Genomic DNA, 57671 nt, shown 5'->3' with positions numbered 1-57671 from the left:
TCTTCGAGGATAAGCAACAAGCGCAGGTTGGTCGGTATCTGGGTTTCTTTCTCTGGTGCGTCCGTGTCGGCCATCCCACTACATTCTAGTTGTTCGGCAAGAGGATCAAGGCCAGATCGGGCACCAGAGATACCAGTATCCAGACGGACAGCAGCGCGGCCAGATATGGAACCGTATAACGCAACAGTCTGAAATACGGCACCCCGGTTACGCCTGAGGCGACGTACAGGTTTAGGCCATAGGGAGGCGTAATGAAGCCAATCGAAGCGCCGACCAGGAAGATGACCGAGAAATGGATGGGGTCAACGCCGACCGAAGCGGCGATTGGCGCAAGGATTGGCGCAAGAATGATCGTCACGGGCAGGCTTTCCAGTACCATACCCGAGAAGAAAACGATCACCATCGACGTGAACAGAACCGCATAATACCCGCCCATCGACGTCACAAAGTCTCCGATCGTTTGCTGGGCACCCAGCAGCGACAGGATTTGCTGCATAACAACCGAAATTGCAATCAGCGGGGCAAGGATGCCGGTGATCTGGGCAGACCGGATTACGATCGAAGGAATTTCGGGGATCGTGAACCCTTCGACGACAAACATCTCGGCAAAGCTCTTTTCCGTTGGAGGGATGTCATTTCGCGCACCCATGATCCGGTTGATCGGATAGCTGACCAGCCCTGCGATGACACAGAAACCCACTGTTACGCCTGCCGCCTCTGTCGGGGAAAACTTGCCTGTATAAATGCCCCACAAAACCAGGCCAATCGCAAAAAATCCGAGCCAGGCACCAAACGCCGTTTTGAGAACCCGGTTCAGTTGCAGCGGGATCAGATACCCCCAGCCATTGATCCGGCAGATGACCCAGCAGGCAGCCTGCATACCAAAAACCATCAAAGCGCCCGGTAGGATACCTGCCACAAACAGCTCGGAGATGGGCAGGTTCATCAGGAAGCCGTACACAATGAAGATAATCGACGGCGGGATAATGATCCCAACTGTGCCGCCGGCAGCGGCAGTGGCTGCGCTGAAGCGTTCATCGTATCCGCCTTTTACCATCTCGGGGTGCAACATCGATCCGATGGTTGCTGTTGTTGCCGAGTTCGACCCGGAGATTGCGGCAAACAAACCGCACGCCCCTAACGAGGCCATAGCAAGGCCGCCGCGTATCCAACCCAAACAGGCGTAGGCAAAGTCACTCAGGCGTCTTGCAATGCCCGACTTGTTGATCAGGTCACCGGTCAGAATGAACAGGGGCATGGCCAACAGTGCAAAGCCCTTGTTGAACACGTTCAGCAGTTCGGCGCCCATATTGTCCAGCGTCAGTCCCAGCACGAAGGAACAGCCGATGACCCAGTAGCCGATGACCAGCAGGACCGGCACACCCAGCATGAACAAGAACGTCACACCCAATGAAATCAAAGTTACCCAGGTTCCGTCAGTCATCAGTCTGCCCCAATCACGGCCTGCTTGATCAGCGGCTCGCCTGTTTTCCAGTTGTGCAGATCATCTGCGAGGTTTTGAAACACGCGTCCAACCATCAGGAAGAACGACAGAGGTGCAGCCAAGAGGAACCACCATTGCATGATGTTGTCGGTCCCCAGAACGATCTGGAAATTCGATGCCGACAGCGCGACAAGGCGTGTTGTGGTCACGATGACGATCACGGCGAATATGAACCACAAGATCGCATCCAGTATCAGGCAGGCCAGTTGTCCCCCGCGTGGCATGGAAGTCCGGAATTCGCTAAAGCTCAGATGGGTCCGCAGCCGTACGTTGTAGGAGGCTCCGAACCAGGCCATTACCATGAACAGCAACGGCGGAATGGTTGTGGACCAAGGCTCCTGATCGTTGAACACAAACCGATCAATGACGCCCCAGAAAATGATCAAGGCGATCGCGAGGTAGGAGTATACCATTATTGATCGTTCCAGATGGCGTTCAACAAACGGCACGTTTCGGTAGATCACCATTACCAGAAGGCCGCCCAATGCGGCGACGACCACGCCAACGATCCATGCTGCATCGGATTGCAGCGCATTCTGGATCTCGAATGAATCCTGGCTGAGTAGGGCGCTGAAAATCGCGCCGATGTCTGCCCAAAATGACATATACCCCGTCCTCCCAGTCGGTGCTTGGTGGAACCGGCCCAAGTTGGGCCGGTTCGTCTTGTTTGTTTAGGCAGAGCCCATCCACCAGCGGCGGGGTTCCACGTTCTCGGGAAGGGTATCCGCAGGAATCTCGCGCGCGATGTCGTAGATTTCCTGATAGGTGTCGATGCCACCGGCCCATTTGTTCAGACGCTCGCGCCACTGCGCCCAAGGCTCGGGGTTGTAGTTCGGAGCACACATCTCTTCGGCCAGTTTGATTTGGTCATCCGGAAGGAACGCCGCACGCACGCCGTTTTCAGCGAAGATCGTGTTGGGCAGCTGCGGGTCCGAGAAGCCAACGGTGTTCAACAGAGCGGCTTCGTTCGCTCCTTGGATCAGCGCCTGCGTGAAGTAGGACGATTCCATAACGGCATCCTGCAACTCGCCCCCCAGACCGTCGAAGACTTTGGCTGACATGGAAGTGTGTTCGGTTCCGCAGAAGAACTTCAGGTTGACCGACTGCGAAACAACGGGTGCCATGTTGGCGTAAGCCACAGCAGATGCCCAGGTTTCCGCGCCGTCGATCAGGCCGGTTTTGAGTGCATCAAGGGTCTCTTCCCACGCAACCGGAACCGGGTTCAGGTTCAACAGCTGCATCGCAATCCGACCCAATTGAGTGCCCGTGACGCGGTTTTTGGTTCCAAACAGCTCTTCCAGCTTTGTGACCGTCGGCTTGTCGGCAAAGGTTGCACCCATCTGCAGGCCGCGTAGTTCGCAATGCGTAAAGAGGAATTTCAATCCGTGACGCTTTTCAAGCGGCTCGCGCAGAATGCGCTGGCTCGCCGGGCTGTAGAAGAAATGGTACTGCGCCGCGCGGCTTGGGAACATGTAGGCATAGTCCAACACGTTCAGATATGGGGCACCACCTGCGGAGTTCTGAGTTGATGCAGCATAGATGTCGACGATTCCCTGCTGAGTCTTTTCAACGCAGCTCAATTGCCCGCAAATCTGGTTGTCGCCGATGAACTCGATGCGAATCTCGCCATCCGTACGTTCTTCCAGATCGCGCGCAAACTCGATCGCGCCAGCGCGTTCAATCAGCAGGTTACGTGTATTGAAGCCGGACGCGCCAAATTTCAACGTGTGCTTTGGCTCTTTCGAGAATCGTTTTTCATATGTTGATTCAGCAGCTTGCGCCAGGTTGGCCAGGCTCATTGCACCACCAAAGCCACCCGCGGCCAGCAAGGTCGAGCTCATCCCGTAGCGTCCCGCTACGCGAAAAAAATCTCGCCGTGAAATTCCGCTTAGTTTCCGACCGATCTCCATTGCTTTCCTCCCGTATCGCAAATAATGAGACGTTTTGTATCAAAAAATGCTAGTATAGTTCTGGCAATTTGCATAGAGTTTTTTTCAAGAACGTTGGGAGGAGACGATTATGGAGGTGGATTATGCAGTCGTTGGGGCGGGTTCGTCGGGCTGTGTCATTGCAAATCGTCTGAGTGCGGACCCCGGAACATCTGTCGCTTTGCTGGAAGCTGGCGGACCCGACACGAACCCCTGGATTCACATCCCTGTTGGATATTTCAAGACAATGCATAACCCGTCGGTCGATTGGTGCTATCGCACCGAACCTGATCCTGGACTGAATGGGCGTTCGATCGATTGGCCGCGCGGCAAAGTCTTGGGCGGCTCGTCCTCTCTGAACGGGCTTTTGTATGTCCGGGGGCAGAAAGAAGACTATGACCGTTGGCGTCAGATGGGCAATGTCGGCTGGGGTTGGGACGACGTGTTGCCGCTGTTTCGCCGCAGCGAGGACCAGGAACGCGGCGAGGACGAATTTCACGGAACGGGCGGGCCATTATCCGTATCAAATATGCGCATCCAGCGACCCATCTGCGATGCCTGGGTCGCGGCGGCGCAGACGGCGGGGTATGCATTCAACCCGGATTACAATGGGGCTGACCAGGAAGGGGTGGGCTACTTTCAGCTGACCACTAGGAATGGTCGACGGTGCAGCGCTGCGGTCGCATATCTAAAGCCGATCCGAGGCCGTCAAAACCTGAACATCATCACACATGCGCAAGTCACCAAGGTTGAACTGGATGGCAAACGGGCGACGGGCGTGGTCTATCGAACCCGGTCGGGCGAAACCAAAACCCTGAAGGTACGCCGCGAAGTCATCTTGTCCGGCGGCGCAATAAATTCGCCGCAAATCTTGATGTTGTCCGGGATTGGCGATCCCGACCATCTCAAAGCCAATGGTGTAGAGCCTGTTCATGCTTTAGCCAGCGTTGGCAAAGGGTTGCAGGATCACCTGCAGGCGCGTCTGGTTTACAAATGCAATGAACCAACTTTGAACGATGAGGTGCGAAGCCTGTTCAATCAGGCGAAAATTGCCCTGAAATATGCGCTGTTCCGCGCGGGTCCAATGACAATGGCCGCGAGTCTTGCGACGGGTTTTCTAAAAACCCGCCCCGAAGTTGATACACCGGACATTCAGTTTCATGTGCAGCCTTGGTCTGCCGACAGTCCCGGGGAAGGGGTGCACCCGTTCTCGGCGTTCACCATGTCCGTCTGTCAGCTGAGACCAGAGAGTCGCGGAGAGTTGCGCTTGGATGGTCCCGACCCCTCAAGTTATGTCAAAATTGTTCCGAATTACCTGTCAACCGAGGCGGATTGCAGAACCATTGTCGATGGCGTGAAAATTGCCCGGGGTATCGCCCGCCACAATCCGCTTGCGTCCAAGATATCCGAGGAGTTTCGACCAAAATCCGATCTGGAATTCGATGACTACGAGGGTACTTTGGATTGGGTAAGGTCCAACTCGGTTTCGATCTATCACCCGACCGGAACCTGCGCGATGGGAACCTCGGAGAACGCTGTTGTCGATCCTGAATTAAAGGTGCACGGGATAGAAGGTTTGCGCGTCGCTGATTGTTCCATCATGCCAGAGATCGTGAGCGGGAATACAAATGCCCCTGCGATCATGATCGGTGAAAAAGCCAGTGATTTGCTGCGCGGTACATCGTGACGACCAGTTCAAGACTGGCGCTTGAGCTTTGAACCATCCGGCACGGATAGACGTCCTGTTGAGGGCGTACGCCGAGTTACAGTTCTGATCGTTGAGGCACAGGATGCAGCGGGCCTTGTGGTTCCGCTGCGCTCCATTGTCGGATCAGTGAGCGAACAGGTGATCTGGTTCGTTCTCTGGGTTCTCAATTGGATCGAGAACAAGCAGCAACCGGGTTTCACCACTGCCTTCAATTGGCGGCGAACGGTGCAACAAGCCCGAATCCGGCTGCGTAGGCCACAGCGTTCCGCGCAACAGAACTGGCATCCCTGTTGCGACCGTAGTGATGTGATCCGGGTCGGCCCCTTCGAGTGAAAAGCCATATTGCGTGCCGGTCCCGCGATAGGTGCAGACGAGCCGCGCCGTAACGGCGTCGATGTGAAATCTGCGGCAGGCGTTCGTCTCCACCACATCCAATCGCAGACGCAGCCATTTGGCGTTCATGAGACCCGCAAACCTGTTTGACAGAGCTGCCACATCCTCAATGAAACGATCGCGTTCAGCGCAGTTCGGTGTGCCGGACGTCTCGCAGATCTGGACCAACGCCTTGTGCACGGCGTCGGGGCGCAATATCGACCGCGCTTTTGGTAACCTGTCTTTGGCAAGGGTATCGAGCCATTGCTCGACACCTTGCGGCGGGTTGCGTTGCCAGATCGCCGCGGCGCAATCGGGGTTGCGGAGCGACGAAAGCCCTTCCGGGGTGTTTGCGATACGCACGGCTGCGTCCTTCGAGGCATCCCGTACAAGGTTCATGCCGCGGCCTCCGCACGTCGCCATACCGGGAATGGGTCCGGCAGATCGGGCAGGTTTTCCGGTCGGTCAGCAACAACGGCGGGCAGCAAAGCTGCATCCAACCGAGCCTTCAGCGCGGGCCAGTCTATGCCGCTGCCAATGAACACGATCTCCTGCCGCCGGTCACCCCAGGGTTCTTGCCAATGTGCCTGAATATAAGCGCGGGCGCTTTCGTGGTCCGGGCGTCTTTCTTCCGGCACGGTCGCCCACCATGTTCCCAACGGTTGGACCGACGACAGCGACCCTGCGAGAGAAAACTCAGCAACCCAATCGGGACGCGTCGCAATCCAGAAATGACCCTTGGCGCGGATCACGCCGGGCAATTCACCGTTCAGGACGGCAAGAACCTTTTCGGGCACGAAGGGCTGACGCGCGCGGTAAACATAGCTTGTGACGCCGTATTCTTCGGTTTCGGGCACGTGGTCGGCAAAACCGTACAGCTCCTTCGCCCACATGGGGTGTTCGTGCGCTTTTTCAAAATCAAACAAACCGGTGTCCAAAATCTCGTCCGCGGCAACGTCAGAGTGGTTTGTTGCAATGATCCGAGCATCGGCGTTCAGGCTGCGAATAATCTTGCGTGCAGCGTCCACGCGATCCGGCCCGGCGTCATCGACCTTGTTCAGGATCACCACGTCCGCAAATTCGATTTGATCGGTGAGCAGGTGCACAAGCGTGCGTTCATCTTCCTCGCCCAGTGTCTCTCCTCGGTCGCTCAGAAAGTCATGGCTTGAGTAATCTTCCAGCAGGTTTACCGCATCAACGACAGTGACCATCGTGTCGAGCCGCGAAACATCTGACAGGCTTTCCCCGTCCGTGTCGCGGAAATCGAAGGTTGCGGCGACCGGCAGCGGCTCGGAAATACCTGTTGATTCAATAAGAAGGTAATCGAACCGACCTTCACCCGCCAGGCGCCGCACCTCATCCAGAAGATCGTCCCGAAGCGTGCAGCAGATGCAACCGTTCGACATTTCGACCAGGGTTTCGTCAGTCCGCGACAACTCGGTATCGGCCCGTACAAGATCGGCGTCGATGTTCACCTCGGACATGTCATTGACGATCACGGCGACCCGGCGACCGTCGCGATTGTTTAATACGCGGTTCAGCAGCGTTGTCTTACCTGCACCGAGAAAGCCGGACAGGACGGTAACGGGAAGGCGGGTATCTGTCATCGCGATGGATTCCTACTGTGATTGTTTTGAGTTGCCTTGTGCGCCAGGCAGCTGAGGCCTTATCAAGTTCGAATTCTCGGCGTATTTGTTATGATATTACATTACCGGCGGCAAGTGGATTTTACCGTTGCCAAGAGATTGCGCGCGACAGTCAATTGAACTGCCTGCCGGGAAACGTCGGCAGTTGTATTTCAGAAGTGGTGACAATACTCAGGTGGTGGGTAAAGATTCTTGGTCAAACCTTAGAAGTTCGATTGATTTTCATCGGACGTATCTGACCCCAGGGTGTCATCCGGATTTTCCCGAATTCTCGAAACCCGGCTTTCCTGTAAGCAGCAATTGCCCGTGCATTGTCCGGATGAGGGTCGGTTGCCACAACCGGAGCACCTTCTGCAAACAGCACTTGCAAGCGCTCTGAGATGAAGGCAGGTCCGTGACCGCGCCCCAACATGTCAGGGTCTCCGATAAACTGGTCTATGCCGCGAGAGCCTGCAGGCAGATCGTAGAAGTGATGGTCATTCCATCCGTGAACGGTGTAGTCCTGCATGTACGCAAAAGCGCGCCCCTCGATCGAGACGATCCAGCGTTCGACCCGTTGATCGGCCAACTCGATGTCTGTGCTTGGCTCGTTTGAATCCCACCATTCGCGAACATGAGGGCGCGATTGCCAATCTGCCAGGATCTCAAGGTCTGCCGAAGATACCTTTTTGAATGAATACCGATGGGAATCCGTCATCCCGACTGGTTATCACATCCCTGGATGACGGTTAAAGCGATGGGCGCGTTTACGGTGCGCTGCATGTCTTGGGGGTATAAAACAGTAGCCGCCGAGAGCGGTTCAAAGGAGCTCCCCCAATCAGCAATTGTGCGGGGGAGCGAGAACCTTCAGCTTACCGTTTTCCGGCTACTATTCGATCAAGGATCAGGGCGCAGAACAGAATTGCAAGACCCGCCAGAATCCCCTGTCCGGCCGCCGCGTATTGCAGCGCCTCCAACACGTCTTCGCCCAGACCTTTTGCCCCGATCAGGGAAGCGACCACAACCATCGCCAGCGACATAAGGATTGTCTGGTTTACTCCGGCCATGATGGTTTTGTGCGCTAGCGGCAGATCCACGCGCCACAATAGGTAACGCGGTGTCGCCCCGAAGGCGAGCGCCGCCTCTCGAACGGTTTCAGGGACCTGCTGCAATCCAAGGACGGTGAAACGGATCACCGGTGGACTGCCGAAGATCATCGTAGCAACGACGCCCGCTGGTTTGCCCGATCCAATGAATGCCACCACCGGGATCAGATAGACGAAGGACGGCATGGACTGCATGAAGTCCAGTATCGGTCGAACGATCGCAAAGGCGCGGGGTCGACGCGCGCAATAGATGCCCAACGGAATGCCCAACGTGATCGAAATCAAAGCGGCGGCACCCAGCAGCGCAATGGTGGTCATCGCCTTTTCCCAGAAGTCCAGAAGGCCAAGATACGCCAGCGCCGCGCCAGTAAAGATCGCGACACGGGGACCGGCGGACAAATAGGCCAGCATGATGATCACCAACGCGACGACCGGCCACGGGGTGTCAACCAAAACCACCTCGATCCAGTCAAGCAGTGTGCGCATTCCATAGGTCAGCCCGTCAAAGAACCCTCGACCAGCTGTCTTGGTCCATTCGAAGACGGCTTGCACCCCATCGCCCACGTTCAGTCGCCAGTCCCGATTTGTCGGAAAGGTCTTGAGGATGGCAACGGCGTCAGGCTGCGCGAATTTGATCGCCGAGAGCACGACAACGACGACGGTCAGCACCGAGGCCACGATCATACGCGGCATGGACCATCCGTTGGCCACTGTGGAGTCCGATCTCCATCTGGCGAATTGTCCCTCCAATGTCCAATTGGCGAGCGACGCGGCGATCAACTTGACGAACAGCAAAAGAATGACACCCGCAGCCAGATAGGCAGCACCGGTAGAGTCCGCATTCTGAGCAGCTTGCTGAGCGCCCGCCAATGCACCCTCCAGCGACTCTGCTGCCCGCTTCAGCGAGTCCAACGAAGCCGCTCCAGATTGCTCTGCCGCTTCAATCTGTTGCCGGCGAAGCTCCAGCGTCTGCTCGATCTGTTCAGCCCGTTCGCGAAACTCGCGCCCCAGATCGCCAAACAACCCCAGCCCGATCTGGATGTAGGCCAGTGTTTCAAGGACCAGAAAAGTCAGGAACCATGACCAGAGGCCACGCGCGCCAAACCATATTGGCCCAAGAAGCGCGGCCGCCTTATTCAGGGTGAACCGATAGCCTGGTGCCTGCATCATGTAGGAGAAGGTTTTTTGGTAATATTCCTGACCTTGCCCAACGAACTCGCCAATCAAGCCGTTCAAACGGTCGGCGGTTTCGGGTTTGACCTGCTGCATATCAACGTGTTTCATCACCGTCCCCTTATGCCTGGCTGTCCTGTATGGCGCGGATCAAACCTGCGCGGTTGATCACGCCCACCGTCTTGCCGTCCTGAGTGACCGCAACAACGCCGTGTCCGTCGACGCAAAGATTCATGAGGTCGGACAGGTCCATATCCGGATGGGCCTCTTTCGCGTCATTTGGGACTTCGCCGTGATGCGCTTCAAATTCGTCCACCGGTTTCATCACCGCATGGGCGAAGATCATGTTGAGCTTAGAAATACCGGCCACAAAGTCAGCAACGTAATCGTCGGCCGGATTCAGAATAATCTCTTCCGGCGTTCCAATTTGCACGATGCGTCCGTCTTTCATGATCGCGATCCGGTGGCCGATGCGGATGGCTTCGTCCAGATCGTGCGTAATGAACATCGTGGTTTTGTTAAGCTTGTGACTAAGCTCCATAAACTGGTCCTGCAATTGCTTGCGGATCAGCGGATCGAGTGCCGAGAATGGTTCGTCCATCAGCAAGATTTCAGGGTCCGCGGCGATTGCCCTTGCAAGACCGACACGTTGCTGCATGCCGCCCGATAGTTCGTGGGCGTATTTGTCTTCCCAACCGTTGAGTTCCACCAGTTCCAGAACCCGGTCAGCCTCTTCCCATCGACGCGCTTTGCCAGTGCCACGGATCTCAAGCGGCATCGCAACGTTATCGCGCACCGTACGGTGCGGCATCAGACCAAAATTCTGGAACACCATCGCGACGCGGCGGTTTCGCAGGTCGCGCAAGCCCTCGTCGTTCAGGCCCATCACGTCGTCACCGTCCAGATAGATGTGGCCATCCGTCGGCTCCAGCAGACGGTTCACGTGACGCACGAGGGTGGATTTGCCAGACCCGGACAGGCCCATGACGCAAAACAACTCGCCCCGCTCGATTTCGAAGCTAGCATCCGCGACGCCCACCACGCAGTTGAAACGCTCCAGAACTTCTGCCTTGCTCAGCCCTTCATTGTGAATGGCATTCAGGGCATCCCGTGCCTTTTCGCCAAAAACTTTCCACACGCCGCGCGCATCGATTGCGATATCAGCTGTCATACCGGTCCCACCGTGGTTGGTCTTGTGGTTTGCGCCCCCGGGCTCCAACAGTTCCGGGGGCTTTCTGGTCTCAGTTGGTGGTCAGGCCAAGCCAGCCATCAACGATGTCGCCATTGGCGGCGACCCATTCGGCAACCACTTCATCGGTGTCACGGCCCTTGACCACGACTTCGTAGGTCAGCCCGCTCAACTGATCGGCATCCATATTGATGTTGCTCAGGAAGGATGCCGCCGCCGGGTTGCGTTGTTCCAATGATTTTGAGTGTGCGACCGTAACGGTCTTGACCGGTTCGCCGGTGCTGACGTGTGATTTGTTGAACCAATCGGCGTCCTGATCCGGCTGCACCATCTTGTAGGTCGCCGGGTCATGTTCGGGTTCTTCCAGGATTGTCACGTCATACAATGCATGCACGTAGTGCGGAGCATAGCAGTAGAACGCGGCACCTTTTTTCTGATCGACCTGGTCTTTCAGGCGCGAGTAGAAAACGGTCTCATCTTCAGTGGTGGGCGTAAGGAAGGTCTCGATGCCGTAATCCCGCACACGCACCTTGAACGTGTTGGTCGATGCCCAGCCAGAGGCCCCGACCCAGACTTCGCCCATACCATCGCCGTCTGAATCAAACAGCTCTTGAGCCGCTGGTGTTGCCAAATCGTAGATTGATTTGATGTTGTGATCGTCGACCATGTAGTTCGGAACGCAAATTCCCGCGCGCCCTTCATAGCTGCCTTCCGAGAGTCCGACCGTGCCCTTCTGATCCACGTATTCGTCAGTAAACGAAGACTGGTTCGGCAGCCAGACGTCAGGGTGCACATCGATATCGCCGCGTCCGCCATCCATTGCCGCGAAGATCACGGCGTTTGCACCGGGCGCGTATCCAACTTCGCCGCCCAAGCGGGTTTCGATAACCTGGCCGATGACGCGGCTCATGATCTTCGCGCCGGGCCAGCTGGGTTCGCCCACCATGACCTTTTCCTGCGCCATCGCGGTCGTGGCGCCCAAGGCCAAGGCGAGGGACGCAGTCAGTGTTGTAAAGTGTTTCATCGTCTTCTCCTGTTGCGTTGTGTTGCATGCGCCTTCAGGCGCGCGCCCGCTTGCGTTGCGGGTCTATGAATGGAATGTCCGAGACTGTGGCACCAAGCCGTTTCATCCGGCCGTCGAGTTGCCCGATTTCCAACCGTACGCCATTTTCTGCGTGCTCTATGGAAACCCGGGCCATTGCGATCGCATGTTCAAGCATGGGTGAGCGTGTCGCCGACGTAACGACGCCAACCTGACGTTCGCCTGCAAAGACAGGAGAACCTGCCGCCGGCACGTCGTCACATTCGATCAGCAATCCTTTGAGCAAGCGCCGGGGATCACGCGCGTTGCGCTCCAGCGCGGCCTTGCCTGTAAAATCGGTTTTGTTCAGATCGATGGCAAAGCCCAAACCGGCTTCGAATGCATCAATTCCTGCGGCGAATTCAGCATTTGCCGCCGCCAAGCCAGCTTCGATCCGAATGATGTCCAGCGCTGCAGAGCCCATCGGGGTAATGCCGAACTCGTCACCGGCTGACATGATGGCATCCCAGATCGCAACGGCGTCTGACTTGGCGCAAAAGACCTCATAACCCAATTCACCGGTGTAGCCAGAGCGCGTCAGCATGAACGGGGCACCATCGCGGTCTTTCAGCCGGGCGACCGTGACTCCGAACCACTTCAGTTGCTCAAGGGATGGAACATGCGGTTGCGTGAACGCAATCTTGCGCAGCAGATCACGCGACTTCGGCCCCTGAATGGCCAGATTGGGCATCGCGTTGCGCATCGCGTTTACCCGGGCCTGCAGTCCCAGTTTGCTGGCAAGAGTCTGCAGTGTTCGACCACTTTCTTCGGACCCGCAACACCAGCGGAAAATTTCTGGTGCCAGCCGAAACAGCGTACCATCATCAATGACGGCGCCGCTTTCGTCACACATCAGCGTGTAGGACCCGCGCCAAACCGGCAGTTTGGACACGTTGCGTGTCGTGGCCTTCTGCATCAAGGCCTCGGCATCCGGGCCGACGATGTCGAATTTGCGAAGCCCGCTCATATCCTGAACGGTTACGGCTTCGCGGCAGGCCCAATATTCTCCGATTGTCCCATGAGAGGGATAACTGACAGGCGCCCAAAGGTCTCGGGCCGGGGCAAAATGCTGTGTCAGCGGGGCCAGACGATCATGAAACGCAGATTCCTGACTGATCGACATCGGGGCATCTTCCTTTTCACGATAAGCCACCGCGCGGCGGATTGGTGTTTCCGGGCGATAAATCCGCACATGTATGTCGGTCGGATTCCAGCCGTTTATTGGATCGATATCGTCAGGGCAGGCGGTTGACACGCAGACCAGATCCTCGATGGCGCGCATGATCACATAGTCACCGGGTCGCGAATGAGATTCCTCGGTCTGGATGTGATGCGACACGGGGTCGATCCACGTGTTCCAGAAAAAATTGATCGCAGGCCATGCAGATCGCCGTTCCACGCCAAAAGGCGCAAGGGCATTCGACATATTGTCAGAACAGTTGACATGTCCTGGAAAGCCTCGTTCCTCGTATCCGCGCGCGGTACAAGCCAGCCCGAAAGTGTCGTGACGCCCGCACGTGTCTTGAACGACATTCAGCAAAGGCCGCATTTCGCGGTCAAAGAACTTGTCCAGCAGACCGGGGCCAGGATAGGCGCGGCGAACCATCGACCGGGTTGCGGTCGAGTCGATCATCCATTCTTGACCGCGATCCAGGCCGTCGCTGCGAAGCGCCATGAAATCCGAACACTGTTGCCCCTCGACATCAATGATCTGCGCAAATTCGCCGGCTTTCAGTTCATAGGCCAGAGCGGTTCCACTGGGCACAGTGAACTCGTCTCGGACATCGCCCAGAAGCGGCGGCAAAACTGGCCCGTTCAGGATAGCGGGTTTGTGTGAAACCGTGACGCAGCCGGTATCTGATCCTTCAATGTGAGCCTCGAGTGAAACTGGTCGGATAGCCCAAACGTTTAAAGGCCGGTCCGCGCGAAGTATGAGAGCGTCGGCGCGATCGTCCAGGCAATGGCTTTTTATCGCGGCCTTTGGATCACCTCCCAAAGAAGCAATCCAGTCATTGAAGCGGTCGCTGTCGAAATACGCGCTTTTGACGCTGCTGGTCGGATGCAGACCCAACGACGGCAGCATCGAGTGTCCGTCCTCGGAAAATGCCACGATCTCCAGTGGCCGCGTTGCAGAGATCCCTTCCACCGAAATCATGTCGCCCGCTTTCAGTGCCAGACGCACAGCCTCGCGCGGGGCCAGAACAAACTCGCGTGTGCCGGACACTTTCGGAAATCCGGGAAATCGGCGCGCCGGGGTGTCAAACCCGATGTTCGTGAACTCCGATAAGACGGACGCATCTCGCATGGTATCGGCGGATTCTCTGTTATGAAACTAGTTACAGAGGTTGATGAAACCAGTTACATATGTCAACTCTTTATTCGAGGACTTCCCAGAAGGAGCCCAAAACCCGGTGACTCAAAAATCCCAATTGCCCAAAAAGCGATCAAATCTCAGAGACGTTGCAAAGGCCGCCGGAGTATCGGTTGCAACAGTTTCGCGGGTTCTGAACGAACCGGGTGTGGTGAAACCCGACACACGGGAAAAAGTGCAGGCGGCCATTGCCGATTTGAAGTTTGTTCCAAGTGCTGCGGCGCGTGCGATAAACTCGGGTCGGACCAGGTTTGTCGGCGCGTTGATCCCGACTTTGGACAACGCCATTTTCGCGAGGTTTCTTGCTGCGCTTGAACGAGAGCTTTCGGCGCATCAATTGTCGCTGGTCGTGGCCACAACGGATTCCGACCCCGACATCGAGACGCAAAAGGCAAAAGAACTGGTGGATATTGGTGCCGAAGGTCTGATTGTCACGGGTGCCGCGCACAACACGGGCCTGAAGGACCTCATTGAGCAAACTATGCTGCCGACAATCATCACGTCGTATTTTGACAGGGCAAACCCGTTGCCGACCATCGGGTACGACAACGCGGCGGCGGCACAAATTGCCTTGGAACACCTTGCTGATCTGGGCCATTCCGAAATTGCAGTCGTGCATGGCCCGGTGCACAACAATGACAGAACCCGTGCGCGTCTCGCTGGTTTGAACGCATCCGATTGTTCTGTTGAACTTGCCACCCACGAAACGGACATCAGTCTCGAAGGCGGATCTGTTGTTGGTAAACAGATCGCTGCGTTGCCGCATAAACCGGACGCTATTCTTTGTCTGTCCGATGTTGTTGCGCTCGGGGTTTTGTTTGGTCTGCAGGCAAGCGGTGTGAAGGTGCCGGAAGATGTATCCCTTGTTGGCATTGATGATTTGCCTAGTTCTGCCGTTTCGGTTCCACCGTTGACGACCGTACATCTTCCCGTTTCAACAATGGGTGAAAGGGCAGCGGCTGCGTTGGCGCGCTGGATTTCGGATCAAGAGATTCCTAGGGCAGAAATGCTTGAGGCCACTCTCGTTCAAAGGCAGTCGGCCCGAAGAAAAACCTGAACCTTACGGGTGAGGCAACATTTTTGCGGCCATCTCAGGGTTTTCTTGTCCATTCCTTCGTTCCCAGATGGAACTTGACCAATCCTAGTGTGTTATCGTTTTATGAGAGTCTATCTCACAATCCGGTAGTGGCTCGTACGGATGCATCTTGAGCGCCTCATACGATTGCTGGAAATCGTCGCCGTTGTCGGACGGCCGGTAACCGCCTCAGAAGTGCAGGCCGCCAGCGGCATACCTAAACCAACGTGTTACCGATTATTTCAGACGCTCTTGGAACAGGGCTTAATAGAGGAGCCCAACGAAGATGGTCGGTACATCATCGGCGAGCGACTCATTCGCATTGCCCTGCTGGGCAAATCGGATATCGACGTGCGCCGCGTCTCCGCCCCGCTGTTGCGCTCTGCCGCTGAGACCTACAACGAAACGGTGTTTCTGGCCCGCTTTCGCGACAACAGGATCGAGATCATTCATGTTGAGACGCCCAAAGATCCCGGCCGGGCGTTCATCCATCCCGGAATTGGTGAACGGCCCATGCACGCCTGCTCGTGCTCAAAAGCAATCGCGGCTTTTGCCGAGCCTGACTTTCAGGAAACGATCCTGAATGGTACGCTCAAGGCGTTCACGGATCATACTAAAACGACGCGCAAAGACCTGATGGACGAATTCAGCCTGATCAAGAAGCAGGGCTATGCTGATTGTGATCAGGAAATCGACATAGGAATTTCCAGTGTCGCAGCACCGGTTGCGGTGGGACGGATCGGTGTCACATTCAGCGTAGGAGCTGTGGGACCGGTCCGAAGGTTCGGGCATGACTACAGACAAGAGATTGGAGCCCAATTGAAAGAACTGGCGACGAAGATCAGCGCCGCCATACAACTTTGCAACGTCGGAGAAGTGTAGAGGAGATGCTTCTCCTGCGATTGCAGCAGCGCCCCAAAAACAAGGGGCAATTTTAAATGGGAGGACTGAAATGAACTTACGACCAGACCCGACGTTTCACGCGTCGCCGAAACTGGCAATGGAAGCGCCGGTTGAGAACTTTGCCTTTACAATAATGCTTGGAAAGGACGCCGGTCATCACGATGGGCTGGCCGTAATCGACCTGCGATCAGGTTCCGACACCTACGGACAGATTGTGCACAAGGTAATGACGCCAACGACGGGCGATGAATTCCATCATTTCGGGTGGAACGCATGCTCTTCGTCGCTGTCGCCGCTATCAGGGCACGCGTTTTTGGAACGACGCTATCTGATCGTACCGGGCATCCGTTCGAGCCGCATCTACATCTTTGACGTCAAGGAACCTCTTGAGGCGAAGATTCACAAAATAATCGAGCCGGAAGAAGTGTTTGCCAAAACCGGTTACTCGCGCCCGCATACGATCCATTGCGGCCCCGAGGGCATCTATGTCTCGACCCTTGGCGGGGCCGGACCGGATGGCACTGACGGACCTCCGGGCATTTTCATCATGGATTGCGAAAGCTTCGAGATAATCGGCCGCTATGAAATGGATCGCGGCAAGCAGGATAAACACTACGATTTCTGGTGGAACCTGCCGCAAGACTACATGGTCAGTTCAGAGTGGGGGCTGCCGCCGCAATTCGAAAACGGCGTGGTGCCCGAGGACCTGCTCAGCAACAAGTACGGTCATTCGATCCACTTTTGGGACCTGCGCGCGCGCAGAAACATCCAGACAATCGACTTTGGCGAAAACTACCAAATGGCGTTGGAGATCCGACCGGCACATGATCCGACCAAATCCTACGGGTTCTGCGGTGTGGTGGTGGACACAACCAACTTGCAGGGTGCGATCTTCACCTGGTGGCGCGATGACGACGGCAACTGGCAGGCTAAAAAGGTGATCACGATCGACCCGCGCCCGGAGGATCCCGAGAACTTGCCGGAGTTGCTGAAAGGCTTTAGCGCCGTTCCACCTTTGGTTACGGATATCGACCTAAGCCTGGACGACAAGTACTTGTATGTCGCGTGCTGGGGGCTGGGCGAGATGCACCAATACGACGTGTCTGATCCGTTCAACCCGGTCCTGAACGGCAAAGTCGAACTTGGCGGCATCGCGCGAGAGACCAAACACCCCAACGGCAAGGATTTTGTCTATGGGCCGCAGATGGTTGAAATCAGCCGCGACGGAAAGCGCGTTTATTGGACCAACTCGCTGTATTCCACTTGGGATAACCAGTTCTACCCGGATCACGAAGGCGGTCAGATGGTGATGGCAAACGTCGGCGAGGACGGCAGCTTTGCGCTGGACTCCGAGTTTTATGTGGATTTCCCAGAGGGCACACGCGCGCACCAAATCCGGCTTGAGGGAGGAGACTGTTCGACCGACAGTTTCTGCTATCCCTCAGTGTAAGTAGGAATGGAAGACTTGTCCTTGGCGGCCCTTTGGTGGGCCGTCATTTTTTCTGGTTTTTATCACGGCCTCAATCCCGGCATGGGTTGGCCCTTGGCTGTTTCAGCCGCGTTGATGGAGCGAAGGCCATTGGTCATGGTCAAGGCCCTGGCCATGCTGGCCCTGGGCCATTTTCTGGCGATGATCGGCATCCTGCTGCCATTCTCGCTGATGATTTTTCTTGTCGAACGTGAGACGGAAATCCGGCTGGTTGCGGGTTTCGTCGTGGTTGCAATGGGTGTCTATCTATTGATCAATCGCAAACACCCCAGAATTCTGGCCCGCGTACATCCAGCGCGATTAGTGCTTTGGTCGTTTCTGGCCGCAATGGCGCACGGGGCGGGGCTCATGCTTGTTCCGATTTACCTGGGCATTTGCGGCCTGCTTGAACCGGGCAATGTTGCCGCCAGCGGTCACGCTGCTGCGCAGGTGTTGATGAGCAACGATATCGTCACCGCGTTCTTCGTGGCCGCGGTGCACACGCTGGCCATGACAACGGCTGGTGCGTCGGTTGCGGTGATTGTCTACCATTGGCTGGGGCTCAAGTTCATCTCCAAAAGCTGGTTTAACCTGGACGTTGTTTGGGCAGTAAGCCTGATCATCGTCGGCGGTTTTGGTATCTGGTCCGCACTTGGATCGCACTGATCATTCACGCCTTGGCTTTGTCAGATAGGTGTTTTGTGACAGAGTTGTTGGGTTGAAAAGAAGGAGATTTCCCGATGGCCCTGTTTTTTTCCCGCCGCACATACAATGCTTCGAAGAAAAAATTCACGCTCAAACCCGCGGCGAAGACACGCTACGTCAGCATCACCAAATCAAGCTCGGACGGGCGGATCAAAAAGGGCGGCATCATCAAGAAAGCGGCTTGGCTTGATCTTTTGCGCCAGCAAGGCGGAGACAAAGAGGTCCTGATTTATGTTCACGGCTTCAACACGTCACAAAAGGGTATGCTGGACCGGATGGCCAAGATTGAAAAAGGCGTCAGGTCCAAGGGATTTAAGGGCGCGGTTGTTGCCTTTGATTGGCCAAGCGACGGATCGGTCCATGCTTATGACAAGGACAGGTCCGACGCCAAGAAGGTTGCGCCTCATCTTGTTGGCGACGGGATGTTGCCGCTGCTGGCAATGCCTTCGCGTCCAAAGGTGCACATCATCGCCCATTCCATGGGGGCTCTGGTCGTTCTGCGCGCCTTTTCAGATTTTGGCGACTCCGCCGGGTCTGTCGGGAATTGGGGTGCGGATCAGGTCATGTTTGCGTCAGCAGATGTGGACTCGGCGTGGCTTGAAAAAGGGGCATGGGGCGGGTTGGTTCTGAAAAAACGCAGCAAGCGGTTCACGAACTACTACAGCACGCGTGACAAGGTTCTGGCGCTGTCCGGTGGGCTGATAAACGGCGGTCGTGCGCGGGCTGGACATGTCGGAATGCCCAACCTCAAGACCAAGGGTCATTGGGATATTTTCTGTGACGAGCAGTACAAGCGCGACGTACCGAAATCAAAGCGATCCAGAGTTTATTCGCATCGCTGGTGTTTCGACAATGACGGCTTTTTCAAGGATGTGGCCCTGACAATAGGCGGAAGAGACGCAAGGACGATGCCGACCCGAAGAAAAACAACCGGACAGGACTTGGCCTTGCTGACGTGACTGGCCGCGGCACAGTTACTGGCTCCAACCTTTGTACCTAATCATGACCAAAGGTTCGAATTTGCCGCGTGAGGCCTTGGATGACTTCGGACATGTATTTGGCTTGGGTCGCTCGACCGAAGATTACGAGTTCCGGCAAGTACTTTGGCTGTGGCGATTGACAAACGTCCCAAATCAAACTGGAAATACGGCACGCGGAACGCAGCGTGATCCAAAGCGACCGGCCGGTTGAAGCAGGTGCAAAAGACAAGGACCGTAGGGTCTGACGGAGGAAAGACATGAAGATCGGGTTTATTGGGCTGGGGAACATGGGTGGCCCCATGGCAGCGAATCTGGCGAAAGCTGGTCACGAAGTCATCGGTTTCGACAGGGTACAGGTCTCAATCGAGGGCGTTGCGCTTGCCGGATCGGGGGCCGAAGCCGCGGCGGGCGCCGATGTCGTGATCACCATGCTTCCCAACGGCGAAATCCTCCGCGCCGTTGCGGATGAGGTTGTTCCTGCGATGGCCGCCGGGGCGACATTGGTGGATTGCTCGACCGTAGACGTGGACAGTGCCCGCGCCGTTGCGGATCAGGCCAATTCGGCTGGCTTGCGTTTTGTCGATGCGCCGGTCTCGGGTGGGATTGGGGGCGCGTCTGCCGGGACGTTGACCTTTATGGCGGGCGGCACGACCGATGCTTTTGCAACCGCCGAGCCGCTTTTCACGATCATGGGTCAAAAAGCAGTTCATTGCGGCGACGCGGGTGCGGGGCAGGCCGCCAAAATATGCAATAACATGATCCTGGGGGTCACCATGATCGGCACATGCGAAGCCTTTGCATTGGCGGACAAGCTGGGTCTGGATCGTCAAAAAATGTTCGACGTGGTTTCGACCTCGTCCGGTTACAGCTGGACTATGAACGCATATTGCCCGGCGCCGGGCGTAGGTCCGCAAAGTCCCGCAGATAATGACTACCGCCCCGGATTTGCAGCGGAACTCATGCTCAAGGATCTGCGTCTCAGCCAGCAGGCCGCGACCAGTGCGGATGCAGACACGCCAATGGGTCAGTTGGCCGAGGCGTTGTATGCGCGTTTCGTCGAGGATGAAGACGGGCAGGGGAAAGACTTCTCGGCCATGTTGCCGCGGTTTGTTTCCAGGCGCAGGGGCTAAGCCAGCGAAAAACCTGACCGAGATCTGATGAGGTGCACCCTTAAGGTGTATTACGCGTTCAGGTTCCGTCAGATATCGAAGTTCGTCGGCAGAACAATCATGTCCCGGATCGTGACATTTCGACCCCTGGTCAATGCAAACACAAGTGCATCGGCAACTTCCTCGGGCTCAATGATCGATCCGCTTTCCTTTGCCTTGCGCAAATTCTCTTCCGGCCAATCCGCCAACAAGGCCGAAGCCACCGGCCCTGGTGAGATTTGCCCGACGCGAATTCCATGTTCCCGGAGCTGGCGGCGCATCGTCTGAACAAAGCAGGTCATTGCCCATTTCGATCCAGAGTAGACAGGCTCCCACGGGATTGCGCTGTGACCAGCCACCGAGCATGTCACCCAGATATCACCTGAACCCTGCTTTTTCATTTGTGGAATTACGGCATGTACGTTCTTCATCACTGCGTTGACGTTCAGGTTCAGCATTCGGTCGATCGTATCGGGATCCGTCTCATCCAAATCGCCGCCAATGTATGTTCCCGCATTGCAAAACAGGATGTCGATTTGATCCACTTTACCAAGAATGTCCGGAACCATCGCCTTGCAGCTTTCCGGGTCCAACAGATCGGTAACCTGCGCCACGGCTTTGTCGCCCAGTTGTGACGTCAGTGTTTCCAGCGCTTTTTGATCCCGATCGACCATGACGACCGTCGCGCCTTCTGCCTGCAACGCGCGTGTGGCGGCCAGCCCTATCCCCGAAGCGGCCCCGGTTACAGCGGCGATTTTTCCGTTTAGCGTTACGGCCATTTTAGTCTCCTTGGTGTGGCGATTCAGGGATCAATTGGCGAGAAACCCGCCATCTATCGGTAAGACGACGCCAGTGACCATCGGGGCATCATCCGACAGCAGCATCACAATGGATTTGGCCACATCCTGCACTTCTGCAAATCGCCCGATTGGATGGCGTACCATCATCGGATCCTTTTTTGCAGGGTCCAACCACGCTGCTGCAGCCAAATCGGTCATTGTTATTGTCGGAGCGACCGCGTTCACCCGGATTCCATGCGGCCCAAGTTCGCGCGCCATGACACGGGTTGCCCCTTCCAGCCCGGCTTTGGACGCCGCATAACAAACGTGTTCGTCGAACCCGCGATGCCCTGCAATCGACGTGACATTCAAGATAGCACCGCCGCCGCCAGCCGCGACGCGCATTCTGGCAAACGCTTGGGCGCAAACCAACGCCGCGCGCAGGTTGATGCCCATGACCGTCTCATACCCATCGTCCGTCATGTTCAAGACAGATTGCAGCACATTCGTGCCGGCGCAGTTTATCAGAAAATCGCAAACTCCGGCATCGTCCATAGCGTTTCGCGCCGCATCATTGTCCATCAGGTCCACCTGAATGGACCGACATCCGGTCAGCCGGGAAAGCTCCTCAAGGTCTTCCTGGGTTCTGGCCATGGCAATGACGCTTGCGCCCCTGTTCGCCAACTCTATGGCGCATGCCCGGCCTATGCCTTTTCCAGCGCCGGTGATGATAACGCTTTTTCCAGCAAATTGTTCAGTCATTGTTTTTCCCTTCCGTCGCAGGCCTCTTGGTAGTTTTCCAAATTGGCCCGCACGCATTGAACAAGGATGTCTTCGGGATCGAGTGTGTATTCGGCATAGGCCGCCGCCCTAGGCAGATGCTGCCAGAACAACGGTCGCGGCACGCTTTGGCCTTTTAAAGCGCTAAAAAGCCGTGTGACTGCGGTTTGTGCTTCGGGCGAAGTCCAATAGTACCTGATGCGATCCGACAGCGAATAGTGTCGCATGAAATGCAGGTCTGACGCAGTGCCATGATAGTGCCCGGTCCAATAATCCGGCGACTGCAACATCAGTTTATCCATCGTCTCGTACAAGGGTCGATTCCCGTAGTCCGGGATCAGGTCGCTGGCGATCAGATCAAGCGCATACAACGCTTCACGCAGCGCGAAGGTCAGCTCTGGCCCGACTTTCAGGATCGAGAATCCGTCTCGGACAAGTTCGGTCAGCGGACCTGTTCCCTGATAATCGGTCGAATGCGCTTCAAAAACGAGGTTGGGATAGTCGTCCAGCACTCGGGTCAAGCTGCATGTCAGGTCCGCCTGATAGGTAACTACATTTGTGTTTCCGAATTCGACCCCGGGTTGGACGACAAGCCCTATGACGCGGGGCAAAGCTTCGGAAAGACCAAGCTCGGCAAAGGCCTGGCGATGAACTTCTATGGTCTTTCGGGCGGATTGCGGTTCAGTGGGCGGCACCTTTTGCAATGTATGATCTGCCCCTCCGGGTGGGGGAACCTCGGTTCCGATGATATACAGAGGCGGCGCTTGCTTTAGTGCTTTCGCAGTTTGTTCGGCGGTTTCGACCAGACGCGCAGCCCTTTGCGCAGTCATGTCGTCGCCCAGCGCAACAGGCTCGTCGGCGCAGCCCATTGAAGTGTCCAGATGCAGTTTTCTGAAACCAGCGGTGACGTAGGCAGCCACCATGTCCGACGCCTGATCCATCGCGTCATCCGCTGGCAAACGTCTCCAGGGATTGGGGCCAAGGTGATCTCCGCCAAGGATGATCTGATCGGCAGGGCAACCTTCCTGCTGCGCCATGTCGACCACGAGGGACGCAAAGTCTTGCGGTTTCATCCCGGTATAGCCGCCGTGGTGATTGACCTGATTGCAGGTGGCTTCGATCAGAACCGTGGCCCCGGTATCGCGCCCATGATGCAGGGCTGCGCGCAATACCAGCGGGTGCGCGGAACATACCGATGTAATGCCGCGCGGTTTCCCTTTGCGACGCAGTTCCGCGAGTTCAGTCAACGCAAGCGACGTCATTGATCAGACCTCTTGGCAGCAATAAATCCGTCCAGCTGCTCTCGGGTTGCGGCACCCTCCATTGGTCCTTGTTGGGTGACGTTGAGGGCCCCAGCAGCGTTGGCATATGTCAGCGCCTCATCGGTTGTCAGGCCAAGTCGGCGTGCGGCGACATAAGCCCCGCCAAAGCAATCCCCGGCACCGGTGGGGTCAACCTCGGTCACGCCAAAAGCCGAAGCATGGGTGATGGTTCCATCGCTTACGTAGCAGGAGGAGCCGTTTTCCCCACGCTTTATCGCAATCTCTGAAACGCCACTGGCAAACAGTTTCGCAACTGCAGTTTTCTCGTTTACGTCCGACGACAAGCCCGCGGCGTGGTACAATTCGTCCCCCGATGGCAGTAGAAGATCTGTCATCTTGATGACGTCCATTATCTTCACATCAGCATCGCCATTCAGTTCTTTGCGCAGGTTCGGGTCCAGTGACACAGATCCACCCCGCTGTTTGATTATGTGAGCCGCACGCGCGACAATTGGCCAAACCGTTCCGTTGCCGATGGCGGTGCCCATTATGTGAAGGTGTCCGCCACGGGAAACGACGTCGTCGACCTTATCATTCCAACGCAACTGCCCGGCAGCTGATGTCCAAAGATTGAAAACAAAGTCCCGGTCGCCATCAGGTCTGTAACGCACAAAGGCAGTGCCTGTCGGGTAATCTGGGCTTACGATCACGCCGGAGATGTCCACGCCGTCATCCTGCAAACGGGTGAGGTTCATTCGACCAAAATCATCTTTGCCAACTGCGCCAACGATGGCGGCGGACCCTCCCATTCTGGCACATTGATCGATGAAGATGGCTGGTGCTCCGCTTGGAAACGGACCAATCATCGGAAGCGGTTGATCGAACCCTTCGCCTATCGATGTGACAACGATCTCGGCCAGGATTTCTCCGATACAAATCGTTGGGCCAAGGCTGTCCGGAGCGAGGGTCATGGGCTTCCAGTCCTCGTTACTCGGCAGCTTTGCTGGCTGTGTCGCAGCTTTCCAGCAAAAGCCGCGCGGTGACGTCGTCCGTTACCAGCGTATCGACCAATCCGCGTTTACAGGCCGCATTTAGAATTTCGACCTTGTGTGGACCCGCAGCCGCCATGATTTTTTCAGGTATCTCCAGAACCTGACTAAGTGGCATTCCGATTGTTCGGTTGTCGACTTCTTCGGAAACGGATTGGCCGTTTCGATCAAGGAACTGCCCCAGAACATCTCCGATCGCGCCAGCTTTGATGAGCCCCTCGGGCGTCAGACCATGAGGCAGGCCATGTTCGACCAGAAAGGATTTGTCGGAAACATTCGAACACGTCAGCAGAACGGCGTCCAAGGATCTGAATTTTTCGAAGTGGTCCTTGAGGGCATACTGAGACAGGAACAGTTCGCGATCAATGCCCTCGGAAAGGTAGATCGGGGCTGTAAGCACCGAGTAGCGCGCGCCCAGCACATTGGCGATACCCGAGGCGATGCCGAAGGAATTCAACGTCGAGCCCCGCGCGGTTCCCCCAAGGATAGAGACAACTTCGAGATCCGGATGGGTCTGACGCGGCAGCTTGCGTATGGCAGAATCCAGCGTCAGTCCCCAGGATACGCCGAAAGAGGACCATTCCCCGGTCGCCAGCCGTTCGGTCAGCACGGTCGCCAACGCTGCGCCAACAGGTTTGTGGTAATCATACTCTGCCGCATTGGAAGGACTGACGACAGCCCGGCGAAGACCAAGGGCGGCTTTGAGTTCTTCCTGTAGTTCTATTCGGGGCAGGAACGGCGACTCGATTTGGATCTTCACAAAACCCTTGGCTTTGGCGCGTTGGATCGCCTGGTTCACCCGTAGACGGGTTACATTCATGAGACGGGCAATCTCGGCCTGAGTCATTTCGTTTACATAGTAATGCCAGCAAATCTCGGTGACGAACGCGTCGCTGTCTTCAATTACTTCACGTGCCACTTAAGACCCCTCCTGCCTGCGCCAGCGCATTGCCATTTCTTTTGGCGATTGGATCACGCTTGCACATTTACATATGAAAGGCAAATCATACAAATGAAAATTTACAGTTGCATGAGTGACCATACATAAGCATTATGTCGGAGCGAGGTGGAGCGAGTCGCCGAGAACGTCGCGCTCGGAACCTCTGAAAACAAATGGGAGGAATACCGTGAGCTTTGCATTCAAGATCGGCGCGTCAGCGCTGGCCCTTACCGTTGCCGCCACGGCGGCCGTTGCCGATGGTCACGCTTGGTGGCAGAAAGCGGCTGAGCCGTACCAGGGCGTGACAATCCGGGGTGTGACCGAGTCTTCGCCGCCGTCTTTGTATATACGCGAGGTTCTCGCACCTCAGTTCGAAGAGCTGACCGGCATCCGCGTTGATGTTGAGACAACGTCCTGGGATCAGATGTTCGACAAAGGCATCAAGGACATGGAAGCCGGGACAGGCATCTATGACATGGTCTATATCGAGCAGGACATCATCTATTCCTACCTGGCGCGCGATTTTCTGACCAACCTGACCGCCTTTCTGGCCGATAATCCGGATTTGCAAGCGCCCAATTATGACGAAGGCAACTTCACGACATTCGCGGACTACTTCAAGGACGCAGATGGAAACCTCTACGGTGTGCCGATGGAGGCGTTCCTGAAGGTCTATCTCTACCGGAAAGACCTATTTGGCGATGCGGACATTCAGGCAGCGTTCAAAGAAAAGACCGGACGCGATCTTGTGCCCGCGACGACGCATGATGAGTATTCCGAGATTGCCCAGTTCTTTACGGATTACGGCAAAGAAAACGACTTGGAACTGTGGGGTACCACAGCACAGGCCCATACCGGCCACGTCGCGTCCTGGTATGAGTACTACGAGTCCGTTGCGCCAACATTCGGCGTTTACAACTGGGGCATCGACGCAGACAACAACTATGCGGCTTCGGTTGCAAACGGTGGTGCCATGAACGGCCCTGAAGCTGTTGAGGCAATGACATGGTGGCTGAGCATGCGCGATATTGCGCCGCCAGAAAGCCCGGCCTCAACCTGGACCGAAGTGGGCACGACTTTCGGTGCCGGCCGTGCAGCACAAGGTTTGGTCTACGGCGAAAACGCGGGCTGGATCGCAGCTGATGACAGCAAATCGCTCGTTGTAGGTAAAGTAGGTGTTGCGCTGCCACCGTTGGCAGATGGCGTTCTGGACGCGGCGGAAGCGGGTGAAGGGTACATCGGCTACTATGACGGTGGCGCGTTCGGCATGCCGCATTCCTCAAAAAACAAGGAAGCGACCGCACTATTCTTGCAGTTTATCGCGCAAAACGAGGTTCAGCCGGACTGGGCCGTCGCAGCGCCGCGTGTGACGCATACGGCAACGTATGACGACCCGAAAGTGGTGGCCTTCAATGAAGAGCTGGGCGGCTACTACGACCTGATCCGGGACAAAGGGTATCTGTTTGCCGGTGCACCGGCCTATCCGTTCCACGCTCAGGTTCGCGAAGCCACAGCGCCAATCTTCTACCAGATCCTGACTGGAGATCTGGGTGTGCAAGACGGGCTGGACCAGATGGCCACAGCGGCAGAATCGACACTCACGGAACTCGGCTACCGCAAGTAAACCACTTCTCCCCAAGGTTGCCGACCGGGTCGCCACCATCGCGGTGGTGGCGGCCCACGCCAAATCAGAAATTCTGTGCAATTATAAATCGTCTAACACCATCAAGACGCGCACAATCAGGACGTGCCTCATGCAATCCAAGAGACTTGGCTGGATTTTTCTGGCACCTACACTGGTCATCCTCTTTTTCTTCGGCGTGCTGCCTTTCATCTATGTCGTGTACGTGTCGTTCCACCAATGGAACCCGTTCGCGGTCAACCCCGAGATGGTCTTCAATGGGGCTGACAACTTCCGACAGATTGTCTTTGACCAGGCTTTTTTGAATTCGCTTGGCGTCACCGTCCTGTTTGTGGTCTTCGCTGTTTTGTCCGAGTTGATCCTTGGATACTTCCTTGCGCAGGCCTTCATGCGCGACTTTCCCGGCAAGGCGATCTTTCGTACCATTCATACGCTTCCGTTGATCGTGGCCCCGATCATTGTCGGGTCGGTCTGGAAGCTGATGACGACGCCATCCATCGGGATCATCCCCCATTATCTGGATGAATGGTTCGGAATAACGATGAACATCGGCACGTCTGCGACGGCCGCATTTGCCACCATCGTCATCATGGATGTCTGGCATTGGACCCCGTTGGTGACACTGACCCTTATCGCGGCTCTGGTGTCCCTGCCGCCCGATCCTTTTGAGCAGGCCCAAATCGACGGGGCGGGCAAGCGGCAGATTTTCTGGCATATCACGCTGCCCATGATCGCGCCGGCTGTTGTCGCAACCGTATTCATTCGACTGATGGATGCGCTGCGCACGGTTGATGAGGTCTGGATGCTTACAGGAGGCGGGCCCGGCTCTGCCACGCGGTTTGTCGGGGTCCATATTTTCAAAGAGGTCTTCCCGAAGACGAATTACGGTTACGGATCAACCATTTCGGTCATCGTGCTTTACCTCACCATTGTAGTTTGCTGGTTGCTTTATGTGACCATGCTAGCCCCGCGCAATAAGAAGGACTGAGCCGATGAAGAAGAAAAGCGCGATCGTCGGCATTGTTTTCTGGACGCTTGTCAGTTTCCTGACATTGTTCCCGATCTACTGGCTGTTCGTCATATCCGTGAAACCTGCAGTTCAGTTGTTTTCCACGCCGGATATCATTCTGAGTGACCCGTATTGGGGCAACTATGCCAAAGTCTGGGGCGATCGCCTGTTGCGCAGCTATATGCTGAATTCGGTGATTATTTCGACCGGCAACGCTTTACTGTGCACCATTCTTGGGTTTCTGGCCTGCTATGCGTTGTCGCGTTTCAACATGAGCGGGAAGGAATCGATCTTTTTCTGGACGATCACGAACCGCATGGCACCCCCTGCCGTCTTTTTGTTGCCGATGTTCCTGTTGATGACAACCGTCTATGCGGTTGGCGAATGGAGCCTGCTGGACACAAGAATTGGCATGATCCTGGTCTACTGCACGTTCAACCTTCCATTTGCGATCTGGACGCTGCGCCCCACTGTGGACGGTATCCCGAAGGAACTGGACGAGGCGGCTTACGTCGATGGTGCCAGTTCATGGAAAGTCATCACCGAGATCATCTTTCCGCTCTGTCGTCCGGGTTTGGCCGTGACACTCATTCTGACTTGGGTTTTTGCGTGGAATGAATATCTGCTGGCCGCCACTTTGACCAATTTCAATGCCCGCACCCTGACCACCGGCCTGTCTGAATACGTCACGACGACCGGGACAGAATGGGGGATCATGGCTGCAATCTCGGTCTTCACTCTCATACCGGCCCTGATCGTGTTTGGCCTTGTCCAAAAGCATATTGTCGCGGGCCTGACCTTTGGCGCGGTGAAAGGATAGATCCATGGCAGATCGCGACGACACCCCGTTGGCCTCAACGCATCTGGATGATCAGATGGAAGACTTCGAGCCTGAACAGAAGTCCGGGTTCTTGCCGATCGAGACCAATTGGTTTGACCGGTTGTTTATTTCGGTCGTCATCTGGATCGCTTTGTCGCTTTTCTGGTTCCGTTTCATCGAGCCCTTGGGTCTGACCATCTGGATTTCAAACGCCATCGCTTTGGTGCTGGCCATCTACATCATCAGGAAAGGCTGAGACATGCAATCTCTGGTCCTTGAAAAGAAAGACGAAATCAGCCTGCGGGATTTTCCTGCGATAGATCGCGTCGAAGAAAAACTGGGTCCTCGGGACGTGCGGATCAAGCTGCACACTGTGGGCATCTGTGGTTCAGACGTTCACTATTACACCCATGGTCGCATTGGGCCGTTTGTCGTGAATGAACCCATGATACTCGGGCACGAGGCGTCGGGCACCGTGGTTGAAATCGGTGCGGACGTGACCAGCTTGAACCTTGGCGACCGGGTCTGCATGGAGCCGGGCATCCCGGACCCCAACAGCCGTGCCACCCGGCTTGGGATGTACAACGTCGACCCGGCCGTTAGGTTTTGGGCCACGCCACCGGTTCACGGGATTTTGCGACCGACCTGCGTACATCCCGAGGCGTTCACCTTTAAACTGCCCGACAACGTCAGCTTTGCTGAAGCGGCGATGGTCGAGCCGCTGGCCGTTGGTGTGCACGCAGCGACCAAGGCCCGCGTTAAACCCGGCGATACGGCTTTGGTCCTGGGTGCGGGGCCGATCGGTCTGGTAACCGCACTTTCCGCACTCGCTGCGGGGTGTGCCAGGGTCTATGTAACTGATCTGGCGGAAAAGAAGCTGGACATCGCCGCGTCGCTCAGCCCTGCAATTGTGCCTTTGAATGCAGCATCCGATGATGTGACCGGATCGGTTCTGAAGGACACCGACACCTGGGGTGTCGATATTGTTTTCGAAGCCACAGGCAGCCCTCACGCAGCAAAGACGGTTTTTGACGCGCTGTGCCCCGGCGGATGCGTCGTCATGATTGGCGGTCAGCCAGACCCCATTGAATACGACGCCGGCGCCGCGATGGTGCGCGAGGCCCGCGTCGAGAACATCTTTCGCTATGCACATGTCTTTCCGCGCTGCGTTGGCATGCTGAGTTCAGGGGCCATAAACATCAAACCCCTGATAACCAGAACATTCGACTTTTCAGAAAGTGTGCACGCCTTCGAAATCGCAGCATCCGCCCCAGCGGCGGATGTGAAGATGCAGATTGTTTTGCCGCAATAAGAGGACGGAAATTTGGCAAACGTTACAATCGAAAACGTTTTCAAACGTTATGCATCCGCGCAAGTGATGCACGGCGTCAGCGTCGACATCAACGACGGCGAATTCGTGGTGCTGGTTGGCCCTTCGGGATGCGGCAAGTCCACCCTTTTGCGCATGCTGGCGGGGCTTGAAGAAATCAGCGATGGGTCGATCTCGATCGGTGATCGTGTTGTCAATGACATTCCGCCGAAAGAGCGTGACATCGCGATGGTGTTTCAAAGCTACGCACTTTACCCGCACAAAACAGTCTTCGACAATATCGCTTTCCCCTTGAAAATGGCCAAGCGTACAAAGGGCGAGATCGAGGAAAAGGTCACGCAGGCCGCAGATATTCTGGACCTGACAAAATACCTGAAACGCTATCCGAAAGAGCTGTCCGGCGGTCAACGCCAACGCGTTGCCATGGGGCGGGCAATTGTGCGCGATCCACAGGTATTCTTGTTCGATGAACCGCTTTCCAATCTGGACGCAAAATTGCGTGTCACAATGAGGGTCGAGATCAAAGAGCTGCATCAGCGGCTAGGCACGACGATTGTCTATGTGACCCATGACCAGATCGAGGCCATGACGATGGCGGACAAGATCGTTGTAATGCGTGACGGGCGTGTCGAACAGATCGGCAGTCCGCTGGACCTTTATGATAACCCGGACAACGTATTTGTTGCGGGTTTCATAGGATCACCTGCAATGAATTTTGTGAATGGGTCCGTGGCCACGCGCGACGGCATCCGCGTGTTTGTGTCGGACAGCGGGCTTACACTGCCGCTGCCGGAAACAGCTGCCGCCGACGGGCGCCAAGTCACATACGGCATCCGGCCCGAGCATATCGAAATCGGTGAGCAAGGTGTGCCGATGGAAGTCGTCGTCGTCGAACCCACAGGATCGGAGACCCAGATATTTGCGAAGTTCGGCAAGGACCTTGTGGACGCATTGGTCAAAGATCGGATTTCAGCCCGCCCGGGGTCGAAACTGGGTTTCGTGATCGACCCGTCGAGGGTCCATCTGTTCGACCAATCGACGCAACAGCGCATTTAGAGCACAGGAGACCTGCTGGGATGTCGACGGCCAAGGGTGTCATTTTTGATCTGGACGGATGTCTGGTCGACAGTGAGCCGTTGTCTCTCGAGGCCATAGCATCGGAAATGCGGGCGCTCGGCATCAAGGACGCCACTGAACGCGAAGTGGGTGATCAGTTCTTGGGTGTCGCGATGCCGGTCATTGTTCAATATGTGGCCAAACGCCTCGGTTCCCCGGTTCCGCACACATTCGCCGCTCGGGTCGAAAGTCGACTTTTGTCAGCATATGAAAGGCAGCTTAGGCCAATTCCGGGGGCCAAGCATCTGTTGGCCGCATTGCGATCTGAGGGCGTTGGAATGGCGATTGCAACGGGTGCGTCGCTGCGCCGGATGGCGGCGACGCTCGACCTTGGCGGACTTTCTCAATGGTTCGAGGGCACGGCATCCAGTGCCGACGAAGTGGAAAATGGAAAACCTGCGCCGGACCTATTCCTGTTGGCGGCAGAGCGTTTGCACCTGAGGCCGGAGGAGTGCGTCGTCGTTGAGGACTCGCCGCACGGCATCGTCGGGGCAAATGCTGCCGGAATTCCCGCAATTGGATTCGTCGGCGGCAGTCATTTGACGGGAAGAAAGCGCGCGCATACCGAAACACTGCTGAGGGCAGGTGCGGTCGAGGTCTTCGATAACCTGAGCGAGGTCGAGGCATCCATTTTAGACCGCACAGCGAAGGGCAGAGCATGATCGCATTGTCCAACAGGTCGTTTACGGCGCTGCCCGAAGGCATTGAGCACCCAAACTATGATCGTGAGCGTCTTTCTGCGGGGATCGTTCATATCGGCCTCGGGAACTTTCATCGGGCGCATCAATCCTGGTACCTTCACCGGTTGATGCAGCAGGGTGTGGCGCACGACTGGGCTATTGTGGGGGCCGGTGTTCGGGAATACGACAAGGTGATGCGTTCCAAGCTGGCGAAACAGGATTATCTGACGACTTTGATAGAGCTGGGCCCCGATAGTATTTCTGCCGAGATTGTCGGGCCGATGATCGATTACCTTCCGGTCGAAGAAAGCAATGCTGCATTGATCCGCAGGATCGCCTGCCCGGACATTCGCATTGTTTCGCTGACGGTGACAGAAGGTGGCTACTACGTTGATCCCGTTTCCGGTGGGTTTGAAGGACAGCACCCCGACATTGTGCATGACATCCAAAACCCGGACGCGCCGCGCACCGCTTTTGGCGCAATCGTCGCTGCGTTGAAACTGAGGCTGGATGACGGGTTGGGGCCGATAGCCCTGCAAAGCTGTGACAACTTGGTGGGGAACGGGGATGTTCTGCGCCAAACCGTTGTTTCGCTGGCACGTCTGCAAGATCCGCCATTGGCGGATTGGATTGACGAAAACTGTAGCTTTCCGAATTCGATGGTGGATTGCATTGTCCCTTCAACGGGCCAAAGAGAACTTGATTTGGTCCAAAGTCTGGGACTCTCGGATGCTGCGCCCGTTTCGCATGAGAACTTTCGTCAGTGGGTGATGGAGGATGACTTTTGCGCGGGTCGTCCCGAGTGGGACAGAGCAGGTGCGACGTTTTCTGACAACGTCCATGGGTTCGAGATGCAGAAGATCCGCATTCTTAACGCCGGGCATCAGGTTCTGGCCGGAGCGGCCGAAATCATCGGGCTGCACACAATCTCGGATGCGATGGAACACGACGTTCTGCGCTCCTTTTTTCATGTCGTGATGACAGACGAAGTACTGCCGCATGTCGCTTCGGTTCCCGGGATGTCACCTGAGACGTACCTGCAATTGGTCGCAAAGCGCTTTTCCAACCCAACGATCGCGGACACGGTTCGACGAGTGGCCTTTGACGGTTCGTCGCGGCATCCCGGATTTGTCCTGCCGTCGATACGGGATGCGCTGAAAAAGGGTGCGCCGTTCAACGGCCTCGCTCTGGTCGAGGCCTTGTGGGCAAGGATGTGCGAAGGAATCCGCGAAGACGGTTCGGAAATCGCCGAAAACGACCCCTTGTGGCTTGACCTGAACACTTTTGCGAAACAAGCGCGAACCGAGCCCAAAGCCTGGTTGGGTATGAAAAACATCTACGGCGACATCGCAGAAATATCTGATTTTGCAGATACATTTGAAATGTGGCTCCGTGCAATCTACAACACCGGTACAGAAGCTACGCTTCGCCTTTACCTTGAGGGCAATTGAATGACGTTTCTTGGCATTGATCTTGGTACTTCCGGGCTTCGCGCCTTGCTCGTTGATGGTTCTGGTACGCCAATCGGTTCGACCGAACGCGCGTATGACGTGTCGCATCCTCGGGCCGGTTGGTCAGAACAGGATCCGGCAGATTGGATTGAAGCGCTCGAACAGGCGATCTCGGAAATGCGCGAAACTTACCCGTCGTTTGCCGAACTGCGCGGCGTCGGGGTTGCGGGGCATATGCACGGCGCAACCTTGCTGGATGAAAACGGTGACGTTCTGCGCCCTTGCATCTTGTGGAACGACACGCGCTCTCATGCCGAGGCGGCCATTCTGGACAAAACAGACGGCGTACGCGAGCTTTCCGGTAACATTGTGTTCCCGGGCTTCACCGCGCCAAAGCTTGAATGGGTCAGGCATAACGAACCCGAAATCTTTGCAAGAACATCGAAGGTCCTGTTGCCAGCGGCCTATCTGAATTATTACCTGACCGGTGATTACGTGGCCGATATGTCAGACAGTGCGGGTACATCGTGGTTGGATGTCGGCAAAAGACAGTGGTCGAATACGCTGCTTGAAGCCGGACACATGGGCCCTGACCAAATGCCGCGTCTTGTAGAGGGCACTCAACCCGCTGGTGAATTGCGGCCTGAGCTCGCGCGATCCTGGGGCCTGAACAACCCGGTCATCATTGCCGGAGGTGCAGGTGACAACGCTGCGGCGGCCTGTGGAATTGGCGCACTGAACGAAGGACAAAGTTTCGTTTCTCTGGGCACGTCCGGTGTTCTTCTCGCGGCGCGCGATGGCTATAGACCCGCGCCCGAGACGGCCGTGCATACGTTTTGCCACGCCGTGCCTGGACGTTGGTACCAGATGGGGGTGATGCTGTCGGCGACGGACAGTCTTAACTGGCTGGCGCGGCTGGTAGGGAAATCGCCGTCGGATCTGACCCGCGCGTTAGGCGAACAAGTCTCGCCACCAGGGCAGTTGCGCTTCCTGCCTTATCTGTCGGGGGAAAGAACACCGCACAACGATGCCGAGATTCGGGGCAGCTTCACCGGACTGTCCACCGGTACAACGAAAGAAGACATGACACGCGCTGTGTTGGAAGGTGTTGCGTTTGGGTTGCGCGACAGCCTCGAGGCTTTGGCGGCGACGGATGCGCAAATGAACGAGGTCATCGCAATCGGTGGCGGCAGCGCGTCAAAGTACTGGTTGCAACTGATCTCGACTGTCTTTGGATTGCCACTTCGGGTGCCGGTTTCGGGTGAGTTTGGGGCGGCTTTGGGGGCCGCACGACTTGGAATGATTGCCGCCACCGGGGCTTCGCCGGCGGATGTCATTTCGCCGCCGGACATCGCAACAGAGGTGCAACCCGACGTGCAACAAGCCGACGTTTATGAAGAGGCCTATCAAAAATTTCGCGCAAGCTTTGCGATGATCCGGGCGGCGCAATGACTTTTGTGAATGGGGCGTGCGTCATTCGGGAATGCAGAGCGCATACGATCCCATACAAGCACAACCAAAAACCCCCCGGCAATTGCGACCTTCGTGGTGGAGCCTCTTGATCCTATTGAAACCCAACACGGTGCAGCGTGTGGGAACTTGGCGCGGATTTTCCCCGTATTGGCGTCGTGTTGCACCGGGTAATGGGCCCAAAGCTGGTGCGCGCCCAAGCTTTCGACTTTCCTCCGGGACCGCACAGGTTGACGAATTTGCCCAGTCTTCGTGACTGGCGCAGATCTGGGCGGTGGTTCCTGAAGGTTCCGCCGCTCATTCATACATTCACATCAAACGTTTTGTTCGGCAGCAAAAATCCTAACTTGGATCTTTCGATTCCCGTCGTTTTTATGGGTTGGCTTTCAATTGGTGTTTCTGATCAATTCGCTGTGCGCAATAAATGCGCTGCATTCATCCGTCAGGTCCTTAAACCGCGGTTTTTCTTTGATGTAGAGATAAACCTGTCGTTTGTCCGGCAGATCAGGTAGAGTGCGAAACGCAGTTGTTTCGGGGATAAATCGTGCGACTGTCTGAGGCAACAAAGTGACCCATTTGCCCGTTCGGACCATGGTAATCAACGAGTGAGTGTTGTGAATTGTGACTTCGGTTTTGCGGATTGCAGCCGCAAAGCTTGGTGTTTGTATAAGATCGCACAATGCGTTTCTCACAAATGAGGCAGCAATCACATCTTCCACAGTTGGCGGCTCTGGGCTGGTTATCAGTGGATGGTCCGATGAACACACAAGCCCGAACTGATCCGCGAACAGTGGAACGGCCTTGATACCTTTCAAGGGGTGAAACCCCGACGCTATGCCAATGTCGGCCTTGCCGTCTGCGAGCGAATCCAACACCTGCTGTGTGTCCGTATCCCTTAGCTCCACCTTCAGACCCGGGAAACGATGGGTCATATGCTCGAGGACCGCTGGAAAAATAAGCGCGGCAACCGAAGGCACAGAGGCGATCCGCAGTTGGCCATGGGCGGCGTCTGCGGCGGCTTGGATAGCCTGAACGGTTTGATCGAATTGCCGCACCTGTTTGAGGGACATCTCGAATACCTGCTCTCCCAATGGGGACAAAAGGTTTTTTCGTTCCCCTTCAAACAGCTTTTTCCCAAGATGCCCTTCGAGTTGTTTCAATGTCATCGACAGGGCGGACTGTGTGCGCCCCAGGCGGTCGGCGGCCTCGGTCAGATTGCCGGTTTGAGCAACCGTGCAAAAGCATCGCAGCATTTCGATTTTGATTGCCATGCTTCAAATTTCCTGAAGTTATTTTAAGTTGTTTGAATTTGACTGATGCTGGCATTGAAGTCCATCCTGTCCGAAACTTTTCCATTCGGGGTCGTTTCGTGACTAATCCAAATCTGATCGCTGGTGAGTGGACCACCGGTGAAACCGAGATCGAAAACCGCAATCCATCGGATCTGAGCGATCTCATCGGCCGCTATGCGCAAGCCAGTACAGACCAGCTTGAAGCGACTTTGGATCGCGCGCACATCGCGCAAGCGGAATGGGCCAGCTACGGGCTAGAGCGGAAGCAGGCGGTGTTGCAGGGCATTGGCAATGAATTGATGGCCCGGGCCGAAGAGCTTGGCACATTGCTCAGCCGCGAAGAGGGCAAGCCATTTGCGGAAGGCAGGGGCGAGGTTTATCGCGCCGGGCAGTTCTTTACTTACTACGCTGCCGAATGCTTGCGCCAGATTGGTGAGAATGCAGATTCCGTGCGCCCCGATATCGAAATCGACGTCAGACGCGAACCCGTTGGAGTTGTCGCCGTCATCAGCCCCTGGAACTTCCCAACTGCGACGGCGTCGTGGAAGATCGCCCCAGCGCTGTGTTATGGAAACGCCGTCATCTGGAAGCCGGCGAACATGACCCCTGCGTCGGCTGTTGCACTGACTGAGATCATCGAACGTCAGGACATTCCCAAGGGTCTGTTCAGCCTAGTAATGGGTTCTGGCCGCTCAATCGGGCAGCGTTTGGTCGAAAGCCCCAAAGTCGATGCCATTTCGTTCACCGGTTCCGTTCCGGTCGGCAAAGGCATCGCCGCCGCAGCCATTCCGAACCTGACCAAAGTGCAGATGGAGATGGGATCGAAGAACGCGTTGGCCGTGATGGACGACGCGGATCTTGACCTCGCAGTTTCTCTGGCGCTTGGGGGCGCATTTGGTGGTACCGGTCAGAAATGTACCGCATCTTCCCGCCTTGTGGTTCACGCTGGCATTCACGATGCATTCGTCGAAAAACTGGTGGCGGGTGCAAAGGCCATGAAAGTGGGCCATGCGCTGGAAGAAGGAACTCAGATGGGTCCTGTTGTCAGTGAACAACAACTGGCCGAGAACCTCGCCTATGTCGATTTGGCCAAGGCCGAAGGTGCCGAATTGGCGTGTGGCGGGCAGCGATTGGACATGCCACATGACGGCTATTACATGAGCCCCGGCGTGTTCCTGAACACCAACAATGACATGCGCATCAACCGTGAAGAGATGTTTGCCCCGCTGACCTCGGTTATCAAAGTGGACAGCTTTGACGCGGCGCTGGCCGTGGTTAACGATACAAACTTCGGTCTGACCTCGGGTATTGTGACCCGGTCCCTGGCCCGCGCCTCGCATTTCCGGCGCAATGCTCGGACCGGCGTTGTCACTGTAAACTTGCCGACCGCAGGCACCGACTATCACGTGCCCTTCGGCGGGCGCGGCGACAGTTCGTATGGTCCGCGTGAACAGGGTCGGGCGGCAGCGGAATTCTACACGACGGTCAAAACCGCGTACATCAGTGCAGGAACACCGGTGTAATGCGCATTGACGGGCTGCAGTACGCCAATTGGTCCGAAAAGATTTTTCGGCAGTTGCGCGAAGGAGGCGTGGACGCGATCCATGTCACCATCGCATACCACGAGAACTTTCGCGAAACCGTTCTGAACTTTGAACAGTGGAACCGGTGGTTCGAACAATACCCCGATCTGATCATGAAAGGGTTATGGGCCAGCGACGTGGAAAAGGCGCGAGAGTCCGGGCGCACAGCTGTTTTCTTCGGCTTTCAGAACCCATCGCCCATAGAAGATGATATTGGGCTGGTCGAGATCGTGCATACGCTTGGCGCACGGTTCATGCAGTTGACCTACAACAATCAGTCGCTGCTCGCGACTGGCTGTTACGAGGCTGAGGATACCGGCCTGACTAGAATGGGCAAACAGGTCGTCAAAGAAATGAACCGCGTGGGTCTTGTTGTCGACATGAGCCACTCGGCGGATCGGTCGACGATTGAGGCCGCGGAATTGTCCGAGCGCCCGATCGCCATCACACATGCGAACCCTCACGCGTGGGCGCCGGCGCTGCGCAACAAGCGAGACTCGGTGATCCGGGCTGTTACCGAAAATGGTGGGATGCTGGGATTTTCGGTCTATCCTCATCACCTGAAGGACAAGTCAGACTGCACGCTTGATGGGTTTTGCGAGATGATCGCGCGAACTGCAGAGAAATACGGTGCCGACCATTTGGGGATCGGAACGGATTTGTGCCAGGATCAACCCGACAGTGTGGTCGAATGGATGCGGGTCGGACGCTGGAGCAAAGAGATCGATTATGGCGAAGGATCAGCCAGCAATCCCGGTTTTCCCCCTATGCCTTCGTGGTTTCGGGACAACCGGGACTTTGGAAACATCGAAGAAGGGTTGCGCGCCACGGGCCTCAACAAAGACGAAGTGGCAGGTATCATGGGAGGGAACTGGTATCGGTTCTTTGCCGAGAATTTCGTAGCCAAAGGGTAGCTGGATGGAAACGGCGCGGACAGTTATCAGCAGACGAGATCCCGCACGCGTCATGCGGCTCTCGCGGCTTGGGTCGCTGCATCAGTGCCGCCTCAGTTTTATGCGCCAGCTGACCTGCCGAATGGCGCGAGAGGGCTGGTCTTTCTCCCGCCCTGTTTTCGACATTGATTCCAAGGGTGTCGGACACGCAGTTTACACCGCCCACGGTCCGGAACGGGCCTATTCCCTTGTGGCGTTTGCCCATGATCTGCCGCCGGAAAAGCGCTCGGACCGTGTGATTGCCGAAGCGTGGGATGCCACCTTTGCGCTGTTCGACGGCATTCCCGATCCGGACGACATCAAGCGCCTGTCGCAGAATGTACCGTTGCAAGAGGCCGGACGTGTCAGCGAAAACGAATTGTCACTGTCACGCGCCAACCGCTCGGTGCGCCTGTGGGCGCATGTGGTGGATCGTCTCGCAGCCGGTTTGCAACCAGACCTCGAACAAATCTACAAGGTCGGCTATCTCATGCGGACAACCGCCGTTTATGGCTCGGGCAAATTCGGCGCGGCTGATCGTGAAAAGATCGCAGATCGGGATGAAGTCAGTGCACCGTTTCAGGCCGAGATGCTGTCGGTCTATCTGACGCGGGTTTTCGTGCGCGATCTGGTCCAGCACATGGCGCGCGCCAAAGGCGGCGATCAGACGGCAGAGTTGGACCCCGAGATCGCGCGTTGGCTGGGCATCGGAAACTCGACCGGGCTGGGCATGGCGCCGTTCATCATCAATCACCCGGTTTTGTTCAACAACTGGATCATGGTCCGGGAAGAAGCGATTGCGCGCGTTCGGTCGTTGAAAGCTGCGACACAGACCGAAACCAGCCATTTCCGTCAGATTTTCGAACGCAGCAAACTTTCAATCTCATGGTGGCGATCCGATCATCCAATTCAGGTCAGGAAGCTCGGTCAATTGCGTGCCGATTTGAAAGCAATATCGGACCACCTTACCGGGGATAGTCTGAATTACGACTATCCTTGGGATAGGCTGGTGACATGGTCGGAAACGGCGCTCAGCGAAGAAGGGCAAGAGCTTTTGGCCTCGCTGATCCTTGAACCCTACGGCGATCTTGTGGATGGGCTTGTGGACTGCATGGCCGATAGCAACGCAGGGGCGTTCATCATCGATGGTGCCATGCCAATCTGCGACGTAAAGCAGATGATCAAAGGGACCTTTGGTTGGGCGCTCGACTTGGATTGGTCGGCAACCGAGAACTGCGCGCGTGCATGGTATGTATCCGAGGAGAAACTGGAGCCCCGGTTGGGCGAGCGGTTTGAGGAACCCATCGCGGACTACGAACAGCCATTGGCCCCCGGGCGGGATGCGGCCGCAGCCTATGATGCGTTACGCGGTTGGGACGATGAACAACCGATTGCAGAATTCCTGCTGCGCCACCCCGAACATCGTCATACGGTGCGACGCCTCCAAATGGGTCGCGCAGCACCGTACGGAGAGGTTCACGACAACACGATCAGCGCAACTGTCGCGCCAATCGATATGCTGCGGGCGAAGCTGTCGTTCTTCGGGGCCACGCATTTTGACCCCCGGTCGGATCGCTGGGTTCGTATCTGCATGTATGCCGGCGCGCCTTATCCAGACGAGTTGACGGTCGAAAACGCGGATTTCTGGGTCTACCCGCAGGTCACGGCATGAGTTTCTCGTTGAACGAGGTTGAAGCGACTGCCAAACGCGCGACCCGCGGCGCAGGGTATTCCTGGGGTCAGGCCGAAGAGGCCGCCAAAGCGACACGCTGGTTGTGCGCTCAGGGCGTAGACGGGACAGCGGTGCTTGCCGACTTGCTGCAACTGGGGCTGGCTTCGAACCCACAGGATCATCGTCCGGGGCGAATCGACAACCCTTGGCAAGGAGAGGGCGATTTGTGCCCGCTTTCGGCGGGGCCTTTGTTGTCCGATTGTGTACATCTTCTGAAGGACGGTCCGGTTGAAATGAAACGGGTCGTTGCCCCAGTTTTATTATTGGCATTTGTAGGCCATGCCGCACGTCTCTTGGAGCGTTCGCTGACTGTCGAAGCAGACGGAGAGCTGGCCGTAACCGACGGCGTCCGCCTTACGCTGTCTGAAACCTTTCCGGTGAACGCAGAGCATGTGACAGTTTCGTTTGGCACTGCGCCAGATGGACATCGCAAGCAACATACCCGAGCACGGCCCGCGCAGGACAGTTGGGATGTGCTGAACGACTTCGCCCGACGCACCTATGCCCCCGCAACCGATGAATCACGCCTTCTGGGTGCAGGGGCCGGACTTTCCGACAACGATTGACGAGACAAGAACGTGACCGACACAAAGACCCTTTCCCTTGCTGAAATCGAAGACCTGTCATTCCGCGCGCTGGTTGCCTCCGGTACGTCGGAAAACAACGCTCGTCCTCTGGCGGAGGCAACCGCCGCAACCGAGGCAGATGGCGTCGCAAGCCATGGTCTGGCCTACATCCCGATCTATTGCGAGCATGTACAGTGCGGTAAGGTCGACGGGCAGGCACAACCCGAATTGTCGCGACCAAAGCCCGGGGTCATCGCGGTTGATGCTGCGACTGGGTTCGCTCATTCAGCCATCGATTTGGGGTTTGACGCGTTGATCCCAACTGCGCGTGAACAAGGTGTTGCCGTTCTGGCCATCAAGAACAGCTATAATTGCGGTGTTTTGGGTTATCACACCTACAGGCTTGCACAAGCGGGGCTCGTTGCGATGGGATTTACCAATGCGCCAGCCTCAATCGCGCCGTCCGGGGGGTCAAAGCCGGTTGTGGGCACCAACCCGTTTTCAATTGCGGCTCCGGGTACGGACGGGCAGCCTGCATTGCTGATTGATCAGAGCGCCAGCACCATTGCCCGAAGCGAGGTCATGAAACACGCGCGTGAAGGCAAATCAATCCCGGTGGGTTGGGCATTGGATTCAAACGGAAACCCGACGACGGACCCCGATGTTGCCCTCAAAGGGTCTATGGCACCGTCGGGCGGATACAAGGGTGTGGGTGTCGCGCTGATGGTCGAGCTTATGGCAGCTGCGATGACCGGGGCGACGTTGGGCATCAACGCGTCGCCGTTTTCCGGCACGGCGGGCGGGCCACCGAAAACCGGCCAGTTCTTTATTGCCATCGACCCCGGCGCGACGGCGGGCGGCAGGTTTGACACCGGCATTTCAAGTCTTGTCGAAGCCATTCGCTTTCAGGATGGCGCACATTTACCCGGTGATGGCCGTCGGGCCAAACGGGTGGCAGCCCAGACAGACGGTGTGGCTGTCAATGCGGCGACCCTGGCGAAAATCGAGGCTCTTTTGGCTTGAAGAAATGACATCGGATCCGGGGGTTTCGGTCGTTTTTGGATCATGGCTTTACGGAATTTCGAACGGCGTAAGCTGATTGATCCTTTCGTGCAGACGTTTGGTGCGGTCCAATAATTGCCGGTCATCGCCTCGCCGTGATTAGCTGCAAAAATAGCCGTATTTGCTGTGGGCTCCGGCAACCCGAACCGTTTCTCTTGAAAACTCTGATTTGTTCGTCAAAATTCTCGCATGAGTGACTATTTTGATGAAATGTTCAACGGCGATGGATCTCTACGGGGTCCGTACGAAGAAATCGGCCGATGGTTTAATGCAGAAGATGTCTCAAGACTAAGGGCCAAGCAGCGCGAAGCTGAGGAAGTTTTCAGGCTCACAGGGATTACGTTTAACGTATACGGCAAAGCTGAGGCTGAGGAACGGTTAATTCCTTTCGACATCGTTCCGCGCGTGATTTCCGGACGGGAATGGCAGCGGCTTGAACGCGGCATCGAGCAACGCGTCCGGGCCATCAATGCCTTTCTTCACGATATATACCATCGACAGGAAATCGTTCGTGCAGGTCGTGTTCCCGCTGAGATGATCGCGGAAAACGAGGCCTTCCTGCCGCAGATGTTGGGTGTTTCACCGCCCGGTCAGATTTACACGCATATTGTTGGCATAGATCTGGTGCGCACCGGACCTGATGAGTTCTATGTTCTGGAGGACAATGCCCGCACGCCGTCCGGCGTCAGCTATATGCTGGAAAACCGGGAAACCATGCTCAAGATGTTCCCTGAGCTGTTTGGTGCCACAAATGTGCGCAATGTCTCGGACTATCCGCGCAATTTGCGAAGGTCCCTAGCGGCTTGTGCGCCTGACTGTGCGGAAGGCGAGCCCACCGTCGCCGTGCTGACGCCCGGGATTTTCAATTCGGCCTATTATGAACATGCGTTCCTGGCGGATCAGATGGCTGTGGAACTGGTCGAAGGTCATGACTTGCGTGTGCATGACGGGCGCGTGTGTATGCGGACCACCCGAGGCTACCGCCCGATCGACGTTCTGTATCGTCGGGTCGACGACGATTTCCTTGACCCATTGAACTTCAATCCGGACAGCGCATTGGGCGTTCCGGGTATTCTTGACGTCTACAGGGCAGGGGGCATTACAATTGCAAATGCCCCGGGCACGGGTATCGCGGACGACAAGGCGATATATTCGTATATGCCCGAAATCGTTGAGTTCTATACCGGGGAAAAACCTCTTCTTCAGAACGTACCGACGTGGCGGTGCAGCGATCCTGAATCATTGTCCTTTGTTCTCGATAACTTGTCCGAGCTTGTCGTGAAAGAGGTCCATGGCTCAGGCGGGTACGGGATGCTTATTGGTCCCACTGCCAGTAAGAAAGAGATCACGGCGTTCCGCGCCAAGCTGAAATCGCGACCGGCGAACTACATCGCGCAACCGACACTGTCGTTGTCGACGGTTCCGATTTTTGCGCGATCCGGATTGGCCCCAAGGCATGTGGATCTACGCCCGTTTGTGCTCGCCTCGCCGGAGGGGATCAAGATAACCCCCGGCGGTCTGACGCGGGTTGCCCTGAAAAAGGGATCGCTGGTGGTGAATTCAAGCCAGGGCGGCGGAACCAAAGACACCTGGGTTCTGGAGGACTGACCATGCTGGGAAAAACTGCTGGCGGGTTGTTCTGGATGTCCCGCTATTTGGAACGCGCAGAGAATACGGCAAGGTTGTTGGAGACGGGCCAGCGTATGGCGCTGACCCGCACCAAGAACTCGGTCGAAGAATGGGCCTCTGTGCTCCAGACCGCAGGTGTTCTCAATGAATACCTGGCCAAATACGATGAAGTGACCAAAGACAACGCGGTCGATTGGGTTTTGCGGGACGCCGATAACGCGTCTTCTGTGAAATCCGTCATCAAACAGGCGCGCGACAATGCGCGTCTGGTGAGAACTGCGCTGACGCATGACGTCTGGAGCGCAGTAAACGCCACATGGATGCAGATCGACGCGGTTATGAAACGCCGCGTGAATGAGCGTGATCTGCCGGCGGTTCTGGAGCTTATCCGCCACCAGGCCGCGTTGGTTCGGGGTGCCAACCTTGGCACCATGCTGAGAAATGACATTTTTGACTTCACGCGCATCGGCACTTTTGTTGAGCGTGCCGACAACACCGGGCGAATTCTGGATGTAAAGTACTATGTGCTTTTGCCGACGGCTTTCTCTGTTGGATCTTCTTTGGACAATATTCAATGGGAAAGCATTCTGCGGTCCGTTGGTGCCGGCGGTGGCTATCGATTGACCTACGGGCAAAAGACCAGCCCGACCGATATCGCGCAGTTCCTGATCCTGGACGGGCGGATGCCCCGAAGCCTTCACTTCTGTTGCAGAAAAATCCAGGAAAACCTGGCCTATCTGATGAAAGACTATGGCTTTGCCGGGCCTTCCATCGAGGCATCAAACGCGCTGTACGAAAAGTACCTCAACAGACAGATATCCGAAATCTTTGAATCCGGTCTGCACGAATACATTCAGGATTTTCTAAATGATCTTGTGGGTTTGAGCCGCCAGATCGAGATTGATTACCGGTTCTATGAGTAGCCAATGAAACTGCAAATCAGACACGAAACCCGATATGACTTTGACGCGCCGGTTCCCTTCGGACTTCAGCAACTCAGAAAGACACCCAAGTCCTTTCGCAACCAAAGTATCGAAAGCTGGAATACAACCGTCGTTGGCGGGCAGAAACAGCTGAGCTTTGAAGACTATCACCGAAACACGGTGGAATTGATCAGCTTTGATGCCAATACGCAAAGCGTGTCTCTGGTTTCGGAAGGTGTTGTCGACGTTGAGGATACCCACGGCATTCTGGGCCGTCACGAAGGATCGACACCCCTGTGGCTGTTCAAAAGAAGCACCAAGCAAACGAAACCGGGAAAAGGCGTGGCCGATCTGGTGCGGTCTTTGCCACAAGGAGAACCGCTTGAGCAAATGCACGCATTGTCCGAAGCTATTCGCGACAGCGTGCGCTACAAGGTCGGAAGTTCCCAACCTGACTGGTGCGCGGAAGATGCCATCGACGCAGGAAACGGCGTGTGTCAGGACCACGCCCATGTGTTCCTTGCCTGCGCCCGTATCCTCGGGCACCCGGCGCGTTACGTTTCTGGCTACCTCATGATGAACGAGACTGAGCTTCAGGATGCGACCCATGCCTGGGTCGAAGTGCATCTTGACGGTCTAGGCTGGGTTGGCTTCGATGTCTCTAACGGCATTTCGCCGGACAATCGCTACGTTCGTGTCGCAACCGGTCTGGACTATGCGCAAGCTGCCCCGGTAATAGGAAACAGATTTGGGACAGCGGGTGAGCAACTGACAGTGCAGTTGCAAGTCGCACAGCAGTAACGGAGACTTCAATGACCTATGCTGTGGGCATGCGGCTGAACCGCGGATTGGTTTTCATGTCCGACACGCGGACAAACGCGGGCGTGGACAATGTCTCGACCTTCAACAAGATGTTCAACTGGACCGTCGAAGGCGAACGCTCGATCACCTTGCTGACGGCCGGGAATCTGGCGACCACGCAAGCGACAATCAGCCTGCTGGAAGAACGCACAAAAGCACCCGAGGACCGATCGCCCTCTATTCTCGAGGCGCCAACCATGTTTCAGGTGGCGCAGCTGGTTGCAGAGACGCTCAACGACGTAATAGAGGAACACGGTCGATCCGGCCAGCAGGCGGACAGCGCATTTCATGCCACGCTCATACTCGGTGGGCAGATCAAAGGCGGCTCTTCGCGGCTGTTTCTGATTTATCCCGAAGGCAACTTTATCGAAGCCGGCGATGACACGCCGTTTTTCCAGATCGGTGAAACCAAATATGGCAGGCCGATCCTGGTTCGGGCTTATGATCCGACAATGAGTTTTCCAGAGACCGTGAAGCTTTTGCTCGTCAGCTTCGATTCCACGATAAAGGCCAACCTGTCCGTCGGCGCCCCGCTGGATTTGCTTTTATACGACGAGGACAGTTTTGAAGCAGGCACGCGTTCGCGGTTTGAGGCAGATGACGCATATTTCCGGACCATTTCGGAAGGCTGGGGCGACGCCCTGAAATCTGCGTTGGCCAGACTACCTGAATACACCTCTGAGACCGAACAAAACGGCTGAATGGCGGTATGGCCGTGAGGTTTGAGGCCAGATCTTCGGACAACGCTATCCAGCTTTTGAACCTTTGTGGCCACCAAACCACCACATCGCGATGCAAAATTTGCCCTATGAGGCAGGATCGCGAACAACAAGGAGTTGCCGTATGATTGAGTGCGTGTTTTTGGCAGGGGCATTCTGGCTCAAGGGTTTTGACGTTGGCAGCAATGAATTTTTGATCAGGGCGGACAAAATTCAGGTGGTCAGTCCCAGGTATGACGGGAACACCAAAACCAGCAATGCATCTATCGATCTGGTCGGAAAAAGCATTGCCGCTCAAGACAGTGTTGGCGAGGTGCTAATAGCCTTGGAGAATTGCAAGGAGCGCTGAGAGATTGCTCAACGGACTGACGTTTCTGGCGTCGGCCACTCATGTAAGTCTGCCATTGACAGACACGCCGGGACAGGCGGCCCGATCGGCAATTTTCGTATAGGTCTCTACTCAAACGGGCAGGCCATTGTCGATAGGAATCCGGAGTGAGTTCCCCGAAACATCCTCGAGCACCCCATGCCGATTTCATAGGTGGTCCCACAAAAAGCCAAACATCGCAGTGAGGTACAATCCAATGACGACATATACCCTGTACCCCTCATCAACCCATTCTTGGAGTGTCAGGGCAAAGCAATGGTTCGACCGGCAAGCACTGTGATCACCAGTGAATTGCCCCCCAACAAAAAGGAAGGTCGCAAAACCGCTGAACAGGATTAACGTGGCCCACTTCCTGATGTGCCTCGGCATCTGCATATGAATGGCTTAGAGAGTAACTGGGGCAACATTTTGACTTGCTTCCACTGGACCAAAATCAGAATGCAGAACATGCGCAAGTGGCCGCAGACAAGTTCACTTTGCCCTCGCAATGAGAAGAAGTCGTTTTCGTTTAACCGATGATATGGAGCGTTGCGCGTCTGGCCTTAGGCTCACGGCCTGAAACTCAAGATTCAGTGGTTCCGGCAGTTGCGGATTGAAATCTCTGGATTGCTTTCACGAAGGCAGGCAACTCAGCGCCGAGACCGCTGGATCGCCTTTAGGGACCGGCAGGAGAATCTTGATATATTTGAGCTAAAAAGCCGCCCATGGGCCCCGAGTTAGACTAAGAGCCTGTTTTGGCGGAGCGAAAAAGTGACGAATTCTACGGATCTCGTTACGCGTAACAGATAAACGGTATTTTCGAGCGCTCAGAGATAAGCTTAAGTTGTTGAAAAATTGGTCGGAGTGAGAGGATTCGAACCTCCGACCCCTGCCTCCCGAAGACAGTGCTCTACCAGGCTGAGCTACACTCCGACCGTGGCGGGTGATCTATACCCGGGGCACTGGATGCGCAAGGGGGATTTTCTAAACTGCAAACACGTCAATGGCTTGATGTGCGCGGGCGTCGCGTGATCCATCTGTCAGGCGCACCCTCAGTTGTTCTGCGGGGTCGCGCGTTTGACGGAAACAAGCAAAAATGGTAAAATTGTCGATACTTTCAACCAATGAATTTTGTGTCCGTACTCAGTTCCGTAATCTCAAGTCAGTGAGTGACAGAGGCTGAAAACAGGTGTCCTCGTTTTGGGGACTTTGACAAGTTTAGTAAATCAATACCCCGCAAACCCGTTTGGGTGCGCTGTTGCCGTTATACCGTCTGTCGTTCGGAACCGGGACCCTCACGATCCGAGGAGCGTCCGATCATGGCAAATGAAAAATCGACGAAATCAAAATCCCGAAAGCCGGGGAAGAAGGGCACAGGCGGCTCTGGCGGATCCGGGGGAGGCGGCGGCGGATATGGCGGCAGCGGTGGCGACGAGCCGACGGGCGAAAGCCCGGAGAACCTTGATATTCACGAAGCTTTTCTGAAGCACCGGCTGGAAGGGGGCGAGGAGCCGTCCTCGCAAGCCTATGCAAGAGCCGTTGAGCAGTTCCAGAAGCTTCCGGGCGCCATTCGTGGAAAGCCAGCCTTCGTACCGCCCAAACCGACGGACGATGACCCGGACAGTGACGCGGGAGGTTCAAAATGATCCCTGGCACAGTATGGAAACCCATTGGCCCAAGCCCGATCACAGGTGGCCGCGAAGACAACGGTTTGGTTACCTCAATTGCCACCCATCCCAGCGATCCGGATATCGTTTATATCGGTACTGCGGATGGAGGCGTCTGGAAAACCGGAGACGGCGGCGCAAACTGGCTGGCGCTTTTTGACGAAGAGCTTTGTCTGGCTATCGGAGAGCCCAATTGCGTGGCGATCGATCCCGGCGACACGGATGTCTTGTATGTCGGGACCAGCACGCGCGGCGCAGTTTCGGTTCAACAGAGGGTTGGTATCTTCAAATCGGCCGACGGTGGGGCCAGCTGGATCCTGCTGGGATCCGGTTACCCCGAAGGTAACGACGGAAACGCGGATGATTTTGCGAACCGCAATGTCAATTCGATTGTCGTGGATCCGGCGAATTCTCAGGTTGTCTATGCGGCAACAAGCAACGGAGTCTGGGTTTCAACCGATGCCGGCCAGAATTGGACCCGTGGCGCGGGTACTGCCGGTTTGGACGCGCGCTCGCTCGAGCTTGATGTCACATCACCAGTCGGTGCCCGTGTCCTTTACGCCGGAATGAGTGGCCAGGGCGTATCCCAATCAACGGATGGCGGAGCGAACTGGGCACCGGTTATGACAGCTGGAACGCCAGCGGTCGCCGCTGTACTTGGCGGTGGCGTTGTCATGGGTCAGGTGCTTGCGCGTTTGGCACCGCCGACCTCGCCACCGGCGGCGGGTGGAATTCAGGTGATCTACGCAGTCATTGCACATGCCGTAAGAGGCTCGACACCGGATCCGATCGCTCTTTTCATGAGCACGGACCAGGGTGCGACCTGGACGCAGCAGGCTGCGGCGGGCGCAGCAGCCGCAACGACCTTTGCGGGTTACTGTATGACGCTTGCCATTGATCCTGCTTCACCCGGGGATGGGGCCAACGACATCCTGTTCTGGGGGACGCAAAATCAGGTGCGGTCGGCTGACTCGGGCGCGAGCTTCACCAATATTTCCGGCGGGCTTCACGCCGATACACATGCCTGGGGGTTCTTTCAACCGCCGGCCCCGGCCACAACAACGATTTATTGCGGGAATGATGGCGGTATCTTTCGGTCGACAGATGACGGCGCGAACTGGACGGCGCTGAACTCGGGCGGTTTCCAGACGACACTTATCTATAATATGGACATCAAACCGGGTGCCGCCGGAGACGTCACCGTCGCCGGGTTCCAGGATAACGGGCATAAACGGACGGACGGGCCTCTTGGCTGGACTTTCATTGGCGGCAATGACGGATGGGATATTGTCTATGACGGTGTAACCGCGGAGCGCTTGCTCTTGACGCGAAACGGCAGCAATCCAGCGACCCGCGTGTTGAGATCGACGGACGATGGCGGCAGCACCGGCGATGTTACGCCTTGGGCTGGTGGCAGCGCAGAGGACGCATTTTACCTTGCAAGTCTGGCCGCCGATCCCGGCAACGATGGGATATTCTACGTCGCAAGCAATGCCAATATCTGGCAAAGCCTTGATGGCGGCTCGAATTGGCGAACAATTTTCCCGATAGCCTCGGGTTTCATTACACCCCGCATCGCCGTCTCGCCGACAAACGGAAACAACGTGGTTATTTCGGCGGCCGGGCAGGTCTTTGTTTCGACGAATGCTTTGGCGGCAACGGTTGGCGGGGCAAATGGCGTTTCGTTTACCAACATCTCACGGAATTTGCCTGGCCGAAATGTCACGCGGTCGGCCTTTGATCCGAACGACGAAACGGCGATTTTCTGCGTGCTGGGGGGATTTGCAAATACCGCGTCGCCCGGGCATGTGTTCCGCACAACGATAGGCGGATCGCAATGGGCCGATATTTCGCCGAACGTGAATGTCCCGTTTGGTGCAATTGCGCTGGACGGTGATGAGACGCCATCGACCTTGTATGCCGGGTGCGATTTGGGCGTTTTGCGATCCGTTGATCGCGGCAAAACCTGGTATGTTCTGGATGATCTTCATTTCCCGAACGCGCCGGTCACCGACATTGTTGTCGGTCGCGGTTCGAATGTTCTGCGCGCGGCGACATACGGACGCGGCGTTTTCGAATTCGCCAAGCCCGAAGGGCCGGTGATTGCCGTGAACCTGCAAAACAGGTTCGAATTTGGCACGGTCTGCGACGGCCCCGTCTCGTTGACACTGCAGGTCTTCAATGTCGGCACTGACGATCTGATCATCAAAAGCGTGCAACGCATTCTGGGCTCGGCTGCATTTGAAGTCGAAGCGTTTCCATCGACTCCACTGTCGATTGCTCCGGGTGGCGAGGTGGACTTTACGCTGACCTACACGCCCTCTGCGCCGGGTGCAGACGATTTGGCGACCATCAGGATTGCCTGCAATGACGCAGAGTCGCCAACGGTCGATCTGCTGGCAAGTGGGACAGGCGGCACGGCAAATGCCGAGCTATCGATCGCCGACAACGGCGATTTTGGAGAGGTATGTGTTGGCGAATTCCGCGATCAGGGTCTTGTCATAAACAACTCGGGCCAGTGCCCATTGTTGATTGGTGCCGTTGGATCATCCTCGCCCGAGTTCTTCATCCCCAACACGGTGTCTTTCCCCTTGAAGATCGCGCCGGGAGCGAGCGTGACCTTGCCGCTGCGGTATCAACCAACGGCATTTGGCAATGATGCGGCAACTATTCTAGTCAGCAGCAATGATCTCGACAGCCCCGCGCAGATAGAAGTAAGGGGCACTGCGCCACCGCCAAGGTTGGTCTTGTCGTTCGCCGATGACGGTGATTTTGGCAATGTGTGCGTCGATCACTTCAGCGACAAGCCTCTGGTGCTGTCCAATAGTGGGAAATGCCCTCTGACGATTTCATCAATTTCGTCAAGCTCGGCCGAGTTTGTCGTGCCACAGGTCTTGATCTTCCCGCTGGTGATCGCCCCGGGTTCGGCGGTTCCGGTTTCGATCCGGTTCCAGCCCACGTCGTTCGGCCCGAAATCAACCACGATTTCAGTCGTCAGCGATGACCCGGCAAGTCCGACGGCAATCGCTCTGACGGGTTTCGCCCCCAGCGGCAAATTGACGATTACTGGAACCGGGTGTTTCGGCGGGGTCGAGCTTGGCACGCACGCGCTGACAACTTTTGCGATCTGCAACACGGGCGACTGCGATCTGCACGTGACAAAAGTCGGGTTCAAACCGCCAACGCGATGCGAAGAACTTGCACATTGCGGCGAGGATTGCGGCTGTGACTGCGGGTGCGGCGATGGCGACGACAAGGACGAACGGAAAAAGCCGGCCTGTGATCAGAAGTGCCTGAACTTCAAGATCGTTAGCAATCCGTTCCCCGCGACCGTCAAATCCGGGTCGTGTTTGGATTTGACCGTCAAATACACACCGACATGCAACAATGCAGCCTGTTGTGAGCTGGAAATCGAAACCGATGATCCAGACAACCAGAAGGTCTCGGTCTTTGTGACGGGTCATCTGAAGCGCACATTGAAGTCTGCGATCAAGTGTTGGGCCGGACAGGAGCTGAACGACATGATCAAGGCGGGGAAGTCCTGTTGACAAAACGTCGTCAGATAACGCGTCTTGAACGCAGCGAATTGCAGAGCCGCCAACACAACAGCGTCGGTTTCCGGCTGGGGCTTGTGCCGGGTGTAGCGGTCATTTTCGCGGTTTTTCTGGTCGGTGCGCTGGTCGGCCTTCTGTTTATGGCGGCGTTTGTTTTCCTTGCGCTCTTGTTGGTTGCCGGGGGCTTGGCGGTCTTGGTTTCAAGGCGCTGGTTCGTTCGTAACCCTGCTTTGCATCTGAGACGCCGCAAGGATGAGTAAGCCGCATTGGCCTGCTGCACGCCTTGGAGGCGGGTCAGGCATGTCCTCGCTGCTGGCGCTGTTTCTTGCAGATTTCATTGTTCGGACAAGTTATCAGATCGGCAAGGCACCAGTTTTGCCGGTTTTCGCGCATGGTTTAGGCGCCTCGCCGCTGCTGCTTGGTGCGATCGTGTCGGTTTCGACGGCCACCGGGTTCTTCCTGAAACCTTTGTTCGGATTGTTGTCGGACTATCGCGGCAGGTGGATTTGGCTGATGATCGGCACAACCCTGTTCACGCTGGTTCCTGCACTGTATTTGTTCGTGAAAACCCCCAGCGATCTTTTTGCATTGCGCATAATCCACGGGCTTGCGACTGCAGTTTATGGACCAGTCACACTGGCCTATGTTGCGTCATGGCGTCGAAATAAGGCCGCAGAAGCTTTTGGCTGGTTCGGGCTGGCGCGGACTTTGTCTTATATCCTAGGGCCGTTGATCGGCGGGGCCGCACTGACCTTCGCCGCGCCCGAGACGATCTACGCAGCAACCTGCTTTTTGTCTGCGCTGGCATTTTTGCCGACGCTCTATGTCAGAAATTTCGATCACGTCGCAAAGCCGCCAACCTGGTCGCTGACTGAGGCCATTCAGGTGGTCCTGACCTGCCGACCGCTTTTCGTTTTGGCAATTATCGAGGGCACGACCTATATCGCGATTTACGCGGTCAAAGCCTTTTTGCCCGTAATGGCACTGATCGCCGGGTATCAACCGATCGAAATCGGTACGTTTCTGGCCCTTCAGGAGGCCACAAATGCCATTTTGCGCCCGCCCATGGGACGGTTGGCTGATCGAACCCGACCCGGTCTGCCGCTTTTGCTGGGCCTGGCAACTTTAGCCGCGGGGTTGCTCGTCCTCTCTGTCGGGGGGCCGGCACAATCCATAATGCTGGCGGTCGCGGTTTTAATCGGGGCAGGGCAGGGCGCATTTGGTCCAGCGACCTTGTCACTCGTTTCCATTGCCACCCCGCCGCAGCATTTGGGTCTGGCATTCGGAAGCATAGGTGCCATTCGCAACGCGGGCAAAATTGCCGGTCCGATCATAGCAGGCGCGCTGGTCAGCACGTTGTCCTATCAGGCGGCCTTCGCAAGCATCGCGTCGATACCCCTGTTGCTGGCTCTGTGGATTTTGGTGTCACCGCGTCATTCGCCATCGGCACTTGAGTACAGCGCCGTGACCGTAAAAGGATCCGGACCACCTCAAGGTAAAAGCCCGGGGAATTGACATCCAGTATCCCAAGTTCTCGGGGGCAATTCATGTGCCGCCGACCGCTAGGACAATGGGTCTGTTTGGTACAAACGGATCTTTGTCCCGCCGTGATCCACAACCGGTCCGGCAGGCAGAAACGGCAGGCGCGTGGCTCGGGCCAGTGAGGCATTGCTGGTCACAATTGCCGCGCGCCACCCCTTGAATTGGTTCATTAAAACCTTGCCGAAGCTACCGTAAAGCGAGCGCAAACGCTTTTCGTCGCCGATACGTGCTCCGTAAGGCGGGTTCGCGATGACAAGTCCAACGGGCCCGGGTGGCGGCTTTATGTCACCTACGGCGCGGTGCTGGAAACGCGTGACCGCCTCGACCCCAGATCGCAACGCATTGGCTGTCGCGGCCTCGACCGCGCCGGTGTTTCTGTCCGAGCCGCTGAATACAAGGTTGCAGTCGCGCGTGGGCACGCCGCCGCGCATGTCTTGCCACAGGTCCTCATTAAACCCAGCGAAGTCCTGAAACGCGAAACGGCGGGATCGGCCGGGCAGGAGCCCCAACCCAATCTCGGCGGCCTCAAGGACAAAAGTCCCCGATCCGCACATCGGATCCAGTACCGGCTCTGCCCCGTCGAACCCGCACTCGCGCAGGAACATGGCCGCCATGCTTTCGCGCATTGGCGCCTTTGCCACGGCGGCTTTGTGCCCGCGTTTGTGCAAGGGTTCGCCCGAGCTATCCAACGAGAACGTGCAGATGTCTTTTTCGATCCGCAGCAGCACGCGAATGCCCGCTTCGGCCGAAATGGGTGCCCCCAAGGTCTCTGTGATTGCGCGTTCGATGCGCTGACGTGCGGCGCCAGCGTGATAGATCCTGGACTTTCGGCTGGTTGCTTCAACTTTGACCGGAATATCAGGTCGCAGGAAATCTGACCACGGAAACTTGCGGGCTCGTTTGTCCAGCTGCGCCAGATGAACCGCTGGAAAACTGCCGATCCGCACCAGAACTTTGTTGGCCCCGCGCAAAACAAGATTGGCGCGCCAGACCTCGGACCAATCGCCGCGGCAAATGACCCCACCGGCAATGGCGCGAGCCGATGAAAATCCATGCTCGACAGCCTCGGCACACAAGGGCGCCTCCAGCCCCGGTGTGGCAATCAAGAATATTTCCATGTCTGTAGGCTTGGTCATTTTGCGTGCTTACACCGGTTGTGCGGCAGGCGCGACAAGCAATTTTCCAGCATTTGCGGCCACTCGGATAGCGCATTGCGATCAGAATATGGTAATGACAGGGAAATTTAGGCAGTAACGGGTTTGCGTTTGGTCTCGTCCCCGCGTAAAGGGGCCGTGATCGGAATAACGCCCGCGGATTCTTACTGGTTGTCGATGCTTTTTTCGGCTCTGGTGTGCGTATTCGCACTGTTTTTACGCTGTCTCGTGATGGCGGAACGCATAAGGCGCAAGAAAGAGGCTTGGAAGAACGTAGCGACATGCAAACTTTCAATCTGAAAAAAGGTTTGGACTTGCCGGTTGAGGGCGCGCCCGAACAAAAAATCTATCCGGGGCCAGAGTTTTCTACGGTTGGCGTTCTGGGTGGCGACTACATCGGCCTCAAGCCCAAAATGCTGGTTCAGGAAGGCGATGACGTAAAACGCGGTACGCCGCTGTTCTGTCATAAGGATGCGCCCGAGGCGATGATGGTTGCTCCGCTCAGCGGTAAGGTTGTGGCCATCAATCGTGGTGCGCGGCGCGTGCTGCAAAGCGTTGTCATCGAAGTCAGCGACGTGAACGACACCGGTGTGGACTTTTCCGCCGTAGGTGACGCGACAAGCGCCGAAGGTGTGACCGCAAAACTGTGCGCCGCCGGTCTATGGACCTCGTTCCGCACCCGGCCCTATTCGAAGATGCCGCAACCGGGCAGCAAACCGGCGGCGATTTTCGTAACGGCAATGGATACCGACCCGCTAGCTGGCGACGCCGCGTTGATCATTGCTGAAGCCGCTGAAGCGTTTGCGTCAGGTCTGGCGGCAATTGCGCATCTGACGGACGGCAAAACCTACTTGTGCCATGCCGAGGGCGCCTCGATCCCCGCGGGCGATGTGCAAGGCGTCGAAACAGCAACGTTTTCGGGCCCTCACCCCGCAGGACTTGCCGGTACGCATATTCATTTTCTCGAGCCTTTGGCGGGCGAAAAACAGGTTTGGACAATCGGCTATCAGGATGTGATTGCCATTGGTCGACTGGTTCAGAGCGGTCACCTGGATCCGAATGTCGTGATTGCACTGTCTGGTCCTTGCGCACGCCAACCCCGTCTGATCCGCACCGTGATGGGTGCGTCGACCGACGAACTGACGCAGGACGAAATCAATGTGGATGGCAGCGCGCGGATTATTTCGGGCTCGATCCTCTCGGGAACGCAAGCCGAAGGGCCGACTGCATATCTGGGGCGCTTTGCCCGGCAGATTTGCGTGATCCGCGAAGATCACGACCAAAACACGCTTGGCTGGATCCTTCCGATGCCGTCGAAATATGCCGTTCAGCCGGTTCTTGGATCAGCGTTTGCGAAGAAATTGTTCGCCCTGACCTCGAACCTGAATGGTGGGCGCCGCGCGATGGTTCCGACAGGAACATTCGAACAGCTGATGCCGCAAGACTATCTGCCGACGCAACTGTTGCGCGCGCTGTTGGTGATGGACACCGACACTGCGCAAGCTCTGGGTGCGCTGGAACTGGATGAAGAGGACATGGGCCTGGTGGGCTTCGCCTGTCCGGCGAAATATGAGTATGGGCTGGCGCTGCGCGACTGCCTGACCAAGATTGAAAAGGAGGGCTGATCCACATGGGTTTGCGCAACTTCTTTGATCGGATCGAGCCGAACTTTACCAAGGGCGGCAAGTACGAGAAGTATTTCCCCATCTACGAGATGGTGGAAAGCTTCATCTACACTCCGAAAACCGTAACCTCCGTGGCACCGCATGCGCGGTCCTACGTGGATATGAAGCGGATCATGACCTACGTCGTGATCGCAACGATCCCCTGCATCCTTTGGGGGATGTACAACACCGGGTATCAGGCGAACTCGGCCATCGCGGCGTTGGGCCCGGACTCGGCCACCGGTTGGCGGATTGCGATCCTGCAGACATTCGGCATTTCACTGAACCCCGACAGCATATTTGCCAACGTGATGCACGGGCTGATGTATTTCCTGCCGATCTACATCACGACGCTGGTTGCGGGTGGTATATTCGAGGTGATCTTTGCCACCGTACGTGGGCACGAGGTCAACGAGGGCTTTCTCGTAACTTCTATGCTTTATACGCTGATCATGCCTGCAACAGCGCCGCTTTGGCAGGTCGCGCTGGGTATCATTTTCGGCGTTGTGATCGGTAAGGAAGTCTTTGGCGGCACGGGTAAGAATTTCCTCAACCCCGCCCTTGTCGGTCGCGCATTCCTTTACTTTGCGTATCCGGCAAACATGTCCGGTGACACGGTTTGGACCCCAGTAGATGGGTTCTCGGGCGCGACCGCGCTGTCAGTTTCAGCTTCGCAGGGTTATCAGGCGCTCGCCGCGGACGGAATTACCTGGTGGAGCGCGTTCTTTGGTCAGATACAGGGTAGCTTTGGTGAGACCTCGACACTGGCCTGTATGATTGGTCTGGCGTTCCTGCTAACGACGCGGATCGCCAATTACCGGCTGGTCGTCGGGTGTTTGGCGGGGACGATCGGCTTTACCTTGCTTCTGAACTTGATCGGATCAAGCACCAACCCGATGTTTGCGATGCCGTGGTACTGGCACATCGTCATCGGTGGCTATGCCTTTGGACTGGCCTTTATGGTGACCGAGCCTGTTTCGGCCAGCCACACCAACCTCGGCCGCTATATCTATGGCGCGCTGATCGGTGTCATGGTCGTGATGATCCGTGTGATCAACCCGGCGTTCCCCGAAGGCATGATGCTGGCCATCCTGTTCGGCAACGTCTTTGCACCGCTGATCGACTATTTCGTCGTTCAGGCCAATATCAAACGGAGGGCGCGTCGCCATGTCTGATACGCAATCCCCGGATAACAACGATGCACCCAAAGGTGCGATCGCCAAGTTTCTGGCGGCATCGCCGGATTCGGTCGGAAAGACGATTTTTGTCGCTGTAGCCGTCTGTCTTGTTGCCTCGATGGTTGTCTCCGCAGCTGCAGTCAGCCTGCGACCCGTTCAGGAATCCAACCGCCTGAAAGACAAGCAGGTCAACGTGTTGCAGGTGGCCGGTGTCTATGAACCCGGCATCGACGTCACCGAGGCTTTTGCCGCGTTTGAGCCGCACGTTCTGGACCTTGCAACCGGAGAATTCGTGGATGATCAGTTTGATCCGACCACATTCGACGACATTGCTGCCGCTAGCGATCCAGAGCTGAGCGTTGCCTTGGATGACGACCCCGCAGGGATCGGACGCAAGTCAAAGTACCGCGTTATCTACCTGCTGCGCGACGATTCAGGCGGGCTGGACAAGGTGGTTCTGCCGCTGCACGGCTATGGCCTCTGGTCGACTCTCTATGGCTTTATTGCGTTGGAAAACAACGGCAACGATATCTATGGCCTGCAATTCTATCAGCACGGCGAGACCCCGGGCCTTGGGGCCGA

General features: G+C 56.4%; 52 protein-coding genes and 1 tRNA gene (2 of these 53 only partly in view). 34 read left to right on the top strand and 19 right to left on the bottom strand.

Annotated features, from left to right (window positions below; genetic code table 11):
• The 4 genes from RA28_RS09065 to RA28_RS09050 all read right to left on the bottom strand — a co-directional run.
• Positions 1-74, bottom strand: the start of a protein-coding gene (locus tag RA28_RS09065; RefSeq protein WP_039527001.1) for an IclR family transcriptional regulator. 706 nt of this gene lie to the left of the window's left edge; the window shows 74 of its 780 coding nt (coding positions 1-74); its start codon is at positions 72-74; the stop codon falls past the left edge of the window.
• An 11-nt stretch (positions 75-85) separates the two neighbouring features.
• Complete coding sequence (locus RA28_RS09060; protein WP_039526998.1) at positions 86-1444, bottom strand: TRAP transporter large permease; 1359 nt, start codon at positions 1442-1444, stop codon at positions 86-88.
• A complete protein-coding gene (locus RA28_RS09055; protein WP_039526996.1) occupies positions 1444-2109 on the bottom strand; it encodes a TRAP transporter small permease in 666 nt (221 codons plus the stop codon). Before RA28_RS09055 ends, RA28_RS09060 begins: the two co-directional genes overlap by 1 nt.
• A 66-nt stretch (positions 2110-2175) precedes the next feature.
• A complete protein-coding gene (locus RA28_RS09050) occupies positions 2176-3414 on the bottom strand; it encodes a TRAP transporter substrate-binding protein (protein WP_039526993.1) in 1239 nt (412 codons plus the stop codon).
• 109 nt (positions 3415-3523) lie between these two features.
• On the opposite strand from RA28_RS09050, the gene RA28_RS09045 reads away from it, so the two are divergent.
• On the top strand, positions 3524-5119 hold the full coding sequence (locus RA28_RS09045) for a GMC family oxidoreductase (RefSeq protein ID WP_039526989.1): 1596 nt from the start codon (positions 3524-3526) through the stop codon (positions 5117-5119).
• A gap of 144 nt (positions 5120-5263) precedes the next feature.
• On the opposite strand, the gene RA28_RS09040 is transcribed toward RA28_RS09045, so the two are convergent.
• The 7 genes from RA28_RS09040 to RA28_RS09010 all read right to left on the bottom strand — a co-directional run bounded on the left by RA28_RS09040 (position 5264) and on the right by RA28_RS09010 (position 13991).
• Positions 5264-5911 (bottom strand): DUF1826 domain-containing protein, encoded by a 648-nt coding sequence (locus tag RA28_RS09040; protein WP_039526986.1) that lies wholly within the window; start codon positions 5909-5911, stop codon positions 5264-5266.
• Complete coding sequence (locus RA28_RS09035; RefSeq protein ID WP_039526983.1) at positions 5908-7119, bottom strand: GTP-binding protein; 1212 nt, start codon at positions 7117-7119, stop codon at positions 5908-5910. The genes RA28_RS09040 and RA28_RS09035 overlap by 4 nt, the downstream gene beginning before the upstream one ends.
• Positions 7120-7354: 235 nt before the next feature.
• Positions 7355-7855 (bottom strand): GNAT family N-acetyltransferase, encoded by a 501-nt coding sequence (locus tag RA28_RS09030; protein WP_039526980.1) that lies wholly within the window; start codon positions 7853-7855, stop codon positions 7355-7357.
• Between the two features lie 154 nt (positions 7856-8009).
• Entirely contained in the window at positions 8010-9527 is a 1518-nt protein-coding gene (locus RA28_RS09025; protein ID WP_039526978.1) for an ABC transporter permease, read from the bottom strand.
• 10 nt (positions 9528-9537) lie between these two features.
• Complete coding sequence (locus RA28_RS09020; RefSeq protein ID WP_039527768.1) at positions 9538-10587, bottom strand: quaternary amine ABC transporter ATP-binding protein; 1050 nt, start codon at positions 10585-10587, stop codon at positions 9538-9540.
• A gap of 70 nt (positions 10588-10657) precedes the next feature.
• On the bottom strand, positions 10658-11629 hold the full coding sequence (locus RA28_RS09015; protein ID WP_039526974.1) for an ABC transporter substrate-binding protein: 972 nt from the start codon (positions 11627-11629) through the stop codon (positions 10658-10660).
• Positions 11630-11663: 34 nt separating this feature from the next.
• Positions 11664-13991 carry a DUF1989 domain-containing protein gene (locus RA28_RS09010; protein WP_039526972.1) on the bottom strand — a complete coding sequence of 776 codons (2328 nt, stop codon included), beginning with the start codon at positions 13989-13991 and terminating at the stop codon, positions 11664-11666.
• Between the two features lie 106 nt (positions 13992-14097).
• Between RA28_RS09010 and RA28_RS09005 the strand changes: the two genes are divergently transcribed.
• From RA28_RS09005 to mmsB, 7 genes are all read left to right on the top strand, one after another.
• Positions 14098-15114 (top strand): LacI family DNA-binding transcriptional regulator, encoded by a 1017-nt coding sequence (locus RA28_RS09005; RefSeq protein WP_241481094.1) that lies wholly within the window; start codon positions 14098-14100, stop codon positions 15112-15114.
• Between the two features lie 141 nt (positions 15115-15255).
• Complete coding sequence (locus RA28_RS09000; protein ID WP_039526968.1) at positions 15256-16014, top strand: IclR family transcriptional regulator; 759 nt, start codon at positions 15256-15258, stop codon at positions 16012-16014.
• A gap of 70 nt (positions 16015-16084) precedes the next feature.
• The gene (locus RA28_RS08995; protein WP_039526965.1) at positions 16085-17485 is read left to right on the top strand and encodes a selenium-binding protein SBP56-related protein; all 1401 of its coding nucleotides are present in this window, start codon (positions 16085-16087) and stop codon (positions 17483-17485) included.
• Positions 17486-17491: 6 nt separating this feature from the next.
• Complete coding sequence (locus RA28_RS08990) at positions 17492-18169, top strand: hypothetical protein (protein WP_039526962.1); 678 nt, start codon at positions 17492-17494, stop codon at positions 18167-18169.
• 74 nt (positions 18170-18243) lie between these two features.
• The gene (locus RA28_RS08985; RefSeq protein ID WP_039526957.1) at positions 18244-19167 is read left to right on the top strand and encodes an alpha/beta hydrolase; all 924 of its coding nucleotides are present in this window, start codon (positions 18244-18246) and stop codon (positions 19165-19167) included.
• A gap of 43 nt (positions 19168-19210) precedes the next feature.
• The gene (locus RA28_RS22940; RefSeq protein WP_039526953.1) at positions 19211-19399 is read left to right on the top strand and encodes a hypothetical protein; all 189 of its coding nucleotides are present in this window, start codon (positions 19211-19213) and stop codon (positions 19397-19399) included.
• 46 nt (positions 19400-19445) lie between these two features.
• A complete protein-coding gene (gene mmsB / locus RA28_RS08975; RefSeq protein WP_039526949.1) occupies positions 19446-20318 on the top strand; it encodes a 3-hydroxyisobutyrate dehydrogenase in 873 nt (290 codons plus the stop codon).
• Positions 20319-20386: 68 nt separating this feature from the next.
• Here the strand turns inward: mmsB and RA28_RS08970 are convergent, their stop codons facing one another.
• The 5 genes from RA28_RS08970 to RA28_RS08950 are packed head-to-tail and all read right to left on the bottom strand — an operon-like array spanning position 20387 to position 25125.
• Complete coding sequence (locus RA28_RS08970; RefSeq protein ID WP_039526947.1) at positions 20387-21115, bottom strand: SDR family oxidoreductase; 729 nt, start codon at positions 21113-21115, stop codon at positions 20387-20389.
• A gap of 30 nt (positions 21116-21145) precedes the next feature.
• The gene (locus RA28_RS08965; RefSeq protein WP_039526944.1) at positions 21146-21877 is read right to left on the bottom strand and encodes an SDR family oxidoreductase; all 732 of its coding nucleotides are present in this window, start codon (positions 21875-21877) and stop codon (positions 21146-21148) included.
• Complete coding sequence (locus RA28_RS08960) at positions 21874-23157, bottom strand: D-tagatose-bisphosphate aldolase, class II, non-catalytic subunit (RefSeq protein ID WP_039526941.1); 1284 nt, start codon at positions 23155-23157, stop codon at positions 21874-21876. Before RA28_RS08960 ends, RA28_RS08965 begins: the two co-directional genes overlap by 4 nt.
• Positions 23154-24128 carry a tagatose kinase gene (locus RA28_RS08955; RefSeq protein ID WP_039526938.1) on the bottom strand — a complete coding sequence of 325 codons (975 nt, stop codon included), beginning with the start codon at positions 24126-24128 and terminating at the stop codon, positions 23154-23156. Before RA28_RS08955 ends, RA28_RS08960 begins: the two co-directional genes overlap by 4 nt.
• 16 nt (positions 24129-24144) lie before the next feature.
• Positions 24145-25125 carry a sugar-binding transcriptional regulator gene (locus RA28_RS08950; RefSeq protein WP_039526935.1) on the bottom strand — a complete coding sequence of 327 codons (981 nt, stop codon included), beginning with the start codon at positions 25123-25125 and terminating at the stop codon, positions 24145-24147.
• Between the two features lie 208 nt (positions 25126-25333).
• On the opposite strand from RA28_RS08950, the gene RA28_RS08945 reads away from it, so the two are divergent.
• The 9 genes from RA28_RS08945 (at position 25334) to xylB (ending at position 34646) form a co-directional block, all read left to right on the top strand.
• Positions 25334-26770, top strand: a complete 1437-nt coding sequence (locus tag RA28_RS08945; protein WP_039526932.1) for an extracellular solute-binding protein — start codon at positions 25334-25336, stop codon at positions 26768-26770.
• 130 nt (positions 26771-26900) lie between these two features.
• Positions 26901-27776, top strand: coding sequence for a carbohydrate ABC transporter permease (locus tag RA28_RS08940; protein ID WP_039526929.1), 876 nt, complete (start codon positions 26901-26903; stop codon positions 27774-27776).
• Positions 27777-27780: 4 nt separating this feature from the next.
• A complete protein-coding gene (locus tag RA28_RS08935; protein WP_039526926.1) occupies positions 27781-28617 on the top strand; it encodes a carbohydrate ABC transporter permease in 837 nt (278 codons plus the stop codon).
• Positions 28618-28621: 4 nt separating this feature from the next.
• Complete coding sequence (locus RA28_RS08930; protein ID WP_082029784.1) at positions 28622-28873, top strand: DUF2160 family membrane protein; 252 nt, start codon at positions 28622-28624, stop codon at positions 28871-28873.
• Positions 28874-28876: 3 nt separating this feature from the next.
• Positions 28877-29929 (top strand): NAD(P)-dependent alcohol dehydrogenase, encoded by a 1053-nt coding sequence (locus RA28_RS08925; RefSeq protein WP_039526924.1) that lies wholly within the window; start codon positions 28877-28879, stop codon positions 29927-29929.
• A gap of 12 nt (positions 29930-29941) precedes the next feature.
• A complete protein-coding gene (locus RA28_RS08920) occupies positions 29942-31003 on the top strand; it encodes an ABC transporter ATP-binding protein (RefSeq protein ID WP_039526921.1) in 1062 nt (353 codons plus the stop codon).
• Positions 31004-31023: 20 nt separating this feature from the next.
• Positions 31024-31725: an HAD family hydrolase gene (locus RA28_RS08915; protein WP_039526917.1), complete on the top strand. Its 702-nt coding sequence runs from the start codon at positions 31024-31026 to the stop codon at positions 31723-31725.
• The gene (locus RA28_RS08910; protein ID WP_039526914.1) at positions 31722-33194 is read left to right on the top strand and encodes a mannitol dehydrogenase family protein; all 1473 of its coding nucleotides are present in this window, start codon (positions 31722-31724) and stop codon (positions 33192-33194) included. Before RA28_RS08915 ends, RA28_RS08910 begins: the two co-directional genes overlap by 4 nt.
• Positions 33195-34646, top strand: a complete 1452-nt coding sequence (xylB, locus tag RA28_RS08905; RefSeq protein WP_039526911.1) for a xylulokinase — start codon at positions 33195-33197, stop codon at positions 34644-34646.
• A 404-nt stretch (positions 34647-35050) separates the two neighbouring features.
• On the opposite strand, the gene RA28_RS08900 is transcribed toward xylB, so the two are convergent.
• Positions 35051-35935 (bottom strand): LysR family transcriptional regulator, encoded by an 885-nt coding sequence (locus RA28_RS08900; protein WP_039526908.1) that lies wholly within the window; start codon positions 35933-35935, stop codon positions 35051-35053.
• Positions 35936-36033: 98 nt separating this feature from the next.
• Here RA28_RS08900 and RA28_RS08895 point away from each other — a divergent pair, with 98 nt between their 5' ends.
• From RA28_RS08895 to RA28_RS22795, 10 genes are all read left to right on the top strand, one after another.
• Complete coding sequence (locus RA28_RS08895) at positions 36034-37479, top strand: aldehyde dehydrogenase family protein (RefSeq protein ID WP_039527759.1); 1446 nt, start codon at positions 36034-36036, stop codon at positions 37477-37479.
• A complete protein-coding gene (locus RA28_RS08890; protein ID WP_039526906.1) occupies positions 37479-38453 on the top strand; it encodes a membrane dipeptidase in 975 nt (324 codons plus the stop codon). The genes RA28_RS08895 and RA28_RS08890 overlap by 1 nt, the downstream gene beginning before the upstream one ends.
• Positions 38454-38457: 4 nt before the next feature.
• On the top strand, positions 38458-40143 hold the full coding sequence (locus RA28_RS08885) for a hypothetical protein (RefSeq protein WP_039526903.1): 1686 nt from the start codon (positions 38458-38460) through the stop codon (positions 40141-40143).
• On the top strand, positions 40140-40769 hold the full coding sequence (locus RA28_RS08880; RefSeq protein ID WP_039526900.1) for a DUF3726 domain-containing protein: 630 nt from the start codon (positions 40140-40142) through the stop codon (positions 40767-40769). Before RA28_RS08885 ends, RA28_RS08880 begins: the two co-directional genes overlap by 4 nt.
• A 12-nt stretch (positions 40770-40781) precedes the next feature.
• Entirely contained in the window at positions 40782-41792 is a 1011-nt protein-coding gene (locus tag RA28_RS08875) for an Ldh family oxidoreductase (RefSeq protein WP_039526897.1), read from the top strand.
• Between the two features lie 228 nt (positions 41793-42020).
• Positions 42021-43439, top strand: a complete 1419-nt coding sequence (locus tag RA28_RS08870; RefSeq protein ID WP_039526894.1) for a circularly permuted type 2 ATP-grasp protein — start codon at positions 42021-42023, stop codon at positions 43437-43439.
• A 2-nt stretch (positions 43440-43441) separates the two neighbouring features.
• Positions 43442-44383 (top strand): alpha-E domain-containing protein, encoded by a 942-nt coding sequence (locus tag RA28_RS08865; RefSeq protein WP_039526891.1) that lies wholly within the window; start codon positions 43442-43444, stop codon positions 44381-44383.
• A gap of 3 nt (positions 44384-44386) precedes the next feature.
• Positions 44387-45184 (top strand): transglutaminase family protein, encoded by a 798-nt coding sequence (locus RA28_RS08860; RefSeq protein ID WP_039526887.1) that lies wholly within the window; start codon positions 44387-44389, stop codon positions 45182-45184.
• An 11-nt stretch (positions 45185-45195) separates the two neighbouring features.
• Entirely contained in the window at positions 45196-45945 is a 750-nt protein-coding gene (locus RA28_RS08855) for a proteasome-type protease (protein ID WP_039526884.1), read from the top strand.
• Positions 45946-46036: 91 nt separating this feature from the next.
• Complete coding sequence (locus RA28_RS22795; protein ID WP_039526880.1) at positions 46037-46312, top strand: hypothetical protein; 276 nt, start codon at positions 46037-46039, stop codon at positions 46310-46312.
• Positions 46313-47186: 874 nt separating this feature from the next.
• Here RA28_RS22795 and RA28_RS08840 read toward each other — a convergent pair.
• Positions 47187-47263: transfer RNA gene (locus RA28_RS08840), tRNA-Pro, on the bottom strand.
• 386 nt (positions 47264-47649) lie between these two features.
• Between RA28_RS08840 and RA28_RS08835 the strand changes: the two genes are divergently transcribed.
• From RA28_RS08835 to RA28_RS08820, 4 genes are read left to right on the top strand one after another with little or no spacing between them, the layout of a single operon-like run.
• Entirely contained in the window at positions 47650-47976 is a 327-nt protein-coding gene (locus tag RA28_RS08835) for a hypothetical protein (RefSeq protein ID WP_039526875.1), read from the top strand.
• Entirely contained in the window at positions 47973-51545 is a 3573-nt protein-coding gene (locus RA28_RS08830; protein WP_039526872.1) for a choice-of-anchor D domain-containing protein, read from the top strand. The genes RA28_RS08835 and RA28_RS08830 overlap by 4 nt, the downstream gene beginning before the upstream one ends.
• On the top strand, positions 51542-51811 hold the full coding sequence (locus RA28_RS08825) for a hypothetical protein (RefSeq protein WP_039526867.1): 270 nt from the start codon (positions 51542-51544) through the stop codon (positions 51809-51811). The genes RA28_RS08830 and RA28_RS08825 overlap by 4 nt, the downstream gene beginning before the upstream one ends.
• Positions 51804-53066, top strand: a complete 1263-nt coding sequence (locus RA28_RS08820; RefSeq protein WP_082029783.1) for an MFS transporter — start codon at positions 51804-51806, stop codon at positions 53064-53066. Before RA28_RS08825 ends, RA28_RS08820 begins: the two co-directional genes overlap by 8 nt.
• Before the next feature lie 47 nt (positions 53067-53113).
• Here the strand turns inward: RA28_RS08820 and RA28_RS08815 are convergent, their stop codons facing one another.
• Positions 53114-54229, bottom strand: coding sequence for a THUMP domain-containing class I SAM-dependent RNA methyltransferase (locus tag RA28_RS08815; protein ID WP_039526864.1), 1116 nt, complete (start codon positions 54227-54229; stop codon positions 53114-53116).
• 299 nt (positions 54230-54528) lie between these two features.
• Between RA28_RS08815 and RA28_RS08810 the strand changes: the two genes are divergently transcribed.
• The 3 genes in view from RA28_RS08810 to RA28_RS08800 are tightly spaced (at most 5 nt apart) and all read left to right on the top strand, a layout consistent with a single transcriptional unit that may run on beyond the window.
• Positions 54529-55872 carry a Na(+)-translocating NADH-quinone reductase subunit A gene (locus RA28_RS08810; RefSeq protein ID WP_039526861.1) on the top strand — a complete coding sequence of 448 codons (1344 nt, stop codon included), beginning with the start codon at positions 54529-54531 and terminating at the stop codon, positions 55870-55872.
• A 5-nt stretch (positions 55873-55877) separates the two neighbouring features.
• Entirely contained in the window at positions 55878-57086 is a 1209-nt protein-coding gene (locus RA28_RS08805; protein ID WP_039526859.1) for an NADH:ubiquinone reductase (Na(+)-transporting) subunit B, read from the top strand.
• On the top strand, positions 57079-57671 hold the 5' portion of the coding sequence (locus RA28_RS08800; protein ID WP_039526856.1) for a Na(+)-translocating NADH-quinone reductase subunit C. 235 nt of this gene lie beyond the right edge of the window; only the first 593 of its 828 coding nucleotides appear in the window; its start codon is at positions 57079-57081; the stop codon falls past the right edge of the window. The genes RA28_RS08805 and RA28_RS08800 overlap by 8 nt, the downstream gene beginning before the upstream one ends.

Origin of the sequence: Ruegeria sp. ANG-S4 (assembly GCF_000814005.1) — a bacterium.
GTDB lineage: Bacteria > Pseudomonadota > Alphaproteobacteria > Rhodobacterales > Rhodobacteraceae > Ruegeria.
Note: the sequence above shows the minus strand (reverse complement) of the source record. Positions and strands in the feature narration are given on the sequence as shown.

What these genes read in the sequence shown, in the direction of transcription:
- RA28_RS09060 (WP_039526998.1), bottom strand. Translation starts at nt 1,444, where the DNA reads ATGACTGACGGAACCTGGGTAACTTTGATTTCATTGGGTGTGACGTTC.
- RA28_RS09055 (WP_039526996.1), bottom strand. Translation starts at nt 2,109, where the DNA reads ATGTCATTTTGGGCAGACATCGGCGCGATTTTCAGCGCCCTACTCAGC.
- RA28_RS09050 (WP_039526993.1), bottom strand. Translation starts at nt 3,414, where the DNA reads ATGGAGATCGGTCGGAAACTAAGCGGAATTTCACGGCGAGATTTTTTT.
- RA28_RS09045 (WP_039526989.1), top strand. Translation starts at nt 3,524, where the DNA reads ATGGAGGTGGATTATGCAGTCGTTGGGGCGGGTTCGTCGGGCTGTGTC.
- RA28_RS09040 (WP_039526986.1), bottom strand. Translation starts at nt 5,911, where the DNA reads ATGAACCTTGTACGGGATGCCTCGAAGGACGCAGCCGTGCGTATCGCA.
- RA28_RS09035 (WP_039526983.1), bottom strand. Translation starts at nt 7,119, where the DNA reads ATGACAGATACCCGCCTTCCCGTTACCGTCCTGTCCGGCTTTCTCGGT.
- RA28_RS09030 (WP_039526980.1), bottom strand. Translation starts at nt 7,855, where the DNA reads ATGACGGATTCCCATCGGTATTCATTCAAAAAGGTATCTTCGGCAGAC.
- RA28_RS09025 (WP_039526978.1), bottom strand. Translation starts at nt 9,527, where the DNA reads ATGAAACACGTTGATATGCAGCAGGTCAAACCCGAAACCGCCGACCGT.
- RA28_RS09020 (WP_039527768.1), bottom strand. Translation starts at nt 10,587, where the DNA reads ATGACAGCTGATATCGCAATCGATGCGCGCGGCGTGTGGAAAGTTTTT.
- RA28_RS09015 (WP_039526974.1), bottom strand. Translation starts at nt 11,629, where the DNA reads ATGAAACACTTTACAACACTGACTGCGTCCCTCGCCTTGGCCTTGGGC.
- RA28_RS09010 (WP_039526972.1), bottom strand. Translation starts at nt 13,991, where the DNA reads ATGCGAGATGCGTCCGTCTTATCGGAGTTCACGAACATCGGGTTTGAC.
- RA28_RS09000 (WP_039526968.1), top strand. Translation starts at nt 15,256, where the DNA reads ATGCATCTTGAGCGCCTCATACGATTGCTGGAAATCGTCGCCGTTGTC.
- RA28_RS08995 (WP_039526965.1), top strand. Translation starts at nt 16,085, where the DNA reads ATGAACTTACGACCAGACCCGACGTTTCACGCGTCGCCGAAACTGGCA.
- RA28_RS08990 (WP_039526962.1), top strand. Translation starts at nt 17,492, where the DNA reads ATGGAAGACTTGTCCTTGGCGGCCCTTTGGTGGGCCGTCATTTTTTCT.
- RA28_RS08985 (WP_039526957.1), top strand. Translation starts at nt 18,244, where the DNA reads ATGGCCCTGTTTTTTTCCCGCCGCACATACAATGCTTCGAAGAAAAAA.
- RA28_RS22940 (WP_039526953.1), top strand. Translation starts at nt 19,211, where the DNA reads ATGACCAAAGGTTCGAATTTGCCGCGTGAGGCCTTGGATGACTTCGGA.
- mmsB (WP_039526949.1), top strand. Translation starts at nt 19,446, where the DNA reads ATGAAGATCGGGTTTATTGGGCTGGGGAACATGGGTGGCCCCATGGCA.
- RA28_RS08970 (WP_039526947.1), bottom strand. Translation starts at nt 21,115, where the DNA reads ATGGCCGTAACGCTAAACGGAAAAATCGCCGCTGTAACCGGGGCCGCT.
- RA28_RS08965 (WP_039526944.1), bottom strand. Translation starts at nt 21,877, where the DNA reads ATGACTGAACAATTTGCTGGAAAAAGCGTTATCATCACCGGCGCTGGA.
- RA28_RS08960 (WP_039526941.1), bottom strand. Translation starts at nt 23,157, where the DNA reads ATGACGTCGCTTGCGTTGACTGAACTCGCGGAACTGCGTCGCAAAGGG.
- RA28_RS08955 (WP_039526938.1), bottom strand. Translation starts at nt 24,128, where the DNA reads ATGACCCTCGCTCCGGACAGCCTTGGCCCAACGATTTGTATCGGAGAA.
- RA28_RS08940 (WP_039526929.1), top strand. Translation starts at nt 26,901, where the DNA reads ATGCAATCCAAGAGACTTGGCTGGATTTTTCTGGCACCTACACTGGTC.
- RA28_RS08935 (WP_039526926.1), top strand. Translation starts at nt 27,781, where the DNA reads ATGAAGAAGAAAAGCGCGATCGTCGGCATTGTTTTCTGGACGCTTGTC.
- RA28_RS08930 (WP_082029784.1), top strand. Translation starts at nt 28,622, where the DNA reads ATGGCAGATCGCGACGACACCCCGTTGGCCTCAACGCATCTGGATGAT.
- RA28_RS08925 (WP_039526924.1), top strand. Translation starts at nt 28,877, where the DNA reads ATGCAATCTCTGGTCCTTGAAAAGAAAGACGAAATCAGCCTGCGGGAT.
- RA28_RS08915 (WP_039526917.1), top strand. Translation starts at nt 31,024, where the DNA reads ATGTCGACGGCCAAGGGTGTCATTTTTGATCTGGACGGATGTCTGGTC.
- RA28_RS08910 (WP_039526914.1), top strand. Translation starts at nt 31,722, where the DNA reads ATGATCGCATTGTCCAACAGGTCGTTTACGGCGCTGCCCGAAGGCATT.
- xylB (WP_039526911.1), top strand. Translation starts at nt 33,195, where the DNA reads ATGACGTTTCTTGGCATTGATCTTGGTACTTCCGGGCTTCGCGCCTTG.
- RA28_RS08900 (WP_039526908.1), bottom strand. Translation starts at nt 35,935, where the DNA reads ATGGCAATCAAAATCGAAATGCTGCGATGCTTTTGCACGGTTGCTCAA.
- RA28_RS08890 (WP_039526906.1), top strand. Translation starts at nt 37,479, where the DNA reads ATGCGCATTGACGGGCTGCAGTACGCCAATTGGTCCGAAAAGATTTTT.
- RA28_RS08885 (WP_039526903.1), top strand. Translation starts at nt 38,458, where the DNA reads ATGGAAACGGCGCGGACAGTTATCAGCAGACGAGATCCCGCACGCGTC.
- RA28_RS08880 (WP_039526900.1), top strand. Translation starts at nt 40,140, where the DNA reads ATGAGTTTCTCGTTGAACGAGGTTGAAGCGACTGCCAAACGCGCGACC.
- RA28_RS08870 (WP_039526894.1), top strand. Translation starts at nt 42,021, where the DNA reads ATGAGTGACTATTTTGATGAAATGTTCAACGGCGATGGATCTCTACGG.
- RA28_RS08865 (WP_039526891.1), top strand. Translation starts at nt 43,442, where the DNA reads ATGCTGGGAAAAACTGCTGGCGGGTTGTTCTGGATGTCCCGCTATTTG.
- RA28_RS08860 (WP_039526887.1), top strand. Translation starts at nt 44,387, where the DNA reads ATGAAACTGCAAATCAGACACGAAACCCGATATGACTTTGACGCGCCG.
- RA28_RS08855 (WP_039526884.1), top strand. Translation starts at nt 45,196, where the DNA reads ATGACCTATGCTGTGGGCATGCGGCTGAACCGCGGATTGGTTTTCATG.
- RA28_RS22795 (WP_039526880.1), top strand. Translation starts at nt 46,037, where the DNA reads ATGCAAAATTTGCCCTATGAGGCAGGATCGCGAACAACAAGGAGTTGC.
- RA28_RS08835 (WP_039526875.1), top strand. Translation starts at nt 47,650, where the DNA reads ATGGCAAATGAAAAATCGACGAAATCAAAATCCCGAAAGCCGGGGAAG.
- RA28_RS08830 (WP_039526872.1), top strand. Translation starts at nt 47,973, where the DNA reads ATGATCCCTGGCACAGTATGGAAACCCATTGGCCCAAGCCCGATCACA.
- RA28_RS08820 (WP_082029783.1), top strand. Translation starts at nt 51,804, where the DNA reads ATGAGTAAGCCGCATTGGCCTGCTGCACGCCTTGGAGGCGGGTCAGGC.
- RA28_RS08815 (WP_039526864.1), bottom strand. Translation starts at nt 54,229, where the DNA reads ATGACCAAGCCTACAGACATGGAAATATTCTTGATTGCCACACCGGGG.
- RA28_RS08810 (WP_039526861.1), top strand. Translation starts at nt 54,529, where the DNA reads ATGCAAACTTTCAATCTGAAAAAAGGTTTGGACTTGCCGGTTGAGGGC.
- RA28_RS08805 (WP_039526859.1), top strand. Translation starts at nt 55,878, where the DNA reads ATGGGTTTGCGCAACTTCTTTGATCGGATCGAGCCGAACTTTACCAAG.